This is a genomic window from Haloplanus salinarum, from assembly GCF_009762275.1.
Classification (GTDB): Archaea; Halobacteriota; Halobacteria; order Halobacteriales; family Haloferacaceae; genus Haloplanus; species Haloplanus salinarum.
On the sequence record NZ_CP034345.1, the window covers coordinates 2,950,825 to 3,007,255 of the forward strand.

A 56,431-nucleotide genomic window follows, 5' to 3' on the forward strand; every position below is an offset into this window, starting at 1 on the left:
GCCGTGGCTTCGTCGACGGGGGGCAGCTCCGCCCGCTCGACGAGACGCTCGTCGCCGCCGCCGAGCTCCTGCAGGTCGTCGACGCCTTCGACCGCCTCCGGTCCCCGACCGACGCCGACCACGCCTACGTCCTCGCGCTCCTCCGCGACGCCGACGGTGGGGGCCGGCCGGGACCGTCGGCGGTCACCGACGCGCTGGCCCCGGCCCGCGGCCTCGGCGACGCGAACGCCGCCGACGCCTACCGCGACGACCTGCTGGCGTGGCTGGACGAACACCCCGACTCCGAGGCCCGACGGGCGCTCGGAACCCTCCGCGAGCGGATCAAGCGGATCGAAGCGCTCCAGGGCGACGTATCGCCGTCGGACGCCGAGTCGCTCGTGACGGCGGCCCGTGAGATCGGCACGTACCTCCGCGAGGACGACGAGACGGCGCTCGCGGCCGCCCGCGACCGGTTACGGTATAGTAGCGATTGAAAGTCATTACACAGCCGATCGCAGTACTGCGTACGGTCGGCTGTGCAAACAGTTTCAATCGCTACTATAGGTCGACCGGCACCTCGGCCTGTCGGCTCGTCGCCTTCACCGTGTTGTAGAGCAACATCGCGCGGGTCATCGGGCCGACGCCGCCGGGTACGGGCGTGATGGCCCGCGCCTTCGACTTCGCGCTCTCGAAGTCCACGTCGCCGACGAGCGTCGACTCGCCGTCGCGCTCGACGCGGTTGACGCCCACGTCGATCACCACGGTACCGTCGGTGAGCATCGATCCGTCGACGAGTTCGGGGACGCCCGCGGCGGCGATCACGACGTCCGCCCGCCGGGTCTTCTCGGAGACGTCCTCGGTCCGGGAGTGACAGACCGTCACGGTCGCGTTGCCGTCGTCGGCCTTCTGGAGCAGCAGGTTCGCCAGCGGCTTGCCGACGATGTTCGATCGACCGACGATGGTCACGTCGGCGCCCTCGGTCTCCACGCCGGCGGCGTCGAGGAGTTTCAGGACGCCGTGGGGGGTACACGGCTTGAACACGGGGTCGCCGGCGACCAGTCGGCCGACGTTCTCGGGGTGGAAGCCGTCGACGTCCTTCGCGGGGTCGATGGCGCGGATCACGTCCCGGTCCTCGACGTGGTCCGGGACGGGCATCTGGACCAGGATGCCGTTCACCGCGGGGTCGGCGTTCAGGTCCGCGACCGTCTCGAACAGTTCCTCGGCGGGCGCCTCGGGGTCGAGTTCCACGTCCCGTGCCTCGATCCCCACTTCCGCGCAGTCCTGCTGTTTCATCGAGACGTACGTCTCGCTCGCGGGGTCGTCGCTCATCAGTACGGTGGCGAGCGTGGGCGTGACGCCCGCGTCGTCGAGCGTCCCGATGGCGTCGGCCAGTCCCTCACGGACGTCCGCCGCCACGGCGTCGCCGTCGATAACGTCGGTCATACCCGAACCGGGTCTCCGTGTGCTATTCAAGTCACCGTTTGCCGCAGTCGCAGCCGCCGGGAGCCACGGTGTGGATTTTTCACACGCGGCCGCCAACCCTCCCATATGTACGATGACATCCTGCTCGCGACGGACGGCAGCGTCGCCTCCAAGGACGCGACCGCACACGCCATCGGCCTGGCCGACCTCCACGACGCCATGCTTCACGCCCTCTACATCGTCGACAGCGACGTCTACTCCGCCTACAGCGGCGACGAGTACGTCGACGAACGCGAGGGCCCCGAACACGGCCTCGAGGAGGTCGGCGAGGAGGCGCTCGCGGCGGTGACCGATCGCGCCGCCAAGCACGGCGTCGAGGTGATCGAGACGCTCAGACACGGTCGCCCCCACGAGGAGATCGTCGACTACGCCGGCGAGGAGGGCGTCGACCTGATCGTCCTCGGGACCCGTCGACACCCCGAGGAGTACCGGAGCCTGCTCGGCAGCGTCACCGACCGCGTGGTCCGCCTCGCCGACGAACCGGTGGTGGTGGTCAAGACGCCGGTCGAGTGATCCCCGCCGGGGCTACGTGGACGGTGCCTTCGGCGGGAGGTAGAACCGGATCGTGTTCCCGCGGTGATCGTCGCTCCCGATGGCGAGTTCCCCGCCCAGCGACTCGATGCACCACTTCATCACGAACAGCCCGACGCCCGATCCGTGGGACGTGGTGGTCGTCTCCGCGCGGTCGTCGAGCGCGCGCAGTTCGGCGTTCGGTATCGGGGGGTTGTCGTCCTCGATCCGTATCTCGACGCGGCCGGTGTTCGGCGACGGGCCGACCGCGACGTCGACGACCGGCCCCGACCGATCGGCGTGGACGACGGCGTTTTCGAGCGCGTGTGCGACGGCGTGGGTGAAGGCGTCGTCGACGACCGTCCACATCCGCTCGCGTTCCGCGATCTCGACCGTCGCCGCGGGACGATCGACCGCCAGGTCGTCGGCCACCTCCCGGATCGCGTCGGCGACGGGTCGTCGCCGTCCCCCGTCTTCCCCCCTCATCGCCCGTTCGATCTCCGTGACCGACTCCGCCATCCGACCCAGGTCGCCGGCCGTGTCGCGAACGACTGCCGCCGACCTGCGCACCCCTTCGGTTTCCGCCTCGGTAGCGATCCGCTCGCCGTGGCCCGTGAGCACGTTCGCCCCGTTTCGGAGGTTGTGTCGGAGGAGTCGCCAGAACAGCTCCTCCCGGCGTTGCGTGTGATACGAGTCCGTGACGTCACGCACCTCCGCGCGGACGAGGCCGTCCGCCCGTCGTGAGAGGTGCAGCCGGACCCAGACGAGTTCCCCGTCGCCGCGCTTGACCCGCCAGACGAACGATTGGGGCTCCCCGTCGGCGCTCGCGCGGAGGCGCTCGTGGAACTCCGACGCCGAAAAGGAGTGTGTGTTCGCGGTGTAGGTCCCGACCGACAGGTCGCGCAGTTCGCCGGTCGTGAACCCGAAGATCGACTCCAGTCTGTCGTTGGCGTCCAGCACCGCGCCGGTATCGGGATCGTACAACACGATGCCGACGTGGAGGTCGTCGTACGCCGCTCGGAGTATCGCGCCGGTCCGGCACGTCATTACAAACTCCTCGGAAGACGGAGATATATCTGTTACTAGGAGCGCTATATACGTCGATAGAGGGCGACGGTTCGGCGGGACTACGCTACTCGTACAGCGGGTGGGCCGCACAGAGTTCGTCGACCCGCTCGCTCACGGCCGCGAGGACGGCCTCGTCGGTCGGGGCGTCGAGGACGCGGACGATCAGGTCCCCGACCTCGCGGATCGCCGCCTCGTCGAACCCGCGGGTGGTGAGGGCGGCGGTGCCGGCACGGATCCCGCTGGGGTCGAACGGCGACCGCGTCTCGCCGGGGACGGTGTTCCCGTTGAGGACGATCCCCGCCGATTCGAGGGCCGCCTCGGCGTCGCCGCCGGAGAGGTCGGGATGGGAGTCACGCAGGTCGACCAACACGAGGTGGGTGTCGGTCCCGCCGGAGACGAGCGTGAGGCCGGCGTCGGCGAGCGTCTCGCCCAGCGCGCGGGCGTTCGCGACGACCTGTTCGGCGTACTCGGTGAAGGAGTCCTCTAGGGCCTCGCCGAAGCCGACGGCCTTGCCCGCGACGTTGTGCATCAGGGGCCCGCCCTGGACGCCGGGGAACACCGCGTTATCGACGGCGTCGGCGTGCTCCTCGCCGCACATGATCATCCCGCCGCGGCCGGCTCGGATGGTTTTGTGGGTGCTGCCGGTGACGAAGTCGGCGATCCCGACGGGCGAGGGATGGACGCCCGCAGCGACGAGGCCGGTGATGTGGGCGATGTCGGCGACGTGGTAGGCGTCGACGGCGTCCGCGACGGCGTCGATCCGCTCCCAGTCCACCGTCCGTGGGTAGGCGGAGAAGCCCGAGACGATGGCGTCGGGGTCGAACTCGTCCGCGATGTCGGCCAGCCCCTCGTAGTCGAGGTAGCCGGTCTCGGGGTCGACGCGGTACTGTTCGACTTCGAAGAGCTGGCCGGCGAAGTTGGCCGGATGCCCGTGGCTGAGGTGGCCGCCGTGTTCGAGTTCGAGCGAGAGGATCCTGTCGCCGGGATCCAGGGTGGCGAGGTAGACGGCCATGTTCGCCTGCGATCCGCTGTGGGGCTGGACGTTGACGTGGTCGGCGCCCCACAGCTCCTTCGCGCGCTCGATGGCCAGTTCCTCGACGGCGTCGGCGGGGCCGCAGCCGGCGTAGTAGCGCTCGCCCGGATACCCCTCGGCGTACTTGTTCGTCAGGACACTCCCTTGGGCGTCGACGACGGCCCTGCTCGCGTGGTTCTCCGAGGCGATCATCGAGAGCGTGTTCCGCTGGCGGTCGACTTCGTCGGCGAGCGCCGTCGCCACCGCCGGATCGGCTTCGCGGACGTGTTCGTGTTCCATACGTACTTCCGGCACAAGCGACGCATAAACCTGTCTCTCCGCCGTCCCGTCGATCGACGGTGCCACATCCCACGGAGGAAAAATTAAGCCGACGTAGAGGCGGGAATTACTCTGTTACGAGCACCGCTCGTCGTTAAAATTAATACGGACCTGCCGGTATTGGGGCCATGGTCGCCGGGGCGAACCTGCACGGGAAGGTGTTCGAGGAGATACTCGAGACCGTCTTCGAGTCGGCCGAGGAACTGTTGCTGGTCGATCCGACGGCGGAGGCGGTACGGGCACTGATGGCCGTCACCACTTCGGCGAGCGACCCGCCGTCGATCCGGATCCTGGCCGACGAGGCCCTGCTGAAGGACGTGATGGACGACTTCGTGGTCGCGAGCAACGCGGCCGACCACGTCGCCGCCGGCACCCTCTCCATGCGCGCGGGCGGCACCGGGAGCACGAACACGCTCGTCGTCACCGAGACGGCGGTGTGGGCGCTGGTCTCCGTCGGCGACCGCGTGGCCGCCCTCGGCGGCGACGAGACGGCGTTCGTCGACGCGGTCCGGGAGACCTACGGCGCCCAGTGGGACCCCGCCCCGACGTTCGACCTGCGGACGCCCCCGCTCTCGCGGGTCCGCGAGACCCTCGCCGAGGAGATCGGGCAGGACGTCCGCGAGGATTTCGACGCCGCCCTCGATGCCCTGAACGACGCCCGCGACGCCGCCTCCCAGTTCGACGAGGTGACGCTCACGCTTCTGGTCGCGGCCCACAACGACGTCCTCCTCTACGACATCAGCAAGTGGGGCGAGGACGTGGGAATCGCGAGCAAGGCGACGTTCTCGCGAACCAAGACCACCCTCGAGGAAGAGGGGCTGATCCGCACCGAGAAGGTCCCCATCGACGTGGGTCGTCCCCGACTCCGCCTGAAACTCCACGGGGACCGCTTCGACGGGGTGACGCCCGCGGAGCTCGCCGCCGTCACCCTCAACCACTCCGCCTGACGGGGCCGGTCGGGCCCGCCGCCCTCCCGACCCGGCCGACTCCCGATCACTTTTGCCGCCGGGGGGCCTCGGCCGTCCCATGCAGATCGGCATCGCGGGAAGCGGCCCGGCCGCCGAATCGGTCCGGGCCGCCCTCGACGACATCGACGCGACGGCGACGGCGACGACGCCCGACGAACTCGGGGCCTACCCCCTGGGCGTCGTGATCGCGCCCACGGGCGCCCCGGCGTTCGGGACGGCCGACGACGCGGCGACCGACTGGCTGGCCGTCGAGATCGGCGGCCTCGGCGGCCGGGCCGTCCCCGACCTCGACGCCGCGGTGACGGTCCTCGCGGACGGCGTCGGCTACCGCGACCTGCGGGCCCGGGTGGCGTCGACCGCCGACGCCGACGACGGGGCCGACGGCACGCCCTCGGGGGATCGGAGCGCCGTCCGCCTCGCCGGCGCGGTCGCCGGCCGCCGCGCCGTCTCCCTGCTCGCCGGGGCCGACCTCGCGGGCACGGTCGTCGAGGTACCCGGCGACGAGCGGCGTCTGTTCGCCGTTCCCGAGCCGGACGACCGTGACCGGACCCTCCGGACGGAATTCCGGGACGTGGCCCTCGACGACGCCCTCGCTCGGGCGGAGCGGGCCGTCGACGACCGGGTCGGCCTACTCACTCGGATCGGCGAGCGCGAGTCGTTCCCCGCACCGTACTACATCGCCGCGACGGCCGACACGACCGTTTACAGCGACGCCCGCGCGGCGGCCTACGCCGCCGGCGTCGACGACGACTGGGACCGCGCCTTCATGAAGGCCCTCGGCGAGGGACTGGAGCGTTACTGTGCCGGAACCTACCGGGAGGCGTCGTTCGAGACGGCGCCCCCGGCGGCCCGGGCGGACGGCGTCTCGCCGGCGGCGTTCGTCCGCCCCGACGACGCGACGGTCGACCCCGACGCCCCGATTCCCTGGGTGCCGGGGACGGACCTGCGGACCGGCGAGGCCGTCTCCCTGCCAGCCGAGTTCGTCCACTACCCGCCGCCCACGGAGCGACACCGTCCGCCGATCACCACGGGGCTGGGACTCGGCAGCAGTGGCGCCGAGGCGCTTCGCTCGGGGCTCTACGAGGTGATCGAGCGTGACGCGACGATGTGTGCGTGGTACTCGACGTACGAACCGCTGGGGCTCGCCGTCGACGACGAGGGGTTCGCGGCGCTCGCCGACCGCGCCCGCGCGGAACGGCTATCGGTGTCGCCGGTCCTGGTCACCGGCGACGTCGACGTGCCCGTCGTCGCCGTCGCGGTCCACCGCGAGGGGGCGTGGCCCCGCTTCGCCCTGGGTTCGGCCGCCGACCTGGACGCCGGGGCGGCGGCGCGGTCGGCGCTCGCGGAGGCGCTCCAGAACTGGATGGAGTTGCGGGCGCTGGGTCCCGAGGACGCGGCGGCCGAGGAGGGCGCCATCGGCCGGTACGCCGACCGGCCGCCCGAGACGCGGGCGTTCACCGACGCCGACGACGGCGTGCCGGCGGCGAGCGTCGGTCCCGACCCCGTGCCGACGGGCGAGGCCGAACTCGACGCGGTGGTCGAGCGGGCGGCCGACGCCGGCCTCTCGACGTTCGCCGCGCGGCTCACCACCCCCGACGTCGCCGCCCTCGGGTTCGAGGCGGTCCGCGTCCTCTCTCCCGAGGCCCAACCCCTGTTCGTCGACGACCCCTACTTCGGCGACCGGGCCGAGACCGTCCCGCGGGACCTAGGGTACGAACCGCGTCTCGACCGGCCGTTCCACCCGTACCCCTAGACGCCGAAGGTCGCCCGGAGCATGTCGCGGGTCCCGGGACCCAGCCCCACCGCGAGGATGGCGACCAGCAGGAGGATGGTGTACTGCGGGCTCTCCTCGAAGATCTGCTCGTCGAACAGCCAGACGACGAGCGTCGCGGCGACGAGTTTCACGACGAGGAAGGGCCAGGTGTCTCCGGTGATCGCCAGCACCGAGGCGGGCAGGGTCGACGCGGTGACGTCGACGATGAAGCGATTGACCGGGTGTTTGGGGACGAGGTTCGTCCCGGCACCCAGCGCGACCATCCAGTCGAGGCCGACGACGTTGGCGACGCCGTCGACAGCGTGTCCCCAGATGACGACCGCACCGATGCGGCCGGTGCCCGCGTTGACCGCCGGCGCGTACCGTTCGAGCAGCCACCAGACGAGGCCCGCCGAGGCCGTCGCCCCGGCGAGGATCACGACGAGCACCTGCGGGTAGAACGTGCCCGGACCCCCGGGGACGACGGCGCTCCAGAGGAGGAAGGCGAGCGTCGTGACGAGGACGGCACACCCGATTCCGACGAGCGGGCTGGTGTACCGCTCGACGACCCGTTTCCGTTCGAGCGTCACGCTCGCGAGCAAGGCGAGCAGCGTCACCGCGAAGACGGTGAAGTAGATGATGGGGCTGATGAGGAGGGTGTTCAGGGGGTAGGTGATCACGGACTCGGTGGGGGCGTCGGTCACGTCCTCGACGACCCGGAGCGCGCCGCCGAAGAAGACGAACGGCAGGAGCGAGAAAAAGAGGCTGCGGTCGGAGCCGATCTCGAGTCGCTGTAAGAGGAAGACGACCCCGGCGAGAGCGATCAGGAGGACGACGACGTAGCCGACCTCCGAGACGAGGGTGTACCCCGGGTAGGCGACCGGTTCGGCCGCCGCAGAACACGCCGCGCTGTCGTAGAGATAGCGCGTGGTGCCGCCCTCGCGGATGGCACAGACGGCGGCGTTGGCGTCCGCCTGCACCGGTCCCCAGAAGTAGTGCCAGACGAAGCCGTCGTAGACGGCGCGTGGGAAGACGAGCGACCCGCCGATCAGCGCGGCGAGCAAGGCGAGGACGGACCCGAGCCAGAGCCGCGCCGGTTCGACGCCGAGGCGTTCCGCGACGGTAGCCATACCGAAGACCCCGACGGCGCCGCGCTTCAGGGTTGTGGTCCTCGGTCGGCGCTCACCCCGTGGCCGTCCCCTGTGACTCCGGCGCGTCGTCGAGACCCCTCGCGTCGGCGAACCCTTTGCCCCAGGCCCAGGCCGCCGCCACCTGTGCGTAGAAGACGGCCAGCACGCCGACGACGGGGACGAACCCGAGGACTCCCGCCACGACGTTTCCGGCGACGAGAAGGAGAACGCCGTACAGCCACGGGACGGCGTAGGCGCCGTCGAACGCCACGGCGCGGCACACGCCGAGGTCGAACCCCGCCCGGAGGTCACCCTCGTGGGCGTAGTTGGCGAGGCCGATCAGGGTGACGTAGCCGAGGACCACGGCGAGTATCGCGGCGAGCGCCAGCCCCCCGAGGAGACCGACCAGCCCCGGGACCACACCGACTTCGACGCCGGTCAGGACCGCCAGGACCGTCCCCCCGACCGTCAGCGTCGCGACGAACAGGGGGACGAACTGGTAGACGAGGACGATGATCGAGGCCACCGTCCCCTCGTAGAGGAGCGTTCGTGGGTCCTCGAACCCGGGGGGTTCCGCCGCTTCGGCCATGCCCGCACGGAGGACCCGGAGGAGGTAACCGAGCAGGAGCACGGCCGGGACGATCAACACCGACAGCGCCGTCAGCACGCCCCCGACGAGGAGGATGGTGGCCCACTCCTCGGAGTTCGCGGGGTACCGGACGAGCCGTTCGAGGTCGATGGCCATAGGAACGAACGGCCTCGCCGGGCCGTAACTCTTCGTGCGGCGACGCTACGTCGATCCGGCGGGCAACTCGGCCGCCGACAGCGCCTCGGTCACGTCCGTCGTCGTCAGGATCCCCACCCCGTTGCCGTCGGCGTCGGTCACCGGGAGGTGGCTGACCTCCTCCTCGACCATCCGGCGGCCGACGGACGAGAGCGAGGTGTCGGGGTCGACCGTCTTCACCGGCGAGGTCATGTACTCCCCGATGGTCGCCTCGTCGGTGGGCCGGCCGTCGGCCGCAACCTGCAGGACGTCCGTGGAGGTGAAGATGCCCTCCGGGCGACAAGCCTCCCCGACCACGACGAGCGACTTGATCCCCGCCTCCAGCATCCCGCGCGACGCCTCGTCGACCGTCGCCTCCGCGTCCAGCGTGAGCATCGGCGTGGTCATCGCCTCTTTGACCAGCGTCTCTGTCATGTGATGACGTAGGACATGTACTGGCATAACGGTTACCATGGTCGACGCGTGGCCGTCGCCCGCCGCGTGGTCCCCCGGTCTCTCTCCGCCTGCAACGATCCGAGACACCTTTCACGGAGGTGTCACAATAGACGACCGATGCCCTCCATCGAACGCAGGACGTTTCTCGGTACGCTCTCGGCGGGGGTCGTCGCCGGGTTCGGCGGCTGTTCGTCGTCGTGTCCGGACGACGACACGCCGACGCCGTCGACGACGTTCGGCACGGGCGAGGCCGATCGGGGGTTCGACTCGCTCCCCGGCGGCGACTGGCCCGCGCCCCGGTTCGACCCCGCCAACACCGGGTTCGCGCCGTCCCGCCGGCCGCCGACCGACGCCCCGACGCTCCGCTGGCGAACGACGCTCTCCGCCCCGACGGTCGACGGCGTCACGGCCGACGTGAGTCCGCCGGCGGTCGCCGACGGCCGGGTCTTCCTCACGACCGGCGCGGGCGCGTTCGCGCTCTCGCTCCGCGACGGCCACGAGGAGTGGCGATACGGGGACCTCTCGCCCGCGACGACGTCGGCCGGCGGCCACGGCGCGACGCCCGCGCCGCCGGTCGTCCGCTCCGGCACCGTGTACGTCCCCACCGCCGACGGCGTCGTCGCCCTCCGAACCGACGACGGGACCGAGCGGTGGCGAGCCACCGGGGTCGTCCCCACCGCGTCGCCGACCGTCGCCGACGGGGCGGTGTTCGTCCCCACCGGTGACGAACTGGCGGCGCTCGACACCGCCGGCGGCGGCCGTCGGTGGACGGCCACGACGGACGGCGGGTCGCGTCTCGCCGTCGCCGACGGCGCCGTCGTCGTCGCCGGCGGGGACCTGCGCGGACTGGACGCCGCGACCGGCGACCGCCTGTGGTCGTCGTCGGTCGACCCTCGGTCCCGGCCCGCCGTCGCCGACGGGGTCGTCTACGTCGGTACCGGCGAGGGGATCCTCGGGGCCGCCCTCGACGACGGCACGGAGCGCTGGCTCGTCGACCGGGGCGGGGGACGCACCTACTCGACCCCGGTCGTCACCCCCGAGACCGTCTACGCCGTCGAACGACCGGGGGAGGCCGGCGAGGCGACGTTCGCCCTCGACCGGACCGGCGACGGCGCCCCCGACCCGCGCTGGTGTTCGTTCGTCGGCGAGGGGGCGGTGACCGCCGCCGCCGGCGACCACGCCTTCGCCATCCAGTCGCACGCGGGGGACCGACCGACCCCCCCGCGACTGCTCGCGTTCACCGCGCGCTTCGGCGAGGCGACGTGGGGGTATCGCAGCGCCGAACCCGTGGTGTCGCCCGCGGTCCTCGACGGCGGCGTCGTCACGGCGACGCGAGACGGCACCGTGGTGGCCGTCGGGGGTGGCTGACCGTGTGGTCCCCCGACCGTCGGTTCGTCGGCGGGCTGACCGCGCTCGGCGGCCTCCTCGTCGTCGTCGCGGCCGTTCCGACCCGCTGGTTCGGTCCGGTGCCCACCGACTCCTACGTCTTCGATCCGCCGCGGTTCAGCGCGCTGTGGGTCGAGCGGACGGTCATCCCCGTCGTGGCGCTGGTCGCGGTGCTCGCGATACTGCTGGGTCTGCTCTCCCTGTTTCGCCGCGACCGGGAGCGGATGGCGCGCTGGCAGCGCTGGACCGCGGTCGTGGCGCTCGCCGGCGCCGGCGTCGGGACGCTCGCGACGGTCATCCTCGTGACGACCGGCCCCGGGGCGACCGCCGACCTGACCGCCACGCTGAACGCGCTGTTCGGCGTCGCCCTCGGCCTGCTCGCGCTCGTCCTCCTGATTCCGGGACTGCTCGCCTGGGGCGGTGGCTACCTCCGCGGCGACCGGTCGCTCCTCGGCGCCGCGCTGGTCGGCGGCCCCGTCCTCCCCGTCCTCGTCGTGGCCGCGAGCGTCGCCCTCGGCGCCGACACGGGACCCGTCGGCTCCCTCCCCGTCGCGTTCCCCGTGGCGGCGGCCGTCGTCGTCGTCGGCCGCGACCTCTGGGTGCGGGCGGGGTGACGGCTCGGCGGGACCGCGACGGCGCGACCGCACGGCTCATCCCCACCGGCGCGCGAGTTCGTACGCGACGGTGGCGGGAACGGTGATCGAGAGGACCACGAACACGACCTCGTCGACGGTCGGACCGGAGCGGGCCGTCGCACTGTAGAACACGACCGCCCCTGTCGCGAGGACGCCGACGACGGTCGCGACGTACGCGGGGTCCGTCCAGCTCGCTCGTGAATCGGCGGGCACGTGTCGGCGTACCGCCGCCACGCCGCTAACCCTTGGGGTCGAAAGAGCGGCTGGGGTGGAATCGAACCGCGAGGACTCGCTTCGCTCGTCGTCGTTGCGTCGTCAGAAGTGGGTTGGGGCGGAATTGCACCACGGTCACTTCGCTCACGGAGTTCGCTTCGTTCCCTGCTTCGAATCCGCGGATCCGTTCGCCGGCGCCGGCTCGTCGCGTCGCTCCTCGCGTAGCGTCGGCAGAAGTGGGTTGGGGCGGAATTGAACCGCCGGCCTCCTCCATGTCAAGGAGGTGTCATAACCGGACTAGACCACCAACCCGGACGTTGCGTGCGTTTCGACGCATCACAACGTACCGGTGGCCGGTAATTGAACCTTTCGGAACGCCGCCCGGCGCGGCGATTTCGGGGGAATTATACGCCGGCATCGGGGTGGCCGCGGTTCGGCCGCCCCGCCGCGTCGAGGGCCGTTTCGCGCCCCCGCCCCGCCGACGGCCGCCGGACGATAGGTTTATGAAGATGTATAGATTTGTTCATCGTAACCCGAACTAATACACTGGTGTTCATCCATGCAGGATTATATCGAGCGCGTTACCGACGGGGAGGACTTGAGCGGCGAGGAGGCACGGGACGCGGCCCGGGCCGTCTTCGAGGAAGCGACGGAGGCCCAGATCGGGGCGTTGCTCGCGGCGCTCCGGGCGAAGGGGGAGACCGAGACGGAGATCGCGGGCTTCGCGAAGGGGATGCGCGACGCTGCCCGGACCATCACCCCCGACCGGTCGCCACTGGTCGACACCTGCGGGACCGGCGGCGACGACTACGATACGATCAACGTCTCGACGACGAGCGCCATCGTCGCTGCGGGCGCGGGCGCCGCCGTCGCCAAACACGGCAACTACTCCGTCTCCTCTACCTCCGGCAGCGCGGACGTCCTCGAGGTCGCCGGGGTGGACGTCGAGGCCGAACCGCCCGCCGTGGAGGGAGCGATCGAGCGCGACGGCATCGGCTTCATGCTCGCGCCGGTCTTCCACCCGGCGATGAAGGCCGTCATCGGCCCGCGGAAGGAACTGGGGATGCGCACGGTGTTCAACGTCCTCGGGCCGCTGACCAACCCCGCCGGCGCCGACGCGCAGGTGGTCGGCGTCTACGACCCCGACCTCGTGCCCGTCCTCGCCCACGCGCTCGCTCGGATGGACGTCGACCGGGCGATGGTGGTCCACGGCGCCGGGATGGACGAGATCGCCATCCACGACGCCACGACCGTCGCCGAGGTCGACGGCGACGAGGTGACCGAGTACACGCTAACGCCGGCCGACCTGGGGCTGGAACGGGCCCCCGTCGAGGCGGTCGCGGGCGGCGACCCCGAGGCGAACGCCGCCGACCTCCGCGGCATCGTCGCCGGCGAGGTGACGGGGCCGAAACGCGACATCATCCTCGCGAACGCGGGCGCGGCCCTCTACGTCGCCGGGATCGCCGACGACCTGCCGGGCGGCGTGGACGCGGCCCGCGAGGCTATCGACTCCGGCGCCGCCGCCGCCAAACTCGACGACCTGCGGGGTGTGTGATGGTCCGGGCGAAGATCTGCGGTGTGACCAACGAGACGGATCTGCGGGCGGTCTCCGAGGCCGGCGCCGCCGCGGTCGGTATCATCACCGAGGTGAGCGTCGACACGCCCCGGGAGGTCGCCCCCGACCGCGCGGCCGACCTGGTCGCGGCCGCGCCCCCCTTCCTCTCGACCGTGCTGGTGTCGATGCCCGACAGCCCGGCGCGTGCGGTCGAACTCGCGGGCGCCGTCGCCCCCGACGCGATCCAACTTCACGGCGACTTGGACGCCGAGGACGTCCGGTACGTCCGCCGGGAGGCCCGCGCGGACGTGATCACGGCCGTCGACGCGGCCGCCACCGACCGCGTCCGCGGGTACGACGGCGTCGCCGACGCCGTCCTGATCGACTCGACGACCGAGTCGGGCGCGGGCGGGACCGGCGAGACCCACGACTGGGACGCCGCCGCCGACCTGGTCGACGACTGCTCGACGCCGGTCGTCCTCGCGGGGGGACTGACCCCCGAGAACGTCGCCGAGGCGGCCCGGACGGTCGGCCCCTACGCGGTCGACGTCTCCAGCGGCGTCGAACGCCGCGGCGGCGAGAAGGATCACGAGGCGGTCAGGGCCTTCGTTCGCAACGCCGGCGTGGAGGTGTCGCCGTGACGCCCGACACGGACCGGGCGAGTTTCGCCGACGCCCTCGCCGGCCGCACGGAGCCGGCCGTCGCCCGCCTCGCGGTCACGCTCGACGTCGAGACGACGCCCCTGTCGGCCTACGCCGCCCTCGACGACCGCAGCGACTACGGGTTCCTGCTGGAGAGCGCGGAGAAGACCCCCTCCAGCGATCCCGAGGGCGCCTTCACCTCCGGCGGCGGGACCGACCGCCACGCCCGCTACTCGTTCGTCGGCTACGACCCCGACGCCGTCGTCTCGGTCACGGGAACCGACGTGACCGTCGAGTCGCTCGGCGGCCGGGCGGCCGATCTGCTCGCCGAGCGGGCGGGCCTCGACGCGGACGGCGGGGACGCCGACGTCCTCGACGCCCTCCGGACGGCCCTGCCCGACGTCGACCGCGTGGGGTTCCCGGCCGCCGACCGCCAGCACCTCGACGGCGGGCTGGTCGGCTTCCTCGCCTACGATGCCGTCTACGACCTCTGGCTCGACGAGGTGGGCGTCGAGCGCCCCGACCCCGTCGTCCCCGACGCGGAGTTCGTCCTGACGACGCGGACGGTCGCCTTCGACCACGCCGAGGGAACGGTCGAACTCGTCTTCACCCCGGTCGTCGGACCGGGCGCGGACCCCGGCGCCGTCCACGACCGCCTCCTCGACGAGGCCGAGACGGTCGAGCGCGCCCTCGCGGCCCACGACGCGCCCGAGACGGGCGGGTTCGTGAAGACCGGCGAGACGGCCGGCCCCCGCGAGGCGTACGAGGACGCGGTGCGTCGAGCGAAGGAACACGTCCTCGACGGCGACATCTACCAGGGCGTCATCTCCCGGAAGCGCGAACTCACCGGCGAGGTCGACCCCCTGGGGCTGTACGAGTCGCTCCGGGCGGTCAACCCCTCGCCGTACATGTACCTCCTGCGCCACGGCGATCGGTCCATCGTCGGCGCCAGCCCCGAGACGCTGGTGTCGGTGCGGGGCCGACGGGTCGTCTCGAATCCCATCGCCGGCACCTGCCCCCGGGGGTCGGGTCCGGTCGAGGACCGGCGGCTCGCCGGCGAGATGCTCGCCGACGGCAAGGAGCGCGCCGAACACACGATGCTCGTCGACCTGGCGCGCAACGACGTGCGCCGCGTCTCGGAGCCGGGATCGGTCCGGGTCGAGGAGTTCATGAACGTGCTCAAATACTCCCACGTCCAGCACATCGAGTCGACGGTGACGGGGACGCTCGCGACCGGAACGGATCCGGGCGCCGGCGGCGAGCGGTCGCCGCCGTTCGACGTCTTCGACGCCACGCGGGCGACGTTCCCCGCCGGGACGCTCACCGGGGCGCCGAAGGTGCGCGCCATGGAGATCATCGACGAACTCGAACGCGACGCCCGGGGCGTCTACGGCGGCGGCGTCGGCTACTACTCGTGGTCCGGCGACGCCGAGTTCGCCATCGTCATCCGGACCGCGACGGTGGAACACGGGGCCGAGGACCGGATCACCGTCCAGGCGGGCGCGGGTATCGTCGCCGACAGCGACCCCGCGAGCGAGTACGAGGAGACCGAACAGAAGATGGGCGGCGTCCTCGACGCGCTCGAACGGATCGAGACGACGGCCCCGGGGGTGCGCCGATGAAGGTCCTCGTCATCGATAACTTCGATTCGTTCACCTACAACCTCGTCGAGTACATCTCGGACCACCCCGATCCGCTGACCGGCGACCCGATCACCGTCGAGGTGCTGAAAAACACCGCCACCCTCGATGCGGTCCGCGCGGTCGATCCGGACGCCATCGTCGTCAGTCCCGGACCCGGACACCCGAAGAACGACCGCGACGTGGGCGTGACCAACGCGGTCCTCCGGGAGGTGAGCCCGGACGTACCGACCCTGGGGGTCTGTCTCGGCCTCGAAGCGGCCGTCTACGCCTACGGCGGCACGGTCGGGCACGCCCCGGAACCGATCCACGGCAAGGCCTACGCCGTGGACCACGACGGCGAGGGGGTCTTCGCCGGCCTCGAAGGGGGCTTTCGCGCCGGCCGCTATCACTCCCTCGTGGCGACGGACGTCCCCGACTGCTTCGCGGTGTCGGCGACGACGACCCACGCCGACGCCGAGGGGGGCGAACACGAACTCGTCATGGGGATCCGCCACCGCGAGCACCCCATCGAGTGTGTCCAGTTCCACCCCGAGAGCGTGTTGACCGCCGTCGGCCACGACGTGATCGACAACTTCCTGCGCGCGGCCCGGACGCCGGACGCGACGGCCTAGAGCAGGAACAGCGAGGCTAGGAGGAGCAACCCGACGACGACGGCGGCGATGGTCACCAGCCGCCAGGCCACCTTCAACAGGACGCGGCCGACCAGGATGACGACGCCGACGGCGACGATGGTCGCGAGGAGTTGTCCAAGCGGTCCGCCGAGGACACCGCCAAGCTGAAGCGCCACCTGCGCCGTGAGCGACATATTCGATACGGACTCACAGCGGATGCATAAGTCTGTGGGCGGCCCCTCGTCCCGTCCGTCGATCTCCTCTATCAGAAATCGGATACGTACGACCGTCCGTTCTCCCGGCTGTCCGCCACGTGGGAGCGCCTACCATGACAGCGGTGTATCACTCGACGGTCCGTCTCGCGTTCGCCGACCCCCCTTTCGTTCGACTGGATTTCCCGTCGCAGTCTCCCGATTTGTTCCGCCAATTTCTACTTTCACTCCGGTCTGCACATCGTTATGTGTTTCGCGGGGCGATGATGGACCCGTGTAGGTGACCGACGGTCATCGGCCGACACCGTGAAGTAGACAGGAATCGGATAGTTCGACGGACGAACCAACGCCTTTACACCCCCGATTCCACTTACAGCAACCGTCACGGTTGCACCGATTCGAACCAGCGACCGGCGCACGCCCGGCGCCCGTTCGGGGTGGGGAACCCGCGACGCGATCAGCACGACCGACACATGAGTACGCACGACATCGACACCGACGACGTGGAACTACCGATCAAACGAACCGACGGGGAGACACTCGCGGAGCGTCTCACCGACAACGCCTATCACAACATCCTGCCCGCACGGTACCTCCGGAAGGACGCCGACGGGGACCTGATCGAGGAGCCCGAGGACCTCTTCCCGCGTGTCGCGAAGAACATCGCGCTCGCGGAGGCGGTGTTCGAGGCGCGCAAGCAGGGGACGGAGATCACGGTCACGCCCGACCAGTTGAAGCCCGACCACCCGCGGCGGGACGAACTCGCCGAGGACGTGTTCGGGGCGGGTGTCACCACCGACGCGGACGCCGAGACGACCCTCTCGAAGTACAACGTCAACAAGTTCGCCTACGAGACGGTCGTCCCGGAGCTTCCCGACGACGTCCGGGACACCGTCGAGGAGACCCGGGAGGAGTTCGAGCGGCTGATGGGCGACCTCTCTTTCATGCCCAACTCGCCGACGCTGATGAACGCTGGCGACGAGCTCCAGCAGCTCTCGGCCTGTTTCGTCGACTCGCCCGAGGACGACATCGACGACATCCACCAGACGGCCAAGGAGGCCGCACAGGTGTTCCAGTCCGGCGGCGGCATGGGCTATGCCTTCTGGCGGCTCCGCCCCTACGGCGACCCCGTGGGTTCCACCGGCGGCATCGCCTCCGGGCCCATCACCTTCATGCGCACGTTCGACCAGATGTGTGAGACCATCGCCCAGGGCGGGGCGCGCCGGGGCGCACAGATGGGCGTCATGCGCATCTCGCATCCCGACGTCATCCAGTTCATCCACGCCAAGAACAAGGACGTCTCGCTGGCACACACCCTCCGGCTCAACGACCCCGACGACTTCACGCACACCTCCTTCGCGGACGCCCTGGAGGAGGCCCGCGAACTCATCGACGACGAGGGGAAGGTCCCCAAACACCTCCGTAACGCCGTCGAGGGTCACCTCTCGAATTTCAACATCTCCGTCGGCATCACCGACGAGTTCATGGAGGCCCTGGAGGCGGGCGAGGAGTTCACGTTCACCAACCCCCGAACCGGCGACCCCCACGTCGTCACCCCCGAGACGAAGGAGCTGTACGACATGTTCGGCCTCGGCGAGTACGTCGCGGTCGGCGAGGAGCTCTCCATCCCCGCGGAAGTCGTCTGGGAGGACATCGTCGAGGGCGCCCACGAGAACGGCGAACCCGGCGTCATCTACCTCGAACGGGTGAACAAACAGCACTCCTTCGACGTGGAGGAGCACCCGGACCACCGCATCCTCGCGACGAACCCCTGTGGCGAACAGCCCCTGGAGGAGTACGAGGCCTGCAACCTCGGACACATCAACCTCTCGACGCTCGCGGCGCAGGACGCGCCGGACTGGCGGGTCTGGGCCGACGAGCACGCCGACGAGTACGACTCCGAGGCCGCGGCCGTCGAGGCGTTCCTCGACGAGGCGGTCGACTGGGAGGCCTTCGATCACCGCATCGAGTACGGCACTCGTTTCCTCGAGAACGTCGTCACGATGTCGGATTTCCCGGTCGACGAGATCGAGGAGAAGGTCCGACAGATGCGCAAGATCGGCCTGGGCGTCATGGGACTGGCACAGCTGTACGTCCAGCTCGGCATCCGCTACGGCAGCGACACGGGCAACGAGGTGGCCCGACAGCTGATGACCCACATCGACCACGGGTCGAAGTGGACCTCCCACGAACTCGCCGAGGAGCGCGGCTCCTTCGAGGACTGGGACGACTCGAAGTACGCCGACCCGGTCCGCTACCGCGAGTGGTTCGAACACCACACCGGGCTCGACGCCGACGAGTGGGAAGACGGGTTCCCGATCCGCAACCACAACACGACGACCATCGCGCCGACCGGCACCACCTCGATGGTCGGCAACACGACCGGCGGCTGTGAGCCCATCTACAACGTCGCCTACTACAAAAACGTCTCCGACGACGTGCAGGGCGACGAGATGCTCGTCGAGTTCGACGACTACTTCCTGCGGACGCTGGAGGCCAACGACATCGACATCGACGCGGTCAAGCGGGAGGCCCAAGAGCAGATGGCCGCAAACGAGTTCGACGGCGTCGAGGGACTCGACACCGTTCCGGACCCCATCGGCGAACTGTTCGTCGTCACCGGCGACCTCTCCGGGAAACAGCACGCGGCGGTCCAGTGTGCGTGTCAGCAGGGCGTCGACTCCGCCATCTCGAAGACCTGTAACTTCCCCAACTCCGCCAGCGTCGAGGACATGGACGAGGTGTACCGCTACATCTACGAACACGGCGGCAAGGGCGTCACCGTCTACCGCGACGGGACGCGCTCGAAGCAGGTGCTGACCACCCGTGCGAAGAACACGGAGTTCGCCGACGAGAGCGAGGCCGCCGAGGCGCTGATCGACCAGATCGAAGAAGTGTTCGGCGGCATCGAGGGCTTCCTCGACAACGAGGACGTTCAGGCCGCCCTCGACACCCAGCTGTCGGCACTGCTCGCGGCCGCCGACGGCGAGCGCGAACTCGGCACCAAGCGGCCCCGTCCGGACGTCCTCCACGGCATCACCCAACGCATCGACACGGGCTACGGGAAGCTCTACGTCAACATCAACGAGGACGAGGACGGCCGGCCGTTCGAGCTGTTCGCCAACATCGGCAACTCCGGCGGCTTCACCGCCTCCTTCACCGAGGCGCTGGCGAAGACCATCTCGACTGCGCTGCGCTCGGGCGTGGACCCCCGCGAGATCGCCTCCGAACTCCAGGGCATCCGCTCGCCGAAGGTCGCTTGGGACAAGGGCGAACAGATCAACTCCATCCCCGACGCCATCGGGACGGCGATGCGGCGCTACCTCGACGGCGAGATCGACAAGCCCTACCCCAAACAGCAGAACCTCACGGAACTGGAGAAAGCCGAGGCGAAGGCGATGGACGAGTCGCCCGAGGCCGACGGCGGCGCCGCCGCCGCGACGGCCGGTGACGACACCGACGACCTCCTCGCCGCGGGCGAGAGCCCCGAATGTCCGGAGTGTGGCTCGATGAGCCTCTACTACTCCGAGGGCTGCAAGACCTGCGAGTCCTGTGGCTGGTCGGAGTGCTGATCTGACGCGCCCGACCCGGCTCGATCCGGTGCCGAAACGACGGTCGCGGATCGCCTGACGTTCCGAACCCGCAAGGCGGAGCGGCGACGGCGGAACAGTCATGTCGATGTGGCTCTGAATGGGTGACATGTCTGCGTCAGGTGGGCGACCCTGCCCCCGCTGTGAGACGGCGATGCACCGTCGTCACTGCAAGTACGTCTGTCCGAACCACGGGGTCGTCTACGACTGCAGCGATACGTTCTGGTGACATGATAGGTGCTGAACTAGCTCGGGCCCCGGCCGTGAGCCCGTCCGACAGTACACACGCGAACCGCCGTCGGGCCCCATCCACCGCGACGCCGCCGACGGGAGCGAACGGATGGTGAGCGACGACGGCGTCGCCCGCGGGAAAGCGATCCAGCGACGGACAGGCAAGACGTTCCACCTGGCCACGCGGCTCCTCCCCGAGCGGGTCCGGGAGGCGACGTACGTCCTCTATGCCTTCTTCCGGGTCGCCGACGAGGTGGTCGACGACGCCGAGGGCGTCCCCCCCGCCGAGCAGCGCGCGGAACTCGAGCGGCTGCGCGCGGCGGCGCTCGGCGAGGAGCCGACCGACGACCCCGTCCTCGCCGCCTTCGCGGACCTCCGCGAGCGACACGACATCGACGACGCCGACGTGAACACCTTCGTCGACGCGATGTTGACCGACGTGACCAAGGATCGTTACGAGACCTTCGCGGAACTCCGGGCGTACATGGACGGCTCGGCGGCCGCCGTCGGCCGCATGATGACGTCGGTGATGGATCCGGAGCATCCCGAGCGCGCCCGTCCCCACGCCACGGCGCTCGGCGAGGCGTTCCAGCTCTCGAATTTCCTCCGCGACGTCCGCGAGGACATCGTCGAACGCGACCGGATCTACCTCCCCCGCGAGACGCTCGACGAGTACGACATCTCGGAGGCGGACCTCCGACGTTTCGAGGTCAGCGACGAGTTCCGGCGGGCGATGGAGCGGGAACTCCGACGGACCGAGGCGCTCTACCGCGAGGGCGTCGCCGGCATCGAGTATCTCCCCACGGACTGCCAGCTTCCGGTGCTGGTCGCGGCGGTACTGTACGCCGACCACCACCGGCTGATCCGCGAACGGGACTACGACGTCCTCTCGGAGACGCCGAGTCTCGGCACGCTCCGCAAACTGCTGTTGGTGGCCCGGACCCGCTGGCACTGGCAGTGGAACCGGGATCCCGAGACCGTCTTCCGGCGGGTGAGCGCCGTGCCGGAGGTTCCGGCGGATCCCGACCCCGACCACGACCGGACCCACTCGACCCGCGGCATCGGCCGACGGCTCCTGCGCGGGGCCGTCGAGGGGCTCCGCCGGCTGACCTGATACTGTTTATTGTAAGTCGTTATCGGTGGGTCGCCAGGACGGCCCGGCGACCCACCGGGAAACAGTTACAATAATCGGTATGACCCGCCGCCCTACCGCCCGTCGAGGGGCACGTCGAAGCGGTCCGCACGGAGCAACCCGAGGCCGAACAGCCCGGCGACGGCGGCCGCCCCCCAGTTGGCGAAGTAGACGTTGACCGCCCCCCAGAGCAGGACGAAACTCACCAGATCGTCGAGGGCGAACTCACAGGTCGCCAGCCGATCCAGCAGCGCCGTCCGGTCGAGGACGGCGTCGAGGACGAGGACGGTCACCGTCGCGGACAGCACCCACCCCGCGAAGTTCGACAGCGGCACGCCGTAGACGGGGCCGCCGCCGGGGTAGGCCCAGAAGCCGAGCGCGACGGCCCCCGGATCGAGGACCAGATCCATGGCGATCACCGTCCCGATCACGGCCGGCAGGCGGATCCGGGCCGCCCGCGCTCGCTCCCCGAGCAGGAGTGAACAGAGGAGGTAGGCGTTGCCCACGAGCGGCAGGAAGAAGACGGGCAGGCCGACGGGGACGCCGGCGACCTCCGGCCCGAGGTCGATGGCGTAGTAGAACTCGCCGTAGGGCCAGCCGGTCCGCAGGCCGACGAACTCGACGGCGTAGGCGTAGCCGGCGAGGGCGGTCACGCCGACGGCCGCCCGGCGATCGATCAGCGGCGCCATTCCGACCAGCAGGGGCGAGCGCATGACGAGCGTTCCGAGCAGGAGGGTGAACGGCTCGAACGCGAGCGGCGGCGGGAGGAGTCCCTCGGCGCTCGCGACTAGGAGGACGGAACCGACGGCGGGGAACACCACCGCGACGGTGACGCGGTTCTCGCGGATCAGGTCGTCGAGGCGGGCCTGCAGCTCGGTTCGGGTCGGCCGAGCCGTTCGGCTCGCCGTCGCTCCGGCGGGACCGTCGCCGCCCTCGCTACCCATGGACCAGCCTCCAGAGCGCGCCCATCGTCAGGAGCGCGCCGACGACGGTGTTCACGGCCGGATACCACCAGTAGGCTCGCGAGACGTCGACCCGGGAGGCGGCGACGCCGACGACGGCGACGGGGTACGGGGCGAGGAGGAGGCCGAGTCGGGGGTCGAGCAGGCCGAAGGCGGCCGCGGCGAGCGCCCAGCAGAGCGCACAGTAGGCGTAGGTCCGCCGCTGGCCGAGGCGCGTGGCGGTCGTCTCGATGCCCGCCCGCCGGTCCGGCTCGATGTCCGGAATCGCGGAGAAGGTGTGCATCGCCATCGACCAGAGCCACCCACCGAGGACGGCGAGCGCCGGGGGATGGACCCCGGCGACCGCGGCGTAGGCGGCGGCTCCGGGCAGCACGTACAGGCCGTTCGAGACGGAGTCGAGCGGCGGGCGGGTCTTCAGGCGGAGCGGCGGCGCGCTGTAGGCGACCCCCAGGAGGAGGAACCCGGCGATCCACGGCCAGGCGATGCGGGGGGTCAGCCCGAGCGGGACGAGCGCGAGTAGGGCGCTCAGACCGACGGCGGCGGGAACGAGCCGGTCGCCCCCGTACCGAACCTCGCGCTCCTCCTTCTTGGGATTCTCCGCGTCGACGTCGACGTCGAACACGTCGTTGACGCCGTACAGCAGGACGTTCGCGGGGACGAGGAAGTATCCGAACAGGGCGAAGGTCGTGGGGGTGAACAGGTCGCCGACATCGCTCGCGGCGTAGGCGACGCCGACGGCGACCGGCCCGGCCAGATAGAGCCAGAACCGGGGGCGCGAGGTCCGGAACAGGTAGACGGCCGCCCCCGGCATCGTCATCGAGTCGTCGTCATCCGCTCGGCCGTCAGGCGGCCGCTGATGAGACACATGGGGACGCCGATGCCCGGGGTGGTGTAGGAGCCGGTGAAATAGAGGCCGTCGACCGCCTCGGAGGCGTGGGGCGGGCGGAGAAGCGAGGTCTGTCGGAGCGTGTGTGCGAGGCCGAGGGCCGTCCCCTGGGTGCTGTTGTAGCGGTCGGCGAACTCGGAGACCGAGAAGCGCTCCTCGACGACGATGCGGTCCCGGAGGTCGACGCCGGTGTGCTCGGCGATGTCGTCGAGCAACAGGTCGCGGAACCGCTGGCGGCGCTCCGGGCCGTCGTCGAGGCCGGGGGCGACCGGTGCGAGGACGAAGAGGTTGCTGTGGCCCTCGGGGGCGACCGTGTCGTCGGTCTTCGAGGGAACACAGAGGTAGTAGGCGGGGTCCTCGGGCCAGGCGGGGTCGCCGAAGATGGTCTCGAAGTGGTCGTCCCAGTCGGTCGGGAGGACGAGCGTGTGGTGTTCGAGCGGGTCGACGTCGCCCTCGACGCCGAGATAGAGGAGGAACGCGGAAGGAGCGTAGGTGCGCGAGTCCCAGTAGTCGGCGTCGTACTGACGGTCCTCGGGGACGAGGAGTTCCTGTTCGGTGTGGGCGTAGTCGGCGTCGGAGACCACCTCGTCGGGGAAGAACTCCCGGCCGTCCTCGGTGCGGACGGCGAAGGCGCCCTCCCGGCCCCTGATCTCCGCGACCGGGTGGTCGACCCGGAAGTCGACACCCAACTCCTCGGCCACGGCGACGATGCCGTCGACGACGCCGCCCATCCCGTCCTCCGGGTAGTAGACGCCGAGGTTGAAATCGACGTGGCTCATCAGGTTGTAGAGCGCGGGCGTGTTGTTCGGTGCGCCGCCGAGGAAGACCAGCGAGTACTGGACGATCTGTTGGAGCTTGGGGTGATCGAAGTACTCCTCGACGTGGTCCTGCATCGTCCCCAGCAGCGAGAGCCCGCGGGCGTACCGCAACACGTCCGGGTCGACGAAATCGCGCAGGCGGGAGCGGTCCTCGTAGACGAAATGTTCCATCCCCACGTCGTAGGTGTAGGCCGCCCGGTCGAGGTAGTCGTCGAGCGCGTCGCCGGCGCCCGGCTCGTAGGCCTCGAAGGTCTCCCGGTTGGCGTCCATGTCGGGAACGAGGTCGACCCGGTCGCCGTCCTTGAAGAAGATCCGATAGTGGGGGTCGAGGCGTTCGAGGCCGTAGTACTCCTCGGGCCGGCGCCCGAAGTCGGCGAAGAAGTCCTCGAACACGTCGGGCATGAGATACCAGGACGGCCCCATGTCGAACCGGAAACCGTCGGTGTGCAGGCGGCTCGCCCGCCCGCCGAGCTGTTCGTTTTTCTCCAGGACCGTCACGTCAGCCCCCGCGTTCGCGAGATAACAGGCCGTCGAGAGGCCGCCGAATCCGCTGCCGACGACGACCACCGACCGACCGTCGGCGTCGCCGACCGGCGAGCTATCGTTCATGCCCCGCCGTAGGGACGTGATCCGTATATACTACCCGCCGTCGCGAGGGAGAGTGATCGCCCGCCCGCGGTGTGGCCGCCGGGGTGCTCAGTCGTCCAGTCGGCCGTTGAGAACCTTGGCGGCGACGAGCACCGGGTCCCACACCGGGCTGAACGGGGGCGCGTAGGCCAGGTCGAGGCGTTCGAGTTCGGCGACGGTGAGGTCGCTCTCGATGGCGGTCGCCAGCGTGTCGATGCGGATGGCCGCCCGGTCGCGGCCGGCGATGGCGCCGCCGAGCACCCGACCGGTCGTCCGGTCGGCGAGCAGCGTCACCGTCGTCTCGTCGCCGCCGGGGTAGTAGCCCGAGCGCGATCCCGCCGTGATCGTCTCGCTCGCGGGGTCGAACCCCGCGGCCGCGGCCGTCCCCTCGTCGGTGAGGCCGACCCGACCACACTCCAGGTCGAAGGCCTTCACGACTGCGGTGCCGGCCACCTCGCCGACGGGCGTGGGGTCGCCGGCGACCGTCGCTCCGACCGCCCGTCCCGCGCGGTTCGCGGTCAGCCCGAGTGGCACCCACGTCTCCGCGCCGGTCACCGCGTGTCTCGCCGTCGCCACGTCGCCGGCGGCGTAGACGGCCGGCAGGCTCGTCCGTCCGTAGGCGTCGGTGCGGACGGCAGTGCCCGGTCCGCGGTCGACACCGGTGCCGTCGAGAGGGGCCGTATTCGGCGTCACGCCGATCCCGATCACCGCCATCCCGACCGGGAGGCGCTCCCCGTCGTACGCCACCGCCTCGATCCGGTCGTCGCCGACGAGTTTCGTCACCGACGCTCCGGTGTGGACCGTCACCCCCCGCTCGGCGAGGTGGTCGGCCACGCGCTCGCCGATCGCCTCGCCGAACGGCGGGAGGAGGTGTTCCGGGCGCTGGAACAGGTGGACGTCGACGCCGCGGGCGACGAGCGCCTCGGTCATCTCGACGCCGACGTAGCCGCCGCCGACGACGGCCGCCCGCTCCGGTGGGTCCAGCGCCGCGTTGCGCTCGACCCGCGCCTCGTCGACCGGACCGTCGCCCAGACGGCTCCAGTCGTACTCGGCGGGTGAGGTGAGGTAGGCGTCGGTCGCCGCCGCGGAATCGAGGCCGTGGATGGTGAAGACGCCGTCGAGCGCGGTGTCCAAGGCGCCGGTCGTCGCGCTCGCACCCGTCGCCACCAGCAACTCGGCGTACGGCTGATCGAACCGGTCGCCGTCCGCCTCGACGGTGACGGTCCGCTGTTCGGGGGAGACCGAGACGACTTCGTGGCCGCGGCGCAGGTCGATCCCGCGGTCCGCGACGTCCGCCGGGGACAGCGAGAGAAGGTCGGTCAGTCGCTCGACCGTCCCCTCCACGAAGTAGGGCTCGCCACAGTGAGCGTAGGAGATCCACCGTCCACGCTCGAAGACGACGACGTCACGGTCGGCTTCGCGTCGGAACTTGCTCGCCGCGCTCAGGCCGGCCGCGTCGCCGCCGACGACGACGAAGGGATCGCGTGCCATACACGCCGTTCGCCGCCGTCGGGGCAAAAGTGTATGCCGGGGTCGCGCGGGTCGCGCGAAGGCGGTCGATCAGCGGTCGTGGTAGTAGAGGTAGCCGAGCAGTCCGGCGAGCGCCGTCTCGCTGGCGAGGGCGAGAAATTCGACGGGGCCGGCGAAGACGTGGGCGAGCAGGTACTCGAACGTCGAGCCGTGGTGATGCGTTCCGGGGCCGACGAACAGGAGCGGTCGGTGACCGCCGACGTGCCAGGCGAAGTAGCCGACGACGTAGACGACCATCAGCCCCACGCCGGCGGCGTAGAGCGGTCGGCGGTCGGCGCCCGCGATGGCGGCGACGACGCCGGCCACGATGGCGACCCCCGAGAGGACGAACAGCGGCCAGCGGACGTCCGGGGGGATGACGATCCCGCCCGCGAGGTAGGTCACCCAGTTGGTGACGCCGAGCGCCAGGTGGAGCACCGCGACGAGAACGGCGAGGTGGGCCGCGACGACGTGGAGCGGATCGAACACACGGAGGCTCATCTAGCGAGAGGAGGGCGGCAGGAAGGAAAACGCTCACGAACCGCCGGCAGGCCGCACTCAGAAGCGGCCGCGGCGGCGGAACAGACGGGTCAGGAATCGCCCGACCGGGCCGGGATCGGTCGATCGGATCGACGCGCCGGGGAGGTAGTAGTCGACGTCTGTACGCTCGTCGGTGTCGGTGTGTCGGCTCATACAACCGATCCGGGACGGACGAGCTTAAAAATTCCGAATTTAACTTGGTGGATCGAAAACGTATGATGGGTGTTGACAAACTCCTACGGGGGAGTCGGCCCGCCTTTCATGCTCGTCGCCACCTAACGGCGTGCATGGACGGAACGAGTGTGGTCGTCACGGGTGCTAGTCGGGGGATCGGTGCGAGCGTCGCGGCGCGGTTCGCGGCCGAGGGGGCCCACGTCACCTGCTGTGCGCGGCGGCGGGAGCCCCTCGAGTCGGTCGTCGAGGGCATCGTCGACGCGGGTGACGCGGCGACGGCGGTGCGGGCCGACGTGCGCGACGAGTTCGACGTCGAGCGGTTGATGGAACGGGCCGCCAGGGCGGGCGACGGTATCGACGTGGTGGTGGCGAACGCCGCGGTCAACCACGGCGACCCCGGCGAGAGCCCCCTCCACGAGGAGTCGTACTCCCGGTTCGACGACACGGTACGGACGAACCTCCGGGGCGTCTTCGCGACGGTGCGGGAGGCGCTCCCGCACCTGGCGGCCGACGGTCGGATCCTCGTCCCCTCGGGGGCCGTGGCCCGCGAGTCGACGGCGGGGATGGGCGCCTACGCCGTCTCGAAGGCGGGCGCGGAGGCGCTGGTCCGGGGTTTCGCCGCCGACCTCGAACAGGTCGTGGGCGTCGTCGACCCCGGCTACGTCGCCACGGATCTGAGCGGCGATACGGGCCGGGACCCCGACGACGTGGCACCGATGTTCGTCTGGGCCGCCCGCGACGCCGAGGCCGAGGCCGTCGACGGGGAGGTACTCGACCTGCGGGCTTGGAAGTCGGCGACGCGGTAACGCGCCCGTCGAACCGAACGTGTTATTAACACCAATTAGATAGTTGTTAATGTGACTCGACGCTCACTCGTCGGCCCCGCCGCCACCGTGACGCTCGTGGGGCTGTCCTGGTTCGCGGCGACCGGGGGGGCCTGGAAACTGCTCGGGATCTCGTGGGTCGCCTTCGCCGCGATGGCGGCCGGGATCCCGCTCGGTCGTCGCTCGCTCGGCGGGCGGCCGTGGACGCTCGTCTGGGGGTACGGCCTCGCGAGCGGCGCGATGGTGACGAGCGCCGCCGTCTTCCTCGTCCCGCAGGCCATCGCGCACGACGCGACCTTCGGGGGGTTCGGCGTCGCCCTCGGCCTGTTGATCGGCTTCGCCAGCCACACCGTCGGTCATCGGCTCGCCCACCTCGAGGTCCCCTTCGACCGGACCGCCACGGAGCTGACGGCCCACGCCCTCTCGGCGGGCCTCATCATCGGCGTCGTCTACGGGAACATGCCCGACCTCGGACCGATCCTCGGCCTCGCCATCGTCTCGCACAAGGGGCCGGCGGGCTACGCGGCCGCCCGCCGGCTGGTGACGAACGACCGCGACCCGATGGTGTTGCTCCTACCCGCCGCCGGCGTCGGCATCATGGCCATCCTCGCCAGCCTGATCGCCCTGCCCGCGGCGCCGACGGTCCGGGGCGTCGTCTTCGGTTTCGCCGCCGGCATCTTCCTCCACGTCGCGATGGATTTCCTGCCGCGGTGTGAACTCGGCAGCGACGTCCACGACCTGTTGACGGTGACCGGCGACGCCCACGAACTGCTCGACCGGCTCCGCGTTCACGCCGTCCTCAGCACGGGGCTGGGCGGCGTCTCCGTCTTCGTCGCGTGGCTGCTCGTCTCGTAGGCTAGCCGTAGAGCCGGCGGAGCTGATAGGAGATACCGACGCCCGCCGCCAGCAACACGACGAGGTTGAACGCCGCCTGGAACAGCGAGCGGTACTCGCGGGTGACCCACGTCCCGATGGCGTTCGAGACGCTGAGATACAGCCGGACGACGGCGACGAACGCCAGGAGTCCGAGGACCACGAGGATCGCGTAGTTCGCGTACCGGCGGACGCGGGCGCCCGTGTCCTCGTCGTCGCTCTCGCTCGTCTCGTCGGTGTCGGTGCTCGGATCGGTGTCTGTGTGTGTGTCGCTCATTTGGTCCACCTCCGGGCGAACAGCGCGGCGGCGACGACGGCGACGACGGCGACGCCGACGCCGAACCCGGGGCCGCCGCCGGCAGTCGGCATCCCGGTCGCCTCGGGCCGGGGCCGGTCGCCACCCTGCCCGTCGCCGCGGGTGAAGTCGCCGACCTCCAGTTCCACATCGCGACGCGTCTCGTTGACGCTGATCGTCTCCGAGGGATCGAGGTTCGCGGCGCCCCGGGTGCTGTCGATGACGACACCGTCCTTCCAGAGCACCGCGTCGACGTAGTAGTTGTACCCCGCCGGGACGGTCAGCCGGGTCTCGACGGTCGCCGTGCGGCCGGGGCGGATCGACCCCACGTCGACGGCCGTCCGGTTGGCGACGATGTTCGAGTCGGCCTGCCGGAGCGTCACCGTGACGCGGAGATCCGACGGCTGCTCGTCGCCCTCGTTGGTCAGTGCGACCTGCATGTCGAGTGTCGTCCGGTCCTCGCCGGCCTCGGCGACCGCGAAGGAGACAGGGGGGAGGGCGTCCGCGGACGCGAACCGGACGTCGCTCCGGGCGTAGGCCGGCTGGAGCGCCTCCAGTCCGCGGAGTTCGCGCGCTCCGCTGTCGATCCGTTCGCCGTCGCGGTAGACGACCGCCCGAATCCGGTAGCCGCCCTCGCGCTCGACGGTCAGGTTCGTCGGGACCGCCACCTCGCGTTCCTCGCTGAGGTTCCCGACGGAAACGGTACGGGTCGACTCGACCAGTCCGGACTCCGTGTCGACGGCCTGGACCCGGAGACTGACGTTCCGGGCCGGCGGCCCGCGGTGTGACAGGCGCGTCCCCACGTTCAGGGTGACGGTGTCGCCGGTCACGTCGCCCGCCGAAATCTCCATGTCGGCGATGGTGACTGGACCGGGGCGGACCGGCCGGTCCTCGCTGGGATCCGCGAGGGCACCGGGGACCAGGACCGCCGCGACGACGGCCAGGACGACGACGCCGACCGCACCCGCGGCCAGCGCTGATTCGCGACGCATAGGCGCGGAAACTCCCGGACTACGCAAATGCTTTGCGGAGGGTGAAAGCGGATTTTATCCCTCCGGACGACGATGGGGGCCCCATGCCCACCTACGTCTTGGGTACCGACACCGTCGACACGAGCGCCGCGCTGTGTGATTACCTCGACGACCGACTCGACCCCGAGGATACGGTTCACGCCGTCAACTCCCTGTGGGGCGGGTCGCGGACGGACGCCGAGACGGCCCGCGACGGCGAGGACGCCATCAACGTGGTGCAGTCGCGACTGGGCGCCCGGGCCACCGTCGAGACCCACCAGTTCGTCCGTGGCAACGACCCCGACGAGGACCTCCTCGCGCACGCCGAGGCGGTGGACGCGGACGAACTCGTCGTCGGCGTGCGAAAGCGCAACCCCACGGGAAAAGTCGTCTTCGGCAGCACTACGCAGTCGGTCCTACTGGCATCCTCGCGTCCCGTCGCCGTCGTTCCGCTCGATTCTGCGGACTGACGACGGATCCGAAGACTACCGAACGTCGACCACGCGCTCCGTGGTCGGCTACCGAACGTCGACCACGCCCTCCAGAAACGCGAGTTGATGCGCCACGGCCGTCTCGAAGGCGTCGCCGAGGGGGTCGACGTGGCCCACCGGCAGTCGGAGGTAGGTGGCGCCGTCGATGCGGTCGGCGGCCGTCGCGGCCGTCCCGGGCGGGACGAGGTCGTCCTCCCCGGCAGCGAGCACCAGTGTCGGGCAGTCGACGTCGGCGGCGTCCGCGAGCGGCCGGTAACGGAACAGGGAGAGCAGGCCGCGGGCGGGCGTCTCGTTGTGCCAGTCGCTCTCCGGCGGGACGCAGTCGAGATACGCCTCGCCGGTCGGCGTCCGCGGCAGGAGCCCGAACTCCCCGGGACCGCCGACGACGGGCACCGACCGGGACCGACCCAGCGGGGCGCCGAGACGGTCGCGGACGCCCGCGGCGACGGCCCGCGCGAGGTAGCCCGGCGACCGGGCGCGGGCGAACGCCCGGCCGTCCAGCGGCGAGACGGCGACCGTGGCGGCGACGCGTCGCCGTTCGGCCGCCAGACGGACGACGTGGCCGCCCCCGAGGCCGAAGCCCCAGAGGACGATCCGGCGACGCTCGCCGTCGAGGCGGCGAACCCGGTCGACGGCGGCGCGCCAGTCCGCCATCTGGGCGTCCGGATCGACGAGATTGCGGGGGCCGCCGCCCCCGGCCTCGCGGTGGTCGAAGACGAAGGCGGCGTAGCCGGCACGGGCGAACCGCTCGGCGTATCGCGGGTAGCCGAAGGACGACTCGGCGGCGACCGTCGGTCCCAGGACGACGACCGGCGGCGACGACGGCCGGTCCGGGCGGTAGAGTCGGCCGCGACGGGGGCCGGCCTCGCTCCCGAAGCTCAGCGTCGTCGTCGCGAACTCGAATCGGTCGGCGGCCGGCCGGACGCCCGTCGCGACGGGCATCTCACTCGAGGTCCTCGTCGAGCGTCTCGAGGACGTTCGTCGAGAACTCGGTCTCCGAGATCCGGTACTGCAGTAGATCCTCGAACCACTCGGTCTTGGCGTACCACCTGTTCATCACCTCGTCCTCGAACCGGAGGACCGTCGCCTCGATCCGCGTCGGCTCCCACTCGCCGTCCCGCGCCAGGTCGAGCAGCCCGTTCAGCATCTGTCCCATCTCCATGTGGTTGACCTCTTCGCCCGGATAGGCCGTCACGTACGACAGCTCCATGGGGTCGACGGCCTCGACGTCGTGTACGTCGATGCCGAACTTGCGCAGTTCCGCCTCCAGTTCGGATTCGTCCATCGTACCCGACCTTGTGGCTCGGCGATCAAAACCCTTACCGGAATCCGACGGCGGCGCCGCTCGGACGCGGCGAAAAACGGGGAAAGAAGACGGCGTGGCCGATCAGTCCGTTCCGGGTTTCGGCCCGAGGCCGCCGGCGTCGATCATGGGAATCGTCGTCGTCGGTTCGGCGTCGTCCGTCGATTCGGGGCGGTCCCGCCGACCGTCGGTCGTCGGACCGGTTCCGGACCGCGGCTGGAGCGGGATGACGGGCTCGATAGTGATCGTCGAACGGTTCTTCCGGGTCGTGCGTCGGGACGTGCTCATTGGGTGTGTCGTATGCTGGGTCGGTTACCGGCCGTCACTGCCTCGTCGAACCGAGGTCAGCATACGAGTGCGACGCGTTGCATCGTGAATCCATCATTGAACCCCTCCATAATAAACCTTCATGATCGTTACTAGGGGATGGATGTGTCACGTGGTGACATTCACCACCGCACGTATTGGTGATCCGTCATTTGTTCCCCGCCCCGACCGACGACTCGCGGCGGCAACGATCGAGGCGTCGTCGCGCGGCGGTTCGCACCGAGAGCCAAGGCTTATCTGTCGACTCCGCGCAGTCCCACCGGATGCCACCGAACGACCCCGAGCGATCGGGCGATGGCGTGAGCGACCTGGTGCGACGCCGGGCGCTCGATGCTGCGCCCCTCGGCGTCGTCATCACCGATCCGACGGCGGCGGACAACCCCATCGTCTACGCCAACGACGCGTTCTACCGGCTCACCGGCTACGGACCCGAGGAGACCCTCGGGCGAAACTGCCGGTTCCTCCAGGGACCGGAGACGGATCCCGACCGGATCGCGGAACTCCGGGCCGCCGTCGACGCCGCGGAGTCGGCTTCGACGGTCCTCCGGAACTACCGGCGGGACGGTAGCGTCTTCTGGAACCACGTCGAGATCACGCCACTCACGGACGACGGCACCGTCTCGCACTTCGTCGGGTTCCAGCACGACGTCACCCACCTGAAGCGCCGCGAGCGGGAACTCGTGGAGCGCCAGCGGCGCTTCGAGACGCTCCACGACGCGAGTCGCGGCCTCATGGACGCGACGACGTTCGAGGAGGTGGCACGGATCACCGCGGACGCGGCGAAACACATCCTCGAGTATCCACACACCACGCTCCGCCTGGCCGACGAGGCCGGCGGTCTGTTGCGGACGGCCGTCGCCACCGAGGGGTCCGTCGCCGAGGCCGGCGCCCGCCCGAACTACCGGATCGACGGCGACACACCCGCCGCGCGGGTCTACCGCACGGGCGAGCCCCTGCTCTACGACGAACTCGCCGAGGTCGACGACGGGTACGACCGGGGGGACTTCCGGGCCGGGATGTACCTCCCAGTCGGCGAGTACGGCGTCCTGAGCGTCGGCGACACCGACCTCGCCGCCTTCGACGACGCCGACCTCGAAATCACCGGCGTCCTCGCCAAACTCGTCGCCGGGGCGCTGTCGCGTCTGGAGTCCGAGCGGGCCCTCCAGCGGCGCAACGAGCGCCTGGAGCGGTTCGCCAACATCGTCGCCCACGACCTCCGGAACCCCCTCGGTATCGCCCGCGGGCGACTCGAACTCGCCCGCGAGACCCGGGATAGCGACGACCTCGCGGCCGTCGACCGGGCCCACGACCGGATGTCGGCGCTCATCGACGACCTCCTCACGCTCGCCAGGGATGGGGGTCCCGTGACCGACGCGGACGCCGATTCGCTCGAACTGGAACGGATCGTCCGCGAGTGCTGGCGACACGTCGAGACCCCGAACGCCGAACTCCGGGTCGACGACTCGCGGCCCGTCCGGGCCGACGAGGGCCGGCTGCGGCGCCTGATCGAGAACCTGATTCGGAACTCCGTGGAACACGGTTCCACGAGCAACCGGACGGAGTCCGGTGACGACGAGGGATCGGAGGTCCCTCGAGAAGCCGGCGAAACCGGCGACGCCGTGGAGCATGGCTTCACGAGCAGTCGGCCGGCGGCCGACGACGGCTTGGACCCCGACGACGGGGACGCCCTGACCGTCACCGTCGGCGCCCTCGACGACTTCGTGCGCGGCGCGGGCGCCGACGCCCCGACCGCCACCGAGGCGGGGCCCCGGCGCGGCTTCTACCTCGAGGACGACGGCGTCGGCGTCCCGGAGGGCCGCCGCGAGCGGATCTTCGACGACGGCTACTCGACGGACCCCTCCGGCACCGGCTTCGGCCTCTCGATCGTTCGGGAGATCGCCGACGCCCACGACTGGACGGTACGAGTCACCGAAAGCGAGACCGGCGGTGCCCGCTTCGAGTTCCGCGGTGTCGAGGGCGCGCGTCGGGGACCCAGTCCGGCCGAACCCTGATTCGCCCGCCGCTCCTGCCCCGGTATTTTGTCGGCGCTCGCCGTACCCTCGCCCATGGAGTTCACCACCGTTCGGGGGGACGCCGCTGCCCAGTCCGCGGACGCTGGTGAACGCCGCCGGGACCAGCCTCCGGATGGGGAGCGGTGTCGCGGGGGCGCTCCGCCGCGGCGCGAACGGGCCGACGACCCCGGCTGTACGTCGTTGGACGTTCCCGTCCTCGGGACGGGCGCCGCCGGCGTCGACTTCGCCGAGGGGGCCGAACTCGGCTTCGAGGCGATCACCGACTACGAGGCGACGACGCTCGCGGACGTCCGGATGATCGCCTACTCCGCGGCCGATCACGAGACGCTCCGACGGGTCGCCGACACGGTGTCAGGCTATCGTAGCTCTTGTAAGACATCGCACACCGGATCGCGGGACTGCGTGCGATCAGGTGTGCAAACAGTCACAAACACTACTACAGTCCCGCGGGCTCGGCGTCCAGGATCCCCCACTCGTGGCCCGGGAGCAGCCGATCCGCCCGGTCGAGTACGTCGAGTGCGCTCTCGCGCCACGCGAACTCGTCCATCGCCAGCCCCCGGCGGATCGGTGCCGACGGGTCGTCCGTGACGTTGTCGAACGTCGGCACCGCGTCGACGGCGACGACCGTCGTCCCCGCGTCCGCTTCGACCACGACCGACTGGTGGCCCACGGTGTGTCCCGGCGTCGGCACGGCGGTGACGCCCGCACAGAGTTCCGTCTCGCCCTCGATCGGCGTCAGATCGACCGTCAGCCACGGCGGTTCCCGCCCCAGCGACTTCGCCTCGTAGCGCTCGGCGTGCATCGGATACGGCGCGATGGCGTACTCCAGTTCCCGGCGCTGGACGTAAACGTCCGTGTCGGCGCCGAAGGTATCGAGGTTGTAACAGTGGTCCCAGTCGAGGTGACTGAGGACCACGCCGTCCACGTCCGCCGGATCGTACCCCTCGTCGGCGAGGACGGCGTCGAGTTCCTGTCCCGCGGTCCGGTGACACTCGTATCCCGGGTGGCGGTCGGCCATCAGACCGGGGTCGCCGAAACTCGTATCGACCAGGAGCGTCTCCTCGCCCTCGATCAGGTAGACGATGGACGGCGCTTCGATGGTGCCCGACCGACCTTCGACGAGGACGCTCGCGTCCATGGTAAGCGACCCGGCACAGCGGGGCGTGACCGTGGGCGTCATGGCTCCCCCCTGGCACGCCGGCAGTATAAACCCGGAGCCCTCGTCCCCCGGCGTCCTCGGGTGTCCGGTCGCTCTCCCGCCATCGTCACGGGACCGACGGCGCAAGACTTTTTCTACTCACCTGCGGTGGTATCTCTCATGACCGACGGTGACACGGGAAGTGTTGTCACGGTAGACGGACCGATCGACCCCGGCGAGGTCGGGATCACGAGCACCCACGAACACCTGTTCATCGACGCCGTCGACGCCTGGTTCGACCCCCCCGAATCGGCCCACGAACGCGCCGTCGCCTCGGAGCCGATCCAACTCGACAACCTCTGGTACGTCCGCCGGCACCCGATGGGGCACGAGGACAACCTCCGACTGGACTCGATGGCGGAGGCCATCGACGAGCTCTCCTATTTCATGCGCGGCGGTGGCGACACCGTCGTCGACGTGACGCCCAAGAACCTCGGCTGTGACCCCCAGCGGGTGCGCGGAATCGCCCGGGAGACGGGCCTGAACGCCGTCCACGGAACCGCGTACTACACCCAACCCGCGCATCCGGAGCGGTTCTCGTCGCTCGATCCCGCCGAACTGACGGAGCGACTCGAAGCCGAGTTCGTGAGCGACGTCCGGGAGGGGATCGGCGACACCGACATCAGGGCCGGGATCGTCGGAGAGATCGGGCTGAGCGACCGCATCTACCCGGACGAGGAAGCCGTTCTGCGAGCGGGCGCACGGGCCGCCCGGCGGACCGGCGCGTCGCTGACGGTCCATCCGCCGGGGCGGACCAAGCGGAGTCAGAAAGGCCGTACCAAGCCCACCTCGCGGTGGGGGCTCGACGTCCTCGACATCGTCGAGGAGGAGGGGCTAGCGCCGGAGCGCGTGGTCGTCGATCATATGGACCGAACGGTGTTCGAGGACCTCGACTACCAGCGGGAGCTGGCCGAACGCGGCGCGTATCTGGAGTACGACCTCTGGGGCATGGGGGCGTACCTCGAAGCACACGACGATGCCTATCCCTCCGACAGCTGGCGCCTCGATTCGGTCACCGAACTGATCGAGGACGGCTACGCCTCGAACCTCCTGTTCGCCCACGACGTCTATCTGAAGATGCAGCGACGGGCGTACGGTGGGTTCGGATACGGGCACATCCTCGAGAACGTCGTCCCCATGCTGCGGGCGCGTGGCGTCGAGCAGTCGACCATCGACCGGATCCTCGTCGACAACCCCCAAGAGATGCTGACCTTCGTCGAACCGGAGGCGTAACGTCGACTGCGTCCGCCGATAGCACACTCCTGCGCGAACGCCTCCGTGGCGACGGTAGAATAGCGTGTCCGAAGGGGATGTGCGGCCCGTTACTCCGAGCCGAACATCTGGCGCATCAATCGTTATTTGTGATAATTTAGTTATCACAGAGCAAATCAGGAGACCGACCTATGGAGAGCTATGAGTATGGTATTGGGAATGTCTTGGCCGGTGTCTTCGATGTACTGTTATCGAGCTATTGCCGAGATGGTCCCCGAAGTCCTAGCGGACCTATTTACGGAACTCCTTAAGCCGCTGCTTTGCAACTTCAATTTCTCCGTCGCTTACTGGCCCTCAATCCCGTATCCCGTTCGTATCTCTGAGCCGGACCGCCGACAATTCCGTTACCAGCGTTAGATCGAAATCAGTGTCCAGACAACGGTGAAAATCCCAGAAGAAATCCGTGTTGATGTAGGAAAATCACCGATTGGATACGCTGACAGCTTCCGTGCCCAGCGCACAAACAAGTGTTAGACTTGGCCAACTACCTCTGCAAACGCGAAGTTGTCCCGTGCTTCAGTAATTTTGATCCGGACCCGGTCCCCCGGACTGGTCTTCTCGACGAATACAACGTAGCCAGGTGGTATACGTGCGATACCATCCCCTTTCTCACCGATATCCTCGATTTCAACTTCTCGGATCTCACCTTCATCTACGGGCGGCTGATCCAACTCCGGACTCTTATCGGGTCGCTGCTGTGTACCCGACGGTTGACTAGTAAAACCAGATGCATTGCTACCTGTATCTTCAGCGGATCCAACCTCACCAGCTTCGAACAACGCCACTTTGTATCTCTTCCCCTCTTCCAACGATCCCACGTCGATTTCCTGCTCTGGGATCTCCAAGGTATACGACCCATTTCGGCTCTTTACCCGACTGGTGAACATACACAGCAACGAATCTAGAAACTCTATCATCGACAGTATCTCTCCGTACCGTTGAAAGCAGTCTACAGTTTTGAAGGTACCTTTCTTGCGTAGACAAGCAATATAAGCAGAGAGTAGGAGTGCGTGATGACAGAGGTCGCGCTTAGCGTTTGGATCTACCTTCGAGAATCTACAAGAAGAGAAACCATACGACTCTCGAGAAATTCCAGATGTTGATCAATTCAGCACGGCCAACAGAGTCGAATTGGGGAAAGATCCATACCTTGACTCTGTCACCATGTCGTTATGCCTCCGGATCGGCTCCGCAGTATCGTCCCGATGTTCGGCGGCGGGGCACACTACGTCGACACACTTGACGCGATTCTCGAGTTCGTGGAGGCACATTCTCCGACGACCGACGAACTCGTCGGGTGGCACCGAGGCACGTTCGCGAACGTTTCGAGTCGCAACTCGATCATGCGGCGAGTCAAGTATCTCCAGCAAGTCGGATTCCTGCACCGAAACGGAGAGCATTGGCAGCTTGGAGAGGTCGGACGAGAGTACGTCCAACAGGATGATACCGAGACACTCCTCCGGATTATGTGTGGTCGGAATGTTGGTTTCCGAAGTCTCCTGTACGCGCTTTCCGCAGGGTCGATGTCGCTCGCGGAGATCAGCGACCAGCAATTGAATACACACCCGGAGTTGGGCTGGACGAGAGGCGAGACGGACATGGCGAAACAGCGCGTGAATTGGCTGCGGAGCATGGGACTCGTCGAAAAACGAGGCGACGAATACGGGCTGACGGATGATGGGCGGCACTTTGTCGAGGACGCAGTCGTGACTTGGGCGAAATCAGATTGGTCATCGACGGCAGCCGACACAGAGATGGGAGCTGGAACATACCAGACTACCGTACACGCCCGTTCGGTAGACCCTGAATTCCGAGCCACGGTGCTCTCCCGTCACGACGGCACCTGTCCGATTTCTGGTGTCGACCATCCTGGACTATTAGACGTGGCCCATATCCTGTCGTGGAGCGACTATCCGGAACATAGAGCCGATCTGACGAACGCCCTTCCGCTGAGCAAAACCCACCACGCCGCATTCGACCGTGAGCTATTCACCATTGATCAGGACTACCGATTGCGAGTGAACCCATCTTTCAACACTCAGAGCGATCTGCTGAAGCGGACACTCGTCGATAGGGCTGGAGAGCGAATCCCGCTGTCTGAGGTGCGTCTGAATCTCGAATACGTGGCGCAGCACAACGCGGCGCTCGAGTGGGTATGAGCACTATATCCGTGAGTAGTCGCTCTCGGCGTCCGTATCAGGTAATCTAGGAAAGAACCATAATATGTCATAGAGTATGAATAGATATGGAACCGGAATACGGGCCGGAGTGTCCCGAATGCGGGCACGAACCAATAGAGATCCGACACTACGTAGTAGACCGATTCTACTCGTGCCCCGAATGTGTGTTCATTAGAGAAGATCACTCATTCTAACCCGTGCAGTTGTCGGTGATTGACAAATCTGTTTTAAGTACCGTAGAGTTGTATACCTAGTGAGGGACTGATCCGAAGTCGATGAGTAACACGACGACAGAGCTCGCAGATATTCCTAGCGTCGGAGAGACTCGGGCCGAGGGCCTTGCGAATAACGGGTTCACGACGGTCGGTCACGTTGCCGACGCCGATATCGACACCCTCTGCGAAGTCCCGAGTATCAGTCGGGATATGGCTGAGTGTATCAGGGAGGCAGCTCGGGGACTTCGCGGTGATGACGACACGATTTTCAGCCAAATTGCCGCCGAGTATTCCGTTCCCCGGGCAGACGTCATGGATGCGTTTGCAGACATCGCGTACCTCGGGGGGAGTTTCGAAACCAAACGGCACGCATTGGAAGACCTATTCGACGACGAGGAACGCTCCATTTTTCGACTCGACGACTATTCGATTCGTGACCGGTATCTTCTGTATGAGGCCGGCTACCGCGAACTCCAGACTGTCGCTACGATCTCGATGGACGACTTACAAGAGACACGATACCTCGATGCTCAGACTCTGCACCAACTCCGAGACGACGCCAAAGACCAGGGGTCAGCCAAGCAGAGATCCACAGTGTCGGATGGCGTCTCCCGGTCGCGAGCGCTCGATCTCTTACGCCAAAGCGTCGGAGACGGCGCGACGTTTCGGCCACAACAGTGGGAAGCGATCGACCAACTCGTCAACCAGCGTGGCCGGATCCTGCTCGTTCAGCGAACAGGATGGGGGAAGAGCTCGGTATATTTCATCGCGACACGCCTCCGGCGCGACCACGGTGGCGGACCGACCCTGCTCGTCAGTCCGCTACTGTCGCTGATGCGAGACCAGATCCAGAACGCTGAGGAGACGCTTGGACTTGAGGCGGTGACGATCAATTCGAGCAATGTCGAAGAGTGGGAGGCAGCGAAGCAAGCGATTGTAGACGACGAATGCGATATCGTACTTGTCTCACCGGAGCGGCTCGCCAAGCCCAGCTTCCGCGACGACGTATTGGCCGAGATGGAGCAACACTTCGGGCTGTTTGTCGTCGACGAGGCACATTGTATCTCCGACTGGGGACACGATTTCCGTCCTGACTACCGGCGGATCAAACGAATTGTCAATCGTCTACCGGAGGACGTCCCTGTTGCGGCGACGACGGCGACTGCAAACGACCGTGTCGTCGATGACATTCTCAAACAACTTCCTGGTCTCGATCCGATCCGGGGCCCGTTACTTCGAGAGTCACTCCACGTCCAGGCGATCAACCTCGAGTCACGTGAACGCCGACTCGCTTGGCTCGCAGAGAACGTCTCATCAACGGAGTACGCTGGGATAATCTACTGCCTCACTGTCGACGAAGTAGAGATCGTCGCAGAGTGGCTGATAAAACAGGGTCTCGATGTGCTTCCATATCACGGTCGGTTAGAATCCGATACGCGCGAGACACGCGAGCAACTCCTCCTCGACGACGAGGTCGACGCACTCGTCGCGACGAATGCACTCGGGATGGGATTCGATAAGCCTGATCTCGGCTACGTCATCCATTTCCAGCGACCACCGAACCTCATTCGGTACTACCAAGAGATCGGACGCGCCGGGCGGTCACTCGACGATGCCTACGCCATCCTGCTGTCGGGAGCGGAAGATGATGAGATAGCCGAGTACTTCATCGAGAACGCATTCCCTTCGCCCGAAGCGTTCGAAGGTGTACTCTCAGCTGTCGAAGATAGCGACGAACCGGTGACGAAACACGATATCGCCAAGGCAGCGAATCTCAGCTGGGCGACCATCGACAAAGCCATCGACATCCTCCACGTGGAAGAGGCGCTCGCTCGCGAAGAGGGCGGGTACGTCCGGACGACGAACGCGTGGACGTACGATGCCGAACACGTCCAAGCAGTCACCGCTCAGCGCCGTCGTGAACTAGATCGAATGCGGGCGTTCGTCGACACCGACGACTGCTACATGCAGTTCATCGATGACGAACTCGATGGCGAACTCGAGGAACCATGCGGCCGCTGTGCAAACTGCACCGGCCCGTTTCTTCCGACAGACGTCCGGGATGACTCGCTTGTCCAAGCGGCGCGGAGACACTATGACCGTGAAGGAGGCACCGTAATCTCTCCTCGAAAAATGGTTCACTTGGAAGACGGTGGGCGCTCGCGTATCGACTCAGCAGAGACGCTCGAACCTGGCCGAGCCCTCTCGATACTGGGAACACCTGGCTGGGGGACAGAAGTGAGACAAGCCAAGCGCGAATCGACCCAATTCTCGGAGGACCTCGTTGAGGCGGCAGCAACCCTCCTCTTAGAGGAGTGGAACCCGGAACCAGCGCCAGCCTGGGTGACGGCTGTTCCCTCGACTTCAAACGAGGGGGCTGTGGTTGACTTCGCGCAACGACTGGCGGCAACCCTAGATCTTGGTTTTGACGCCGTTGTCAAGAGGTGTGACGAGCGACCCTCGCAGCAGACGTTCGAGAACTCTTATCAGAAGTGTTGGAACGTCCGCGGCGCATTCAATATTACCGACGAGGTTCGCACAGAGCCGGTTCTGCTCGTTGACGATATCGTCAATTCTCGTTGGACGCTTACCGAGGCAGGTATCGAACTGAGACGCGCCAGCAGCGGTCCGGTCTATCCGTTCGCCCTCGCCGAGCGCAGTGGATGGAGCTGAAACGTTCCACAGATGTAGTCAGCAGTTAGCGAGACCTTGGTACAGCGAGTCATCGACAAATCGATCATAGAGATTGGAGTCTAGAAGAACCGCTCTGAGCAGTTCTTTGACCTCCTCTGGCGACTGGATCAGATTATATCGGTTGACGAGGTCAGTCGCCATCTCCAGTTGAACCGGTTGGTCGGTCGCGATCGCCTCACGGAGAGCGAGTCGAACGATCTGCAGATCGTTTCGTGATCGGAACCCCCATTCGTGAGCACGTTCCTCGACTTGGTTGTCGTAGCTGTCGAAGCCGATGATGTCGTGACATTCCCGACAGAGCGTGATACCTTGGTCGGGATTCGTCGACCAGTGGTGATAGTCGAGACTATCACGGGTATCTCGAATCTCCTGCTTGAGCTGGCTTATCCCTCGCCGACAGAGCGGACAGGTGAGTTCCCAGTCCCAGCCGAATTCTGAGGCCTTCGTACTGAGACGATTCGTGTACTCGTCGTTTCGAGGCTGGCCTTTGTAGTTGGTAATACCAGCCCAGAGCCACTCGTTCCAGTATGCCTGTGTCATCGCCGTGAGAGTCGGCGGTTCGACTGACGCTCTGTAGGCTGCGTCGACGGCGACGGCACACCAGCGGCGGAGTTCGACTTGGCAGGTCGTACAGCACACATCGAATTGAGGCACAACCCGCGGGAGACCCTGTTTGTGCGTAGCGACAACATCACCGCAGTTCGGACAGAGAATGACCGTCGGTTTCGATTCGAAGGCCGATATGTCGTCAGTCGCACCGAGTACGTAGGCTTGGTTCCCGTACGGACTGGTCTCGGCAGTTGACTCTGGTTGTTCAGGTTGTAGATTAGATATCTCAGATGATGATTGGTTCGACCGGTCCATCACACGATACGGTGCTGTTCGGCGTGCTCGGGATGCGGTTCCGTCTGACCAACTCTGAGCCCTTGGATGGGCTCACAGCCAACGATACGCCAACTTCGGTCTTCTTTGATTTCGTGGAGTCGCCACATCCCGGGTTGCTCTTCGAGTTGGAGAAACCGGAACCGGTGTCGGGAACCATCCGCACGACTGGTGAATGCAATTGCTGCTTCGGGTTCTTGATTCTCAGCGACACGTCGATTTCGTTCGGGAGCACTTGTTCCGCTCATACGTTTTACCATGTGGACGGACCTCTCGGGCGTGTCTGCCACAACCCACGAGTCCGTTCCACCTCTCCCGGCGGGTATAAACCAACTCTCGAAGCGAACCTTACCAAGGAGATTCCAACGGGGGCTTCAATTCACTTGGTAAGGCCAACCAGCTCAACAAGTGCTCCCACAGACTCTCGATAATTTTGCTCCACTTGATCGATGATCGTGAGTAGTCAGTAATCAAGTGACTATGTCTGGCACAATTATTTTCAACGCGAGCTTTTATGATTCTTACCATCTGATCGGAATTGATGAAGAGCTTAAGTTATTAGATAGGACTGAATAGAACTCATTGATACTGAATAATGGACCTTACCCCAATTCCACCCGAAGAGGGAGTCTACTGTATGTTTGATTTGGACAATAGACCAGCGTATGCGGGCCAGTCAAGTAATCTCCGCCGCAGACTACGACAGCACTTTATCCGACAAGACTCCAGTGTCTCAAGCTATGGTCGGCTTGATCTATGGGATATTGTCTCCGTTTCTTGGTGGACGACCAAACAGACTGACCAAGCCGAACAGGAACTACTAGATTATTTTCAGCCCTATCTAAATTTCCCAGCGAAGAGCGATATGCAAACTCAGCAGGGGAAATTCAATCTCAAGGAATCTGATGGAACTTTCGCACTCATGTCTGAGGACGAACAGGCGTTTCGACAACAACCGTATAACCGGGTCAAGCAGAAGATTGAGCACATCAACCGAATGGTCGACAAAATCAAATACGCCAACCACAGCGATGATACACGACGTACGCTCTATGAACACAAACGTATACTCGAAGAGAATCTTCAGGACTTCCTTGGAATCGACGAGATTCAAGAGTAACGACGTAATCGAATTACGTAATTTTGTTGTCTAATTCAACCACGGGAATTGTCTTTGGGTTCTCATCGCCGTACTGAATCTGGTTTTTCTGGAAGTCAAAGCGAATAGATTCGCCCATATAGGACGATCGTTCAATCCTCTTAAGTGCGTCAAGATCACCGAGCTTCCAGCAGACGAACCGGTCGATGTTGGTCAGCGGTGTCTCGTCTTCAAAGAAGTCGCTAAGTTTCACTTGTAACGACGCATTGTCGAACCCGTCGTCAGTGGCGAGGATCGCATTAACCTCATCGTCCATTTGGAAGTCCGCGATATGGATGGATTCAGGTGCACCGTTAGCGCTGTACCGTTCCAAAGCGGCGATGACCTCAGCCGGGTTTGACGGCGACAGCCCCTCCTGCTCTTGGGTGCGTTCTAACCGTTCTTGGAGTGAACTTTCTTGTGATCGTATACTGCGTTTCTTGTCCTCAAGCTTGCGGCGTTCGATGTAGTTCCGGTACCACGACTCTTGGCACACCTTGGTCATGTACCGGTCCAGCTCGTCCGTGATGGCTTGGTAGATGTTCCCGGATTTGTTCCGGATCTTCTCCCGGTTGGCGGAGAGCTCCAAGTCTTGGCAGTTGGCGATAAAGAAAAAGTGGAAGAATTCGTTATCCGCACCTATCGCGTCGTTGTACCGTTCGACTTTGATGTGATCTTTCGCCAGCCAGATCCCGAACTGGGCAGAGTGCTTCCCATAGGTCGGCAGCTTGTTCCGTGCTTCCTTCCCACCCACCATCCCGACAACCTCCATCGTCAGTTCCCGGCCGTCATCGATCGTGACATTCAGCTCCCGTGGCGGGTAATGCTTGCACATCTCCTCGGCGACGAACTCACCTTCTGGATCCTGATTTTCAGCAGGGAATTTCAACCTATTATCGGTCTCGATCGGGTCTCGGGTGTCGTCGATCATGGGTGAGAGCTCGACGTTGATATCCATCTCGTGGAAGTCGTCGTTGAAGTACCAGGCTGTCGAGCCGCCGATGGTCTTCCACTTGATGTAGTGCTCGATCTTGTTGTAGGTGAGCTGCTGCGGGTCGAAGCCCTGGCCAGCCCGGAATCCGTGTACTTCAATCCGGGTGCGTGACGGCTCGTCAACGTCTGCCGTGTCGATCGAGTATCTGGGGAGTTCGCGGTTGTTCAGCTTCGCCCACGGCTGGTCCATTATCGACTCGATTCGGGTCCCGTCCTTGACTGTCTCGACCCGGATCTTATCGCTCTTGTAGTAGATCTTGGTTCCGTGGCCTTTGTACCCGATAGCATCGTCTTTGTTCGAGTTTCCGAGATCGAAGAACGACGATAGGTCGTCTTCGTCCATCCCGTGGCCGTCGTCTTTGATGACCAAGGTGTTCCGTCCTTCATTGTCCTGCTCGATCTTGATGTCGACCTGGGTTGCGTTTGCGTCGTAGGAATTCGACAATGCTTCTCTGATGACTTCCAACGGGTCCTCGAAGTCGCTCGCAATCTCGATGAACTCGTTGACCTCGTTGACTTGTGGTGTCTTATGCATAGGTTGTGTCTGTCTCCTCGAAGTATGGGTTCATCCGTTCGTTGATTAGCTGGTAGACGAACTTGCGGAAGCCTTTCTGGTCCTTCACAGCCTCCTCAAGGTAGTCAGCTACCTGCTCTTGGTCACCCTCGGCGATCAACTGGCGGAACTGGCGGAGCTCGCGTTGCTGAATCGCCAGATTGTGTGCGGCGACCGAACCAAGGATATCTTTCTGATACAGGTCGTCCATTTCGTTCCGCATCCGTGCCCGGTGGAAATCGTCGTTACAGATGCGACAATCACAGGCGTCGAAGTCTGCCTCGTCCACCGGGACCGTCTCAAACAAATTGACGCAGTACTTACCGTTGATCGCCTGATGTAGATAGGATGCGGAATCGAAGGAGTCAGCTCCGACAGCGACGAGCAACGGCATCGTGTTCCCCGAAATTCCTAATACGTGCAGGGGGAGATCTCCGTAACCTCGCTGTTGCATCACCCGCTTACAGTCGGATACTGCTTCGATAAGAACCTCGACGTTGTCCTTCCGGGGGACTAGGCTACCTAATGCAATCCCGTCGAATATCTCGGGGATCGGTTCTGCAAGCTCATCTTTAATAAGATCGAAGGACCGTTCAAGCATCGCCTCGTAGTAGCCGTGGACTGTCAGATAGCATGCACCGTTGACCTCGTCACGGCGCTCTGCGAACTGAGCAGCGTTGGCGGCAGTTTGCTCCATTTTCTCGATTCGTTCCTCGAACTCGTCGTCAGGGTGAATCGGATGGTCTAGATTGACGACGATATCAGGGCCCAGGTCCAACTGCATATCCAAGGCTTTGTCCTGATCGATGTCCTTCTCGAAGTCCTCACCTTCTAGACCGCCCTGCTTCAGGATTTTGTAGCCACCGGAGTCTGCAAAGATCATCCCATCATAATCGCTGAAACATTCCCACTCACGGATTTCTTTGTTAAGATACCAGTCCAGCTTCTTTTCTCGAATGCCGTAGTCAGCCAAGGAAGAGATGGAAGTCATTACACCACGGAACAGGTCACTGTAGTCTTCACCACCGGTGACTTCGTTGTCGTGAGCAAGGAACTCCTTGATCGTACGGTGGACGCCGCCACCAAATAGAGCGCCCTCGTTGCCGCCGCCGTAGAAGTTAATGACGGGAAACAGATGCGGTGTTTCTAAGATCCGGTCGTTTATTTGGAGCTGGCCACGCCGCGCTTCACCTGCCTCTGCTACGGTATCAAACGACACCATACTATCAGTCACCATGCACCGGAATCGATCGGCCGCTGGACACCAGATGCTTCAATTGCTTGCCTTTCATACCGATGCCACTGCCCTCAATATAGTGAATCGGGACATCGACAGCGACTTCAATTCCGTCAATAGCCGGCAAATAATCCTCCCCCAGATTGACCCATACTTTGCCATACTTATTGTCAGCGACTTTCTTCGCAATAGCACTGACGACTTCGCCGTTCAATTCGTTAGCACGATCTGTGTCCATCCGACGGTCATAATATCCTATTTTGTCATCGCTTTCAACGATACCATGCTCAGCAGATATAATTATAATGTCAAGTCCGGGCTGAAACTGGTCCGCGCGTAGTGCCTTCTTGATGATTCTGAAGAAGTATCCATCGTACAAATCGATGGCGGGCACCGGTGTGTCCACCGATTTCTTTGTCGCGGAACACGATTGGACTAATAGTGACGTCATCTGTCTGCTGATCGCGTGAGGAGACCTTAGTCTTTGTGGAGAATCAACGGAGGCGCATAGGATAGCTGGGACGCCTCACAGTGAACTCGTAAATCGGCCCACAAACTCGTCGATATTCTCGCTGCGGAAATGCTCAGTCAGTTGGAGGGCTCGGGGATCAGATGGGTATATCTCACCCCGGCCATACCGAGTGAATGCCTCATCGATGGCACGACGATATGCTTTGCTTGTCGTGTAGGCCAGGATGTGGTCGAATCGCTCACCGAATTGGTCCAGGTACTGGGCAAGGCGGTTCGCAACGAGTTCGATTTGGTCGTCGTCAGCAGTGGTGAGGACATACTCGTAGCTCATCACCGGGTCCGCCTCCTCGAACTCCTCTGGCACAGGGCCGTACAACCCTGAGACGGATATCTTGTGGAACCGGTCCCGGTACTCCTCAAGCAAAGAGAGTACTGCCTGCTGTGTCCGAGAATCGGAGTAGGGTTTCTCCTGGCTGCACGGCAGAATCAGCAGGACATCTGCCTCGCTTGGCGGCTGGTAACTGTTCTGCTGGAGGATGCTGAAATCGTTGGGACCGTGCTTCAACGAGATGGTCCGTTTCTCCCGCGTCGTGTCTTCAACGCCTTCGAGGAAGCCAGAGAGTTTGGTCTGGAACGTTTCAGCGTCCGGTCCCGCAACGAGTTCCTCGTAGCCGATGTCAGCCAGCTGTTCGCGGAGCTCCGGGTTGTGAAGCTGTGCTCGCTTCAATCCCTTCTCGACAATGTTCTTCCCCTGAGCGAACTCCGCCACGATTTCAAGCAATTCGCCGTCATCGATGGCGTCCCGTACCTCCTGCATCTGACGGCTATACAGCTCAAAGTTGTGGTGAGCTATCTGTGCGTAGTACTCGCTCTTGTAGTGCTTGCCGTGCTCCCCCTCGATACGTTTGTAGCTAACATCCGACTCCAACAGGGCGTGCCGCATATCGTCGAAGTAAATATCCTGGCATGCCTGACAATCGCAGTCCCCCTCATCCCAGTCGCTCAACTTGGTCCGCCGCCACGTCTCCGGATGGATGAAGCTCTTGTTGCGAGCTGCTTTCAGGTAGTTCGAGGAGTCGAACGTGTCGACACCGAGGAGGGAGAGCAGGGGACAGAGCCGGCCGCTGATACCGAAGACGTGGAGCGCGATGTCGTCGTACCGTTCCTCCGGTATCGCATCCCTTGCACCTTGGACGATGTCGACGAGGACGTTCGGCGAGTTGCTGAGCGGGACAAGTGATCCAAGCGCAAAGCCCTCGAACGCTTCATCGAGTTCCTCAGCCCGGTCCAGAAATCGGCTCACGTACCAATTGACGTCCTCGTAGCTATGGCCGTGAATCGCTACGTAGACGGACGGTGTCCCGTCGACATCCCATTCCTCAAGCTTCTCATCGTCATTGAGCAACTGTAGACATTCGACTGCGTTGTCGATACTCCACTCCATTCGCTCGGTGGCCTCCTCCCGGTTCAGGTTCTGAGGAATTGGGAAGTCCAATGTGGCGACGATGTCCGCGCCGTAATCCAACTGTAGCTTCAGGATGCTCTCCGGGTTCGTGTAGATACCCCAGTCGTTCTCGCTCCCACCATCTTCCGGTGGCTGTCCGAACGTCGTCGAGTTCATCAGCTTGAACCCGCCGGAGTCGACAAACAAGGGCTGCGTAAACCCTGGCTCGACGTCACTCTCCTCGAAGTGCTGCTTCAGCGGCTTCTCCCGCCACTCCGCCAAGTTGTCCGGGGTGAGGTTGTAGTCGAGAAACGTCATCGTCTGGAACATGATACCTTGGACGGTGTCACTCTGGAAGAGATGGCGACGCGTGTACCGCCAGATGCCGCCTGATTTTGGTGTGGTCCCTCCGATAAGGTTCGCAACAGGGAGAAGCGCAGGTGTCTGAATCTGGCCGGCAGACGTCTCTATCTCGCCTTGCCGACCGTACCTAGCCTTTGCAAGAGTTCTGAATGCAGACATCAAATAACCTGTGTAGTACCTCTATGCGACACCTCAATTAACCCCTCGCTGTAGAAACCATCAGAAATACAACCAAATCGAAGATGGCCTTCGTTCCTTTCGGTGAGTAGCCCAATCTTAAGTATGCCCCAAGTAATACTGCAGTATGCCTCAGCACGCACTAGAAGAACCAATCATCTCCTCACAGGATTTTACAGAGGCGGAACGGACCCTACATGTCGGACGTGATCGGCCAATACGGATCAGCGCGGGTCACCGCATTCTGCACCATGACGGCAAGTGTAGCCGTCCCCACGGCCATAACTACGCGATCCGTGTCGCGGTGACCGGCACCTTGACCGAGGAAGGATGGGTCGTCGACAAAGGAGATATTACTGAAGTATTATTTGACTGGGATCACCGGTTCCTCGTTGAACAGGACGACCCGTTGATCGAGGCATTTGAGGCCAGCGGCGACAGCGATGCTGCCGTCGTCCTAGACCAGCCACCAACAGCCGAAGTCATGGGACTCGTCCTCGAACAACGATTGGAGGACGTATTACCGGACACGGTCAGTGACGTTGTAGTCGAAGTCCGAGAGACCGGTGAACTTGCTGCTGGAGGGCCGTTGTAGACCGATGCCGGTGAGCTCGGACGCTGAAACGGCTGATGAAGCAGCCGATCCGGAAGCCCAACAGGGGTTGCCGGTAAACGAGTTGTTCTACTCACTACAGGGCGAGGGCAAACTGGCCGGGATGCCAAGCGTGTTCGTCCGGACCAGCGGGTGTAACCTCCGGTGTTGGTTCTGTGATTCCTACCATACCAGCTGGGAACCGACCCATGCCTGGCTCGACATCGACGCTATCATCGACCGCGTCACCGGCCACGACGAAGCCGAGCACGTCGTCATCACCGGTGGCGAACCGTTACTCCACCAGGAGACGGCCGAGTTACTGGACCGACTCAGTGCTGCCGGCTTCCATACGACCGTCGAGACGAACGGTACGATCTACCGCGACACCGCGATCGACCTTGCAAGTATCAGTCCAAAGCTGGCGAACAGTACCCCAACCACAGCGAAGGATCCGCGGGGCGAGGGGGAATGGGCTGACCGGCATGAAAACCGCCGGGTCGACATCGATGCGCTGTGCCAGCTTATCGAGACCTACGACTTCCAGCTGAAGTTTGTTGTCACCGGCTGTGACGATATGCCGGAGATCAACCAGTTGGTCGAGCGACTGCGGGACGCTGCCGCGACGACGATCCGGGATTCGGACGTGTTGTTGATGCCGGAGGGAGCGACGCGGGAGCGGTTGGCGGAGACGCGTGAACTGACTGCTGAGGTGGCGATGGAGCACGGATATCAGTATACGCCGCGCCTCCACGTCGACCTCTGGAATGACGCACCAGAAACCTAACCACAACAATGACTGACCATACAGACGACCAAGGTAGTGCGGTTGTGCTTGTATCAGGCGGCATGGATAGTGCGACGGTAGCATTCGAGGCGGTACACAGGGGTTACGACCTGTACTTCCTCCACACTACCTACGGCCAACAGACAGCAGACAAAGAGTCAGAGTGCGCTCAGCAATTGGCCGACTACATGGATGTAGCTGACTTCCTCCACATCGAGACCGACCACCTCGCCCGGATCGGTGCATCCAGCCTCACAGACGACAGCATCGACGTCGAGGAAGTGGATCTCGACAGCGACGAGATCCCGTCCAGCTACGTCCCGTTTCGGAACGCGAACCTGCTGTCGATGGCGACGTCGTACGCCGAGGCCAACGACTGCGGCGCGATCTTCCTCGGTGCACACAGCGAGGATTACTCCGGCTACCCGGACTGCCGACCTGAGTTCTTCGACGCGTTTCAACAGGTCATCGAGGTCGGAACGAAACCGGAAACATCGATCGAGTTAGTCGCCCCGTTCGTCGACTGGAGCAAGACCGAGATCGCGGAGCGGGGCCTCGACTTGGATGTGCCGTACGAGTTGACGTGGAGCTGTTACCGTGAGGAGGCACCGGCCTGCGGTACCTGTGACGCCTGTGCCTACCGGCTCAAAGCGTTCCAGGAGGCCGGTGTCGAGGACCCGATCGAGTACGCGGAGCGACCAACCTATAGCGAGTCGTAGCTGTCGTCGGTCAGTTCAGTGAATTCTCCGGTTTCGACGGCTTCAAACACGTCGTAGGCCGGGTTCTTGTCCAGAACTTCGTCGCAGTCCTTGCAGGCAGTGTAGAGGCTGCCGTGCTGGTACCAGTAGTCGGTCCGTTCGATTATGGTAGAGGTTCGTGGGATTAGTTTCTAATGATGCACCTTGCGTATGTACCTAGTATGACGTTGTATCTCGTTCCGATGGATGAACCGTCGTATCGGGCGACGCTTGCAGAACCCCTTGATTTGAACGGCTGGGAGAACCGGCCGGCTGACTTCCCGGTCACGGCTCGTGTCTGGGGTGTTCGAACCGATCCCGCGCAGGGTTCCTGGGAACGGAACAGGCGAACGTGGAAGCGGATGGAATCGGATGAGCCGTTGCTGTTCTATCTGAATGGGACTGGTGAGTTTGTTGCCTATGGCCGAATTGGGGTGAGGTGTGAAACGGACTACATCCGGGACGAGTACTGGAATGGTGGGCCTGCCATCAGTGTCTACACTGTTCAGGAGTACGACGATTCAGTCTCGATGGGTTTGGCTGAGGCGAAGTCGATCCTAGGGTATGAGGACGGCTTTGTCCTGCGGGGAACACACCGTGTCAGCGAGGACCGACCTGTTGACAGACTGCTTCGCAAGGCAACTTCTTGATCGTCTAAGTCGGGATAGAAGATCGAATGGGCGAGACTAGTTTATGCCTCGGTCTGGTCGCCGGTGAATTGGTCTTCTCCTTTGAGTCGGCCTGCGGTACCATTCATCGCGTAGATGAGCGTGGCTGCCACCTCGAACGCTTCCTCACGGGCGAGCCGGTCGATCGGTTTCGTCACAAACTCCTCACTGTCGGCGTTCACACCGGTAATCGGGATCACTGAGTAGTCTCCGTCTCCCATCGTCCCATCAAGCCGGACAAAGATGGTCTCATCGTCATCATACACCCACTCGATGTAGTACTCGTCATGAATGTGCTCAGTCCACCCTGGCGGATAGTAGTCAAGCTCGTCCGTCTCGCTCTCAGGCATATGAAGGTACACACATCGAACCGGCTAAAAACGTTTGTCTCACTCTATTCTTCCGGCACGCTTCCCTGTTCAGAAGGGGAACTGTTGCGATGACAGCTCTTCTTCCATCGCCTCAATATCAGCAAGTACCGGGTTTACCTCGTCCTCAACTTGGAACTCGACAGCACAGGCTCCGTCTTCAACACGGCTGGCAGTTTCACCGATACCGAAGAAATCGTTGTCCCCCTCCATGGGGGTATCGTCAGTTTCTGGCCATCCGCCAAGTCCCTGTGTTGATGAATCCAGCTGATTCATATCGACTCCGATCGAATCAAGCCCTCGCCCCATCTCGGTAAAAGGGGTGACCGGCTCTTCGTCAGGGGTTGCTTCCTCGATTGTTCGCCTGCCCGGTGCCTGATCCCGACTGTGGCGGGACGGCTCAGTCCTCGGAAGCTCCACCCACTGTGACAGCTCTTCCATGCGTGGTCCAAGTTGCTTGTCGTCCCGACGATTCGAGGTGTCAGCGGCTACCTCCATCCCTGCCGCGTTGACCCCGCTGGATGCGTCATAGACAGTACCGTCGACGAGGTCGTCGAGTGTGGGGAAGTCGTGCAGCGGTTCATAGGTCGTTGGCGGGGTTCTAGACTTGTTTCGGATCGTCTCTTCGTTGTTAGGGACGGAAGAGCCAGTGACTCGATTGTCTATCTGGTCTCGATACACAGAGGGTTCCCGCTTCGGTGAGATGGGGAGCTGCTCGTCAACTGTTGTAACCCGATCTCGGGGTAGCGCATCTTGTCGTCTCCGCCTCTGTGAACGACCGTCCGCAGGTGGCTGCTGTGCTGATTGCTGCCTACGCTGGGGGGATTCCCTGTTCGGTTCACGTTGCCGGTTGTTTTCTTTGGCTTGTTCGCTGGACGTTGTTTTGGAGCCGGAAGTAAGCGCTTCGCGGAGCAAATGTCGGAGCAACGATGAGCCAGTCACTTCCACAGAACTGCCGACCGCCTCGTGGCTGATCGGTGAACGAAGGAGTTCGAAATAGAATAATTCGCCTCCAGCGTCTACGCTTGCGCCGGTAGCATCCAGCCCGAATTCCGCGACATTCCAGGAATAGTCGAAGCCAGCCGGGTCAACACCGGTCTTCACTTCGACCGGATCGACAAGCTGCCGCCCTAATCGCGACAATGCTGAGGAACGGTTATTACACGAGCTATGAAGAGAGCGTCGATATCCTGTCCGAGCAGACGAGGATTTAGTACCCTGACGTCCCTTGGTTACATCTCGCTTTGCAGTGGAATAGTCGGTTTGCTGCGTGTATGGGCTATCGATAGTCTTGTTCTCCAACTCCGTTGCCGATTGGGTCGCGATAGTGGATGGCTGCTGCGGTGGTGACGGTTGTACCTCTTCCTTCGCGTCCTCGGGAACGGAATCGTCCTTATCCACTGCGGATAGTTCAGATGGTTGCTCCTGCTCATCGCTCGGCCCGTCTGTATCGTCATTATCGGGAGAACGATCATTGTTAGGGGAGGGAAAAGAGTCGGTGGATGTCGAAGCAGTCGCTACTGGTTGAGGAGCTCGTGTCGATGTCGAAGACGGCCACAGCAACTTGACAATGTAGAGGCCGATGACTGCGATACCGCCATAGGCGACGATATCTGGAAGTGCCACGGCGAAACTCAATACTTGGTTGAGAAAGGATCCGATCGATTCCGTGGCAATCCCACGCATTTGGTGACCATTTGGTCGGCTGTCGTAAGTATTCTACTACCCGATTACTGTTGCATCGGCTCAATCCGTGCGACCAGCCAGTGCTGAGTTGGTACAAGCTGAGTACCGATCCAACGATAAGAACCTCCGTGAGGTTCGAGAGTTTCCAGAAGCAGATATTGCAGAAGTCGGATGAGTGACCAGTAGGCGTTAGGGAGAGATGAAAGCGGTGCCAAGGGCTTGGATACTGAAGCCGAGCAGGATGAGGAATATGCCGCTTCGTCGAAACCGGGAGTCAAGTTCTCGGATGCGCTCTCGAACGAAGTACTGGACGGGTTTTAGTTCGACGTAGACATCGTTGTCGACACCATCGCCAGTCAGATGTAGCGCTTTTCGGATGTCATCCTCGTGAAACCCATGTTCCTCTGGACTGATGGTATCGACACAGCCCCACGCGATATCCGACGATGTATTGTCTGACCCCTCGTATTGATCTCGAATAAGATGTAAGAGATCGTCGAAGGTGGGAGATCGAGCTGGAGCGAGCAGGTGTTCATCATCTAAATCGGGATCCGCAGCAACCCACCCGGGAAACGGCTTGAGTGTCTCATCTTGGCTTTGCTTCAACCGTCCAGTTTCAAACCGTCGGTTCATTGCTGGCCAGTCAGGCACCACCAAAACAACCGCACCGACCACATCGATCAATAATCCTGTAACGACGACTGCTCCACTGGTCAAGGAGTAGTAGCATGTGTAGAGGAGTGCTGTAGGGACGAGAACGAGTAGTGCGAGGGCTGCCACAAACCGTGTCCGAGGAAATGTAACTGACATCGAGTATACTCGACTGACACACACCAAGTCTATGAACGTTAGTGCTCGGCTTGGTTACTTGCCTTTTGTATCATTTTAATGGCGAGAACGTCATCCAAGCCGAATTTCCAGGTAGTCAGCAAGGTTTGATCCGGTGAGTGCCTCGCGTTCTTCTTCGGTGAGGTCATTAAAATACAGCGGGTCGTCCGACAGCAGTTGATCCATTACGTCTTCGAGGGTGGTGCCGCTGTAGCTTCCGAGCAGGTCTTCCTGTATCTGTTGCAGGGCGTTCGACATTGTGGCTGCAACGTCATGGGCTTCCTGTTGTTTCGCCTCGAATGAGTCCTCGGCTTCGTCAGTGTAGACTTGGGCCTTCCAGTCCCAGTCGTCGAGCAGCGACTCGAGTGCTTTGAGTTTGCCCATGTCGGCTGCCTCAACATGTTCGTTCAATTTCCGCATCGCCCTGACCCGGTCCCGTTCCTCGGTCCGTTCTTCTTGAATTGTGTTCTCGATCTGGCGGGCATCCTGACTGACCTGGTCCTCGACATCGTCGATGACGTCGTCTAAGGCGTCGAAATCCCGATCCGCGGCGCACCCTTTTGCCTCGCGGACCTTCTCCTTGGCCTCGTCCGAGACCTCGGCTTCTAAATCGAGGAAGTCTCTGGCGATGATCGCCTGTAGCATAGTCTCCTCCATCTCGGTAGCTACCTCCTCTAACCGGTCCTCCAAGTCCTGGCGGAGATACTGTTGGTGGACCGTCTCCAGTTCCTGTTCGAACAGCGACTGGTCACTCGTCTCCGACATAGTACTGACTCACCTCCTGGAAATACGGAGCAAAGGAAGACGACGATTCACCTGTCTCGAAGTCAAACCCATTGAATGCCTCGATAAGCTCGTGTTCCATCAGTTTGTACTCGATCAGCATCTTGTGGATCGAGTCCTGCGTCGACGTAGTCAACGTGTTGAGACATAACTTACTGGCAGCGACCACCTCGTCCACCTCGGCCTGGCTGTACGAATCGAACTGTAGCAGCGACTCGTACAACGAGCGGTCTACCTCGTAGTTATCCAAGACATCGACCTTGTCATGGATCCGCTCCATGTCGGTCCCTCCCAGTTCATCCTGCGCCGTCCGGGCCGTCGTGTATTCCTGCATCTGGTCTTCCTGCTGATCCAGTGACTTCTGCATCCGATACGCCTTGGTCACCATGTCGACCAGTTTCGTGTCAGTATCGAACCGAACACGCGAGCTCAACCCGTCCGGGTCAGCACGGAGACTGCTCAACACGTCCTCCGGATCGTGATAGGAAAACCACCGACGGAGACGAGGTAAGTCCAATGTGGAGTCATTGACCGCGAGACGCTCTGCGACAAGTGAGTCGAATGCCACCGCATACTGCATGAATTCCTTGATGTACTCCTGTGCTTCAGGAGCTAGTTCATCAGTCAGAGCCGTCTCTAATGTCGTGTCCAACGCGTAGTCCTCACCGTCGGCGAACCGCTCGTTCAAGGTTGCTGCCGTTACCTCTTGCCACGGATCATCCAGCACGACGATCCAGGCATATGCTGCGAGGACGAAGTCGTCGAACCCGTACGGTGGGTCGTACTTGTAGTAGACCGAGGTATCCCCGATATACTGATCCCTGACCTTGGCCCGCCACTGCCGGGCATACTCCGTCAACTGGCCACCGACCAACGTAAGGATCCGTTGCTCGTCGGCGCTCGCATCCGCCTCGTCACTTCGGATCCCGTATTTCAACAGTTCACGGATATCAGACCGCTGGAAATCCTGCGGGTCAAGTACAATCTGGTTCGGGCCAGGCGAGGACTCCGCAGACGGATACACGAACGGATCATCCGACCGGCTGAGGTTGTACCGAAGGTCACAGTCCGTCCACAGTGAGTAATCCTGCGTCAACGTATTGATGAGGTCGGTGAACGCCGTCCGCAGGTAGGCGTCCGTCTCGACATACGATTCGTCCTGTGGATTGGCGTACCAGTTGTCC

At 64.9% G+C, this 56,431-nt stretch carries 56 protein-coding genes, 1 tRNA gene and 1 pseudogene (2 of these 58 running past the window's edge); 26 read left to right on the plus strand and 32 right to left on the minus strand.

Annotated elements, in window-relative coordinates; all coding sequences use genetic code 11:
- A protein-coding gene (locus tag EI982_RS16530) for a DUF7117 family protein (protein ID WP_157690733.1) crosses the window boundary here: on the plus strand, positions 1-473 show its 3' portion. It extends 241 nt beyond the left edge of the window; only the last 473 of its 714 coding nucleotides appear in the window; the start codon falls outside the window, past its left edge; its stop codon occupies positions 471-473.
- A gap of 64 nt (positions 474-537) precedes the next feature.
- Here the strand turns inward: EI982_RS16530 and EI982_RS16535 are convergent, their stop codons facing one another.
- The gene (locus EI982_RS16535) at positions 538-1,422 is read right to left on the minus strand and encodes a tetrahydrofolate dehydrogenase/cyclohydrolase catalytic domain-containing protein (RefSeq protein WP_157690734.1); all 885 of its coding nucleotides are present in this window, start codon (positions 1,420-1,422) and stop codon (positions 538-540) included.
- 105 nt (positions 1,423-1,527) lie between these two features.
- Between EI982_RS16535 and EI982_RS16540 the strand changes: the two genes are divergently transcribed.
- A complete protein-coding gene (locus EI982_RS16540) occupies positions 1,528-1,974 on the plus strand; it encodes a universal stress protein (RefSeq protein WP_157690735.1) in 447 nt (148 codons plus the stop codon).
- A 12-nt stretch (positions 1,975-1,986) separates the two neighbouring features.
- Here the strand turns inward: EI982_RS16540 and EI982_RS16545 are convergent, their stop codons facing one another.
- A complete protein-coding gene (locus tag EI982_RS16545; protein WP_157690736.1) occupies positions 1,987-3,018 on the minus strand; it encodes a PAS domain-containing sensor histidine kinase in 1,032 nt (343 codons plus the stop codon).
- 85 nt (positions 3,019-3,103) lie between these two features.
- Positions 3,104-4,351 (minus strand): serine hydroxymethyltransferase, encoded by a 1,248-nt coding sequence (gene glyA, locus EI982_RS16550; protein WP_157690737.1) that lies wholly within the window; start codon positions 4,349-4,351, stop codon positions 3,104-3,106.
- 167 nt (positions 4,352-4,518) lie between these two features.
- On the opposite strand from glyA, the gene tbsP reads away from it, so the two are divergent.
- Positions 4,519-5,337 (plus strand): transcriptional regulator TbsP, encoded by an 819-nt coding sequence (tbsP, locus tag EI982_RS16555; protein WP_157690738.1) that lies wholly within the window; start codon positions 4,519-4,521, stop codon positions 5,335-5,337.
- Positions 5,338-5,416: 79 nt separating this feature from the next.
- Positions 5,417-7,111 (plus strand): SagD/YcaO family ATP-dependent cyclodehydratase, encoded by a 1,695-nt coding sequence (locus EI982_RS16560; RefSeq protein WP_157690739.1) that lies wholly within the window; start codon positions 5,417-5,419, stop codon positions 7,109-7,111.
- Here EI982_RS16560 and EI982_RS16565 read toward each other — a convergent pair.
- The 3 genes from EI982_RS16565 to EI982_RS16575 are packed head-to-tail and all read right to left on the minus strand — an operon-like array spanning position 7,108 to position 9,439.
- Positions 7,108-8,241, minus strand: coding sequence for a DUF63 family protein (locus EI982_RS16565; RefSeq protein WP_157690740.1), 1,134 nt, complete (start codon positions 8,239-8,241; stop codon positions 7,108-7,110). The genes EI982_RS16560 and EI982_RS16565 overlap by 4 nt on opposite strands.
- 52 nt (positions 8,242-8,293) lie before the next feature.
- Entirely contained in the window at positions 8,294-8,986 is a 693-nt protein-coding gene (locus EI982_RS16570; protein ID WP_157690741.1) for a DUF4013 domain-containing protein, read from the minus strand.
- A gap of 45 nt (positions 8,987-9,031) precedes the next feature.
- Complete coding sequence (locus EI982_RS16575; RefSeq protein WP_157690742.1) at positions 9,032-9,439, minus strand: CBS domain-containing protein; 408 nt, start codon at positions 9,437-9,439, stop codon at positions 9,032-9,034.
- Between the two features lie 138 nt (positions 9,440-9,577).
- Between EI982_RS16575 and EI982_RS16580 the strand changes: the two genes are divergently transcribed.
- Positions 9,578-10,828: a BamB-related PQQ repeat family beta-propellar protein gene (locus EI982_RS16580; RefSeq protein WP_157690743.1), complete on the plus strand. Its 1,251-nt coding sequence runs from the start codon at positions 9,578-9,580 to the stop codon at positions 10,826-10,828.
- Between the two features lie 2 nt (positions 10,829-10,830).
- Positions 10,831-11,460, plus strand: coding sequence for a hypothetical protein (locus EI982_RS16585; RefSeq protein WP_157690744.1), 630 nt, complete (start codon positions 10,831-10,833; stop codon positions 11,458-11,460).
- Positions 11,461-11,496: 36 nt separating this feature from the next.
- On the opposite strand, the gene EI982_RS16590 is transcribed toward EI982_RS16585, so the two are convergent.
- Positions 11,497-11,694 carry a hypothetical protein gene (locus EI982_RS16590; RefSeq protein ID WP_157690745.1) on the minus strand — a complete coding sequence of 66 codons (198 nt, stop codon included), beginning with the start codon at positions 11,692-11,694 and terminating at the stop codon, positions 11,497-11,499.
- A 237-nt stretch (positions 11,695-11,931) separates the two neighbouring features.
- Positions 11,932-12,006, minus strand: a tRNA-Val gene (locus tag EI982_RS16595).
- Between the two features lie 247 nt (positions 12,007-12,253).
- Here EI982_RS16595 and trpD point away from each other — a divergent pair.
- From trpD to trpG, 4 genes are read left to right on the plus strand one after another with little or no spacing between them, the layout of a single operon-like run.
- Positions 12,254-13,249: an anthranilate phosphoribosyltransferase gene (trpD, locus tag EI982_RS16600; RefSeq protein WP_157690746.1), complete on the plus strand. Its 996-nt coding sequence runs from the start codon at positions 12,254-12,256 to the stop codon at positions 13,247-13,249.
- Positions 13,249-13,890, plus strand: coding sequence for a phosphoribosylanthranilate isomerase (locus EI982_RS16605; RefSeq protein ID WP_157690747.1), 642 nt, complete (start codon positions 13,249-13,251; stop codon positions 13,888-13,890). The genes trpD and EI982_RS16605 overlap by 1 nt, the downstream gene beginning before the upstream one ends.
- The gene (trpE, locus tag EI982_RS16610; RefSeq protein WP_157690748.1) at positions 13,887-15,512 is read left to right on the plus strand and encodes an anthranilate synthase component I; all 1,626 of its coding nucleotides are present in this window, start codon (positions 13,887-13,889) and stop codon (positions 15,510-15,512) included. The genes EI982_RS16605 and trpE overlap by 4 nt, the downstream gene beginning before the upstream one ends.
- Positions 15,509-16,144, plus strand: a complete 636-nt coding sequence (gene trpG / locus EI982_RS16615) for an anthranilate synthase component II (protein WP_157690749.1) — start codon at positions 15,509-15,511, stop codon at positions 16,142-16,144. The genes trpE and trpG overlap by 4 nt, the downstream gene beginning before the upstream one ends.
- Here the strand turns inward: trpG and EI982_RS16620 are convergent.
- Complete coding sequence (locus EI982_RS16620) at positions 16,141-16,338, minus strand: DUF8029 family protein (protein ID WP_157690750.1); 198 nt, start codon at positions 16,336-16,338, stop codon at positions 16,141-16,143. The two genes, trpG and EI982_RS16620, sit on opposite strands and share 4 nt — an antisense overlap.
- A 491-nt stretch (positions 16,339-16,829) precedes the next feature.
- On the opposite strand from EI982_RS16620, the gene EI982_RS16625 reads away from it, so the two are divergent.
- From EI982_RS16625 to EI982_RS16630, 3 genes are all read left to right on the plus strand, one after another.
- On the plus strand, positions 16,830-19,928 hold the full coding sequence (locus tag EI982_RS16625) for an adenosylcobalamin-dependent ribonucleoside-diphosphate reductase (RefSeq protein ID WP_157690751.1): 3,099 nt from the start codon (positions 16,830-16,832) through the stop codon (positions 19,926-19,928).
- 127 nt (positions 19,929-20,055) lie between these two features.
- Positions 20,056-20,175 (plus strand): HVO_2523 family zinc finger protein, encoded by a 120-nt coding sequence (locus tag EI982_RS19045; protein WP_379703572.1) that lies wholly within the window; start codon positions 20,056-20,058, stop codon positions 20,173-20,175.
- 111 nt (positions 20,176-20,286) lie between these two features.
- Entirely contained in the window at positions 20,287-21,291 is a 1,005-nt protein-coding gene (locus EI982_RS16630; protein ID WP_157690752.1) for a phytoene/squalene synthase family protein, read from the plus strand.
- Positions 21,292-21,383: 92 nt separating this feature from the next.
- Here EI982_RS16630 and cruF read toward each other — a convergent pair whose 3' ends face one another.
- The 6 genes from cruF to EI982_RS18960 form a co-directional block, all read right to left on the minus strand.
- Positions 21,384-22,253, minus strand: coding sequence for a bisanhydrobacterioruberin hydratase (gene cruF / locus EI982_RS16635; RefSeq protein ID WP_157690753.1), 870 nt, complete (start codon positions 22,251-22,253; stop codon positions 21,384-21,386).
- Positions 22,246-23,088, minus strand: coding sequence for a prenyltransferase (locus EI982_RS16640; protein ID WP_157690754.1), 843 nt, complete (start codon positions 23,086-23,088; stop codon positions 22,246-22,248). The genes cruF and EI982_RS16640 overlap by 8 nt, the downstream gene beginning before the upstream one ends.
- Positions 23,085-24,584 carry a bifunctional phytoene desaturase/3,4-desaturase gene (locus EI982_RS16645; RefSeq protein WP_157690755.1) on the minus strand — a complete coding sequence of 500 codons (1,500 nt, stop codon included), beginning with the start codon at positions 24,582-24,584 and terminating at the stop codon, positions 23,085-23,087. The genes EI982_RS16640 and EI982_RS16645 overlap by 4 nt, the downstream gene beginning before the upstream one ends.
- A gap of 87 nt (positions 24,585-24,671) precedes the next feature.
- Positions 24,672-26,093, minus strand: a complete 1,422-nt coding sequence (locus EI982_RS16650) for an FAD-dependent oxidoreductase (RefSeq protein WP_157690756.1) — start codon at positions 26,091-26,093, stop codon at positions 24,672-24,674.
- A gap of 69 nt (positions 26,094-26,162) precedes the next feature.
- Positions 26,163-26,612: a hypothetical protein gene (locus EI982_RS16655; RefSeq protein WP_157690757.1), complete on the minus strand. Its 450-nt coding sequence runs from the start codon at positions 26,610-26,612 to the stop codon at positions 26,163-26,165.
- Between the two features lie 57 nt (positions 26,613-26,669).
- The gene (locus EI982_RS18960; protein ID WP_257627489.1) at positions 26,670-26,804 is read right to left on the minus strand and encodes a hypothetical protein; all 135 of its coding nucleotides are present in this window, start codon (positions 26,802-26,804) and stop codon (positions 26,670-26,672) included.
- Positions 26,805-26,938: 134 nt separating this feature from the next.
- Here EI982_RS18960 and EI982_RS16660 point away from each other — a divergent pair, with 134 nt between their 5' ends.
- Both EI982_RS16660 and EI982_RS16665 read left to right on the plus strand, forming a co-directional pair.
- On the plus strand, positions 26,939-27,631 hold the full coding sequence (locus tag EI982_RS16660) for an SDR family NAD(P)-dependent oxidoreductase (RefSeq protein ID WP_157690758.1): 693 nt from the start codon (positions 26,939-26,941) through the stop codon (positions 27,629-27,631).
- A 51-nt stretch (positions 27,632-27,682) separates the two neighbouring features.
- The gene (locus EI982_RS16665; RefSeq protein ID WP_157690759.1) at positions 27,683-28,504 is read left to right on the plus strand and encodes a ZIP family metal transporter; all 822 of its coding nucleotides are present in this window, start codon (positions 27,683-27,685) and stop codon (positions 28,502-28,504) included.
- 1 nt (position 28,505) lies between these two features.
- On the opposite strand, the gene EI982_RS16670 is transcribed toward EI982_RS16665, so the two are convergent.
- Both EI982_RS16670 and EI982_RS16675 read right to left on the minus strand, forming a co-directional pair.
- The gene (locus EI982_RS16670; protein ID WP_157690760.1) at positions 28,506-28,799 is read right to left on the minus strand and encodes a DUF8060 family membrane protein; all 294 of its coding nucleotides are present in this window, start codon (positions 28,797-28,799) and stop codon (positions 28,506-28,508) included.
- Positions 28,796-29,809, minus strand: coding sequence for a DUF7490 domain-containing protein (locus tag EI982_RS16675; RefSeq protein WP_157690761.1), 1,014 nt, complete (start codon positions 29,807-29,809; stop codon positions 28,796-28,798). Before EI982_RS16675 ends, EI982_RS16670 begins: the two co-directional genes overlap by 4 nt.
- A gap of 83 nt (positions 29,810-29,892) precedes the next feature.
- Here EI982_RS16675 and EI982_RS16680 point away from each other — a divergent pair, with 83 nt between their 5' ends.
- Positions 29,893-30,297 (plus strand): universal stress protein, encoded by a 405-nt coding sequence (locus EI982_RS16680; protein ID WP_157690762.1) that lies wholly within the window; start codon positions 29,893-29,895, stop codon positions 30,295-30,297.
- Between the two features lie 48 nt (positions 30,298-30,345).
- On the opposite strand, the gene EI982_RS16685 is transcribed toward EI982_RS16680, so the two are convergent.
- The 3 genes from EI982_RS16685 to EI982_RS16695 form a co-directional block, all read right to left on the minus strand.
- The gene (locus EI982_RS16685) at positions 30,346-31,260 is read right to left on the minus strand and encodes an alpha/beta hydrolase (RefSeq protein WP_157690763.1); all 915 of its coding nucleotides are present in this window, start codon (positions 31,258-31,260) and stop codon (positions 30,346-30,348) included.
- 1 nt (position 31,261) lies between these two features.
- Complete coding sequence (locus EI982_RS16690) at positions 31,262-31,603, minus strand: DUF8159 domain-containing protein (protein WP_157690764.1); 342 nt, start codon at positions 31,601-31,603, stop codon at positions 31,262-31,264.
- 102 nt (positions 31,604-31,705) lie between these two features.
- Positions 31,706-31,909: a hypothetical protein gene (locus tag EI982_RS16695; protein ID WP_157690765.1), complete on the minus strand. Its 204-nt coding sequence runs from the start codon at positions 31,907-31,909 to the stop codon at positions 31,706-31,708.
- A gap of 302 nt (positions 31,910-32,211) precedes the next feature.
- Here EI982_RS16695 and EI982_RS16700 point away from each other — a divergent pair, with 302 nt between their 5' ends.
- Positions 32,212-33,960, plus strand: coding sequence for a receiver/sensor box histidine kinase (locus tag EI982_RS16700; protein WP_157690766.1), 1,749 nt, complete (start codon positions 32,212-32,214; stop codon positions 33,958-33,960).
- 54 nt (positions 33,961-34,014) lie between these two features.
- Positions 34,015-34,332: pseudogene (locus tag EI982_RS18840) on the plus strand (macro domain-containing protein); the annotation flags it as partial.
- Positions 34,333-34,417: 85 nt separating this feature from the next.
- Here the strand turns inward: EI982_RS18840 and EI982_RS16705 are convergent.
- Complete coding sequence (locus EI982_RS16705; RefSeq protein ID WP_157690767.1) at positions 34,418-35,161, minus strand: N-acyl homoserine lactonase family protein; 744 nt, start codon at positions 35,159-35,161, stop codon at positions 34,418-34,420.
- 138 nt (positions 35,162-35,299) lie between these two features.
- Here EI982_RS16705 and EI982_RS16710 point away from each other — a divergent pair, with 138 nt between their 5' ends.
- Positions 35,300-36,412: a phosphotriesterase family protein gene (locus EI982_RS16710; protein WP_157690768.1), complete on the plus strand. Its 1,113-nt coding sequence runs from the start codon at positions 35,300-35,302 to the stop codon at positions 36,410-36,412.
- Between the two features lie 509 nt (positions 36,413-36,921).
- Here the strand turns inward: EI982_RS16710 and EI982_RS16715 are convergent.
- The gene (locus EI982_RS16715; protein ID WP_233255251.1) at positions 36,922-37,296 is read right to left on the minus strand and encodes a TRAM domain-containing protein; all 375 of its coding nucleotides are present in this window, start codon (positions 37,294-37,296) and stop codon (positions 36,922-36,924) included.
- A gap of 327 nt (positions 37,297-37,623) precedes the next feature.
- On the opposite strand from EI982_RS16715, the gene EI982_RS16720 reads away from it, so the two are divergent.
- Positions 37,624-38,610, plus strand: coding sequence for an HNH endonuclease (locus EI982_RS16720; RefSeq protein WP_233255252.1), 987 nt, complete (start codon positions 37,624-37,626; stop codon positions 38,608-38,610).
- A 296-nt stretch (positions 38,611-38,906) separates the two neighbouring features.
- Positions 38,907-41,519 (plus strand): RecQ family ATP-dependent DNA helicase, encoded by a 2,613-nt coding sequence (locus tag EI982_RS16725; RefSeq protein WP_157690769.1) that lies wholly within the window; start codon positions 38,907-38,909, stop codon positions 41,517-41,519.
- Between the two features lie 18 nt (positions 41,520-41,537).
- Here EI982_RS16725 and EI982_RS16730 read toward each other — a convergent pair whose 3' ends face one another.
- Entirely contained in the window at positions 41,538-42,404 is an 867-nt protein-coding gene (locus EI982_RS16730) for a hypothetical protein (RefSeq protein WP_157690770.1), read from the minus strand.
- Positions 42,405-43,059: 655 nt separating this feature from the next.
- On the opposite strand from EI982_RS16730, the gene EI982_RS16735 reads away from it, so the two are divergent.
- Positions 43,060-43,542, plus strand: coding sequence for a GIY-YIG nuclease family protein (locus tag EI982_RS16735; RefSeq protein WP_157690771.1), 483 nt, complete (start codon positions 43,060-43,062; stop codon positions 43,540-43,542).
- 13 nt (positions 43,543-43,555) lie between these two features.
- On the opposite strand, the gene EI982_RS16740 is transcribed toward EI982_RS16735, so the two are convergent.
- The 4 genes from EI982_RS16740 to EI982_RS16755 all read right to left on the minus strand — a co-directional run bounded on the left by EI982_RS16740 (position 43,556) and on the right by EI982_RS16755 (position 48,780).
- Positions 43,556-45,088 (minus strand): ATP-binding protein, encoded by a 1,533-nt coding sequence (locus EI982_RS16740; RefSeq protein ID WP_157690772.1) that lies wholly within the window; start codon positions 45,086-45,088, stop codon positions 43,556-43,558.
- Positions 45,081-46,343 (minus strand): tRNA-guanine transglycosylase, encoded by a 1,263-nt coding sequence (locus EI982_RS16745; protein WP_157690773.1) that lies wholly within the window; start codon positions 46,341-46,343, stop codon positions 45,081-45,083. Before EI982_RS16745 ends, EI982_RS16740 begins: the two co-directional genes overlap by 8 nt.
- Positions 46,333-46,737: a DUF6884 domain-containing protein gene (locus tag EI982_RS16750; RefSeq protein WP_157690774.1), complete on the minus strand. Its 405-nt coding sequence runs from the start codon at positions 46,735-46,737 to the stop codon at positions 46,333-46,335. The genes EI982_RS16745 and EI982_RS16750 overlap by 11 nt, the downstream gene beginning before the upstream one ends.
- Before the next feature lie 132 nt (positions 46,738-46,869).
- Complete coding sequence (locus EI982_RS16755; protein WP_199243678.1) at positions 46,870-48,780, minus strand: tRNA-guanine transglycosylase; 1,911 nt, start codon at positions 48,778-48,780, stop codon at positions 46,870-46,872.
- Between the two features lie 145 nt (positions 48,781-48,925).
- Between EI982_RS16755 and EI982_RS16760 the strand changes: the two genes are divergently transcribed.
- From EI982_RS16760 to EI982_RS16775, 4 genes are all read left to right on the plus strand, one after another.
- The gene (locus EI982_RS16760; RefSeq protein WP_157690775.1) at positions 48,926-49,393 is read left to right on the plus strand and encodes a 6-pyruvoyl trahydropterin synthase family protein; all 468 of its coding nucleotides are present in this window, start codon (positions 48,926-48,928) and stop codon (positions 49,391-49,393) included.
- Positions 49,394-49,397: 4 nt separating this feature from the next.
- A complete protein-coding gene (locus EI982_RS16765) occupies positions 49,398-50,177 on the plus strand; it encodes a 7-carboxy-7-deazaguanine synthase QueE (RefSeq protein WP_157691267.1) in 780 nt (259 codons plus the stop codon).
- Between the two features lie 8 nt (positions 50,178-50,185).
- Complete coding sequence (gene queC, locus EI982_RS16770) at positions 50,186-50,896, plus strand: 7-cyano-7-deazaguanine synthase QueC (RefSeq protein ID WP_157690776.1); 711 nt, start codon at positions 50,186-50,188, stop codon at positions 50,894-50,896.
- A gap of 200 nt (positions 50,897-51,096) precedes the next feature.
- Complete coding sequence (locus tag EI982_RS16775; protein ID WP_157690777.1) at positions 51,097-51,564, plus strand: hypothetical protein; 468 nt, start codon at positions 51,097-51,099, stop codon at positions 51,562-51,564.
- A 41-nt stretch (positions 51,565-51,605) separates the two neighbouring features.
- Here EI982_RS16775 and EI982_RS16780 read toward each other — a convergent pair whose 3' ends face one another.
- The 5 genes from EI982_RS16780 to EI982_RS16800 all read right to left on the minus strand — a co-directional run.
- Entirely contained in the window at positions 51,606-51,932 is a 327-nt protein-coding gene (locus tag EI982_RS16780; protein ID WP_157690778.1) for a hypothetical protein, read from the minus strand.
- 69 nt (positions 51,933-52,001) lie between these two features.
- The gene (locus EI982_RS16785; protein ID WP_157690779.1) at positions 52,002-53,636 is read right to left on the minus strand and encodes a hypothetical protein; all 1,635 of its coding nucleotides are present in this window, start codon (positions 53,634-53,636) and stop codon (positions 52,002-52,004) included.
- Between the two features lie 189 nt (positions 53,637-53,825).
- Complete coding sequence (locus EI982_RS16790) at positions 53,826-54,416, minus strand: hypothetical protein (protein ID WP_157690780.1); 591 nt, start codon at positions 54,414-54,416, stop codon at positions 53,826-53,828.
- 120 nt (positions 54,417-54,536) lie between these two features.
- Positions 54,537-55,229: a hypothetical protein gene (locus tag EI982_RS16795; RefSeq protein ID WP_157690781.1), complete on the minus strand. Its 693-nt coding sequence runs from the start codon at positions 55,227-55,229 to the stop codon at positions 54,537-54,539.
- A protein-coding gene (locus EI982_RS16800) for a hypothetical protein (protein WP_157690782.1) crosses the window boundary here: on the minus strand, positions 55,213-56,431 show its final stretch. It continues 1,802 nt past the right edge of the window; only the last 1,219 of its 3,021 coding nucleotides appear in the window; the start codon falls outside the window, past its right edge; it ends in the stop codon at positions 55,213-55,215. Before EI982_RS16800 ends, EI982_RS16795 begins: the two co-directional genes overlap by 17 nt.

Coding starts and splice junctions, on each gene's coding strand:
- EI982_RS16535 (WP_157690734.1), bottom strand. CDS start 1,422: ATGACCGACGTTATCGACGGCGACGCCGTGGCGGCGGACGTCCGTGAG.
- EI982_RS16540 (WP_157690735.1), top strand. CDS start 1,528: ATGTACGATGACATCCTGCTCGCGACGGACGGCAGCGTCGCCTCCAAG.
- EI982_RS16545 (WP_157690736.1), bottom strand. CDS start 3,018: ATGACGTGCCGGACCGGCGCGATACTCCGAGCGGCGTACGACGACCTC.
- glyA (WP_157690737.1), bottom strand. CDS start 4,351: ATGGAACACGAACACGTCCGCGAAGCCGATCCGGCGGTGGCGACGGCG.
- tbsP (WP_157690738.1), top strand. CDS start 4,519: ATGGTCGCCGGGGCGAACCTGCACGGGAAGGTGTTCGAGGAGATACTC.
- EI982_RS16560 (WP_157690739.1), top strand. CDS start 5,417: ATGCAGATCGGCATCGCGGGAAGCGGCCCGGCCGCCGAATCGGTCCGG.
- EI982_RS16565 (WP_157690740.1), bottom strand. CDS start 8,241: ATGGCTACCGTCGCGGAACGCCTCGGCGTCGAACCGGCGCGGCTCTGG.
- EI982_RS16570 (WP_157690741.1), bottom strand. CDS start 8,986: ATGGCCATCGACCTCGAACGGCTCGTCCGGTACCCCGCGAACTCCGAG.
- EI982_RS16575 (WP_157690742.1), bottom strand. CDS start 9,439: ATGACAGAGACGCTGGTCAAAGAGGCGATGACCACGCCGATGCTCACG.
- EI982_RS16580 (WP_157690743.1), top strand. CDS start 9,578: ATGCCCTCCATCGAACGCAGGACGTTTCTCGGTACGCTCTCGGCGGGG.
- trpD (WP_157690746.1), top strand. CDS start 12,254: ATGCAGGATTATATCGAGCGCGTTACCGACGGGGAGGACTTGAGCGGC.
- EI982_RS16605 (WP_157690747.1), top strand. CDS start 13,249: ATGGTCCGGGCGAAGATCTGCGGTGTGACCAACGAGACGGATCTGCGG.
- trpG (WP_157690749.1), top strand. CDS start 15,509: ATGAAGGTCCTCGTCATCGATAACTTCGATTCGTTCACCTACAACCTC.
- EI982_RS16620 (WP_157690750.1), bottom strand. CDS start 16,338: ATGTCGCTCACGGCGCAGGTGGCGCTTCAGCTTGGCGGTGTCCTCGGC.
- EI982_RS16625 (WP_157690751.1), top strand. CDS start 16,830: ATGAGTACGCACGACATCGACACCGACGACGTGGAACTACCGATCAAA.
- EI982_RS19045 (WP_379703572.1), top strand. CDS start 20,056: ATGTCTGCGTCAGGTGGGCGACCCTGCCCCCGCTGTGAGACGGCGATG.
- EI982_RS16630 (WP_157690752.1), top strand. CDS start 20,287: ATGGTGAGCGACGACGGCGTCGCCCGCGGGAAAGCGATCCAGCGACGG.
- cruF (WP_157690753.1), bottom strand. CDS start 22,253: ATGGGTAGCGAGGGCGGCGACGGTCCCGCCGGAGCGACGGCGAGCCGA.
- EI982_RS16640 (WP_157690754.1), bottom strand. CDS start 23,088: ATGACGATGCCGGGGGCGGCCGTCTACCTGTTCCGGACCTCGCGCCCC.
- EI982_RS16645 (WP_157690755.1), bottom strand. CDS start 24,584: ATGAACGATAGCTCGCCGGTCGGCGACGCCGACGGTCGGTCGGTGGTC.
- EI982_RS16650 (WP_157690756.1), bottom strand. CDS start 26,093: ATGGCACGCGATCCCTTCGTCGTCGTCGGCGGCGACGCGGCCGGCCTG.
- EI982_RS16655 (WP_157690757.1), bottom strand. CDS start 26,612: ATGAGCCTCCGTGTGTTCGATCCGCTCCACGTCGTCGCGGCCCACCTC.
- EI982_RS18960 (WP_257627489.1), bottom strand. CDS start 26,804: ATGAGCCGACACACCGACACCGACGAGCGTACAGACGTCGACTACTAC.
- EI982_RS16660 (WP_157690758.1), top strand. CDS start 26,939: ATGGACGGAACGAGTGTGGTCGTCACGGGTGCTAGTCGGGGGATCGGT.
- EI982_RS16670 (WP_157690760.1), bottom strand. CDS start 28,799: ATGAGCGACACACACACAGACACCGATCCGAGCACCGACACCGACGAG.
- EI982_RS16675 (WP_157690761.1), bottom strand. CDS start 29,809: ATGCGTCGCGAATCAGCGCTGGCCGCGGGTGCGGTCGGCGTCGTCGTC.
- EI982_RS16680 (WP_157690762.1), top strand. CDS start 29,893: ATGCCCACCTACGTCTTGGGTACCGACACCGTCGACACGAGCGCCGCG.
- EI982_RS16685 (WP_157690763.1), bottom strand. CDS start 31,260: ATGCCCGTCGCGACGGGCGTCCGGCCGGCCGCCGACCGATTCGAGTTC.
- EI982_RS16690 (WP_157690764.1), bottom strand. CDS start 31,603: ATGGACGAATCCGAACTGGAGGCGGAACTGCGCAAGTTCGGCATCGAC.
- EI982_RS16695 (WP_157690765.1), bottom strand. CDS start 31,909: ATGAGCACGTCCCGACGCACGACCCGGAAGAACCGTTCGACGATCACT.
- EI982_RS16700 (WP_157690766.1), top strand. CDS start 32,212: ATGCCACCGAACGACCCCGAGCGATCGGGCGATGGCGTGAGCGACCTG.
- EI982_RS16705 (WP_157690767.1), bottom strand. CDS start 35,161: ATGACGCCCACGGTCACGCCCCGCTGTGCCGGGTCGCTTACCATGGAC.
- EI982_RS16710 (WP_157690768.1), top strand. CDS start 35,300: ATGACCGACGGTGACACGGGAAGTGTTGTCACGGTAGACGGACCGATC.
- EI982_RS16720 (WP_233255252.1), top strand. CDS start 37,624: ATGCCTCCGGATCGGCTCCGCAGTATCGTCCCGATGTTCGGCGGCGGG.
- EI982_RS16725 (WP_157690769.1), top strand. CDS start 38,907: ATGAGTAACACGACGACAGAGCTCGCAGATATTCCTAGCGTCGGAGAG.
- EI982_RS16730 (WP_157690770.1), bottom strand. CDS start 42,404: ATGGACCGGTCGAACCAATCATCATCTGAGATATCTAATCTACAACCT.
- EI982_RS16735 (WP_157690771.1), top strand. CDS start 43,060: ATGTTTGATTTGGACAATAGACCAGCGTATGCGGGCCAGTCAAGTAAT.
- EI982_RS16740 (WP_157690772.1), bottom strand. CDS start 45,088: ATGCATAAGACACCACAAGTCAACGAGGTCAACGAGTTCATCGAGATT.
- EI982_RS16745 (WP_157690773.1), bottom strand. CDS start 46,343: ATGGTGACTGATAGTATGGTGTCGTTTGATACCGTAGCAGAGGCAGGT.
- EI982_RS16755 (WP_199243678.1), bottom strand. CDS start 48,780: ATGTCTGCATTCAGAACTCTTGCAAAGGCTAGGTACGGTCGGCAAGGC.
- EI982_RS16760 (WP_157690775.1), top strand. CDS start 48,926: ATGCCTCAGCACGCACTAGAAGAACCAATCATCTCCTCACAGGATTTT.
- EI982_RS16765 (WP_157691267.1), top strand. CDS start 49,398: ATGCCGGTGAGCTCGGACGCTGAAACGGCTGATGAAGCAGCCGATCCG.
- queC (WP_157690776.1), top strand. CDS start 50,186: ATGACTGACCATACAGACGACCAAGGTAGTGCGGTTGTGCTTGTATCA.
- EI982_RS16775 (WP_157690777.1), top strand. CDS start 51,097: ATGACGTTGTATCTCGTTCCGATGGATGAACCGTCGTATCGGGCGACG.
- EI982_RS16780 (WP_157690778.1), bottom strand. CDS start 51,932: ATGCCTGAGAGCGAGACGGACGAGCTTGACTACTATCCGCCAGGGTGG.
- EI982_RS16785 (WP_157690779.1), bottom strand. CDS start 53,636: ATGCGTGGGATTGCCACGGAATCGATCGGATCCTTTCTCAACCAAGTA.
- EI982_RS16795 (WP_157690781.1), bottom strand. CDS start 55,229: ATGTCGGAGACGAGTGACCAGTCGCTGTTCGAACAGGAACTGGAGACG.